A 42622-nucleotide genomic window follows, 5' to 3' on the forward strand; every position below is an offset into this window, starting at 1 on the left:
ATTTTGTGCGGTATCCGACAAACGCTCAACCACACCACATTCTTTCATCAAGTTACCAAAACAAAACATCCCCAACAACGGAGCAGCATCTGGCAACAAAAGAGCCACCAGCACCAGCAGCAGAACAGGAAAAACAATTTTTTCTGTCTTGCTGACGTGGCGAAGCTGAGTCATCACAATCTTACGTTCTTCAGCTGTCGTTAGTGCTCGCATAATGGGCGGCTGAATCAACGGCACCAGTGCCATATAGGAATACGCAGCCACCGCAATAGCCCCCAAAAGATGGGGAGCTAACACGCTGGATACATAAATCGCTGTTGGGCCATCCGCACCACCGATAATGCCGATTGCTGCCGCATCCGCCAAAGAGAAATTCATTAGCCCTGTCGAGCTCAGCACAATAGCACCAAAGACCGTGGCAAAAATGCCAAATTGTGCGGCTGCACCAAGAAACAGGGTTTTTGGGTTCGCCAGCAAAGGACCAAAATCAGTCATTGCCCCAACACCCATGAAAATCACTAGCGGCGCAACACCGCTACCAATAGCGACACTGTAAAACTGATATAAGACGCCGTTCGAATAACCTGCATCGGCCACAATGTGACCTATAGCGGCTCTTGTGGCGGAGTTAGCCTCGGTGTACAGGGTGTACAATTGATCCGGAGTTGCAGAAACATTGCCAAGCGCCTCAGAAATGGCCTGCAATACTACTGGATTTGCCACATGCAACGCCTGCTCAATGGCTGAAAATGCCAGACCCGCCTGAGGAATATTGGCCATAATCCCGCCAAACCCAATCGGCACTAACAACAAAGGCTCAAATTGTTTACGGATGGCCAGATAGAGTAATCCGAAGCCCACCAGTATCATTGCCAGCTCACCAGCGCTCAGATTGTAAATCCCTGAGCCTTCCCAGAGCGTTAACAGCTTTTCCATGATAACTTCCTACTCCTTAAGTTATACCAATGTCGTTTTTAAATTGTGGAGTGAGCAAGTTATTTTGGGCGACTGGACAAGGCGAAGCGACGAGTCATAGCAGTAGCTATGGCGAGGAACTTCAACGCCGATCCAGTCGGTCAAAATGGCTGCGCAGCCCATAATTTAAAAACAGAATTGGTATTATCAAGCCAGTGCCAGCAGCTGATCACCCACTGCCACACTGTCGCCTTCTCTGACACTGACAGACGTCACCTGACCAGCTCTCGGTGCACGTACTTCCGTTTCCATCTTCATGGCTTCAAGAATCAACACAACGTCGCCCTCCTGAACCTGTTGCCCTGGCGTGACATGGACTTTCCAGATATTTCCAGCCAACGGTGCCGACATGGGTTCGCCTGAAACTGCAGCCGGAACAGCAGCTTGCTGGATTGCCAATGATGCAGGGATAACCTGACTAACATCGCCACCTTCGGCCACTTCCACGGTATAAGGATTACCGTTCACTCTTACGGTATAAACGGCACTGTCTGTTTGATTGACAGAAGCGGGGGCTGCTGGCTTAACCTCAGGCTCAGTTCCTGGAATTGGTTCAAAGGCATCCGGATTACCACGATTCTGCAGAAATTTGAGACCAACCTGGGGGAACAAGGCATAGGTCAGAACATCGTCCACTGCCTGATCTGCCAGCTTGATACCTTTTTCCTGTGCTAACCCTTCAAGCTCCGTGGTTAACTTATTGAATTCAGCTTCCAACATATCTGCTGGACGACAGGTGATCGCTTCTTTACCGTCCAATACTCGAGTTTGCAACTCGGTATTAAAAGGTGCTGGTGCAGCACCGTATTCGCCTTTAAGAATTCCCTGAGTCTCTTTAGAAATGGATTTGTAACGCTCACCGGTCAGCACATTCAGTACGGCCTGTGTACCCACAATTTGAGACGTTGGGGTAACAAGAGGAATAAAACCAAGGTCTTCACGAACCCGTGGAATTTCCTGAAGCACTTCATCAAACTTATCGCTGGCGCCCTGCTCTTTCAGCTGACTTTCCATATTGGTCAACATACCACCAGGCACTTGAGCCGTCAGGATACGAGCATCAACACCGCGCAACTGACCTTCAAACTTAGCGTATTTCTTACGCACAGCACGGAAGTAAGTTGCCACTTCTTCCAGCTTATTGAGATCCAGGCCACTATCCCGCTCTGTTCCCTGCAGCGCTGCAACAATCGCTTCTGTTGGAGAATGTCCGTAAGTCATGGACATTGAGGAAATAGCGGTATCCACCCGATCAATACCGGCCTCAATGGCTTTCAATAACGACATAGAAGAAAGACCGGATGTCGCATGACAATGCAATTGCACTTCCAAGTCCGTCTCACGCTTCAATCGTGACACTAACTCATAAACATCCGTCGGCGTAATAATGCCGGACATATCCTTAATACACAGTGAGTCCGCACCCAGATCTTCAATTTCTTTAGCAAGCGATACCCAGTTGTCCATGTTATGCACCGGACTGGTGGTATAGGAAATAGTCCCTTGCGCATGGGCTCCCTGTCGCTTGACTGCACTCATGGCATGCTTGAGGTTGCGGGGGTCGTTCATAGCATCAAAGACACGGAACACATCCATGCCATTAAAAACAGCACGCTCTACAAACTTATCAACGACATCGTCCGCATAATGACGGTAACCCAACAAATTCTGCCCACGAAGCAACATTTGCTGCCGGGTTTTCGGCATGGCTTTTTTCAGTTCACGCAGCCTTTCCCAAGGGTCTTCACCGAGATAACGGATACAGGCGTCAAAAGTTGCGCCACCCCAGGTTTCCAGGGACCAGTAACCAATGTCGTCCAATTGCTCCGCAATGGGCAACATGTCTTCTATACGCAGACGGGTAGCAAACAGTGATTGATGGGCATCCCTCAACACCACATCGGTAATACCAAGCGGTTTGTGAACTTCAGACATAACCCTTTATCCCCCGGTTAATGGCTTTAATCTTTATCTTTTTTTGTTCTGTGCAGCTTAATAGCAGCGCTAATAGCGGCTACCACTTCGGTCTGATTACTGTTGGCGACTGGCGCTCCGCCTGCTGAACTATGACGTACAGCGGAGGCTCCTGAAGTAGCAGGTTCATGAAAAAAGCGAGTGATGATTTTCGACATCAAACTGGTGACCAACACCAGCAGAGTGAGAAACAGGAAAACAAAGCCCATCCCGAACAGCATCAGGCTGGAGCCCTCAGAGATAAGTTCCGACGACGTCATCATGTTGTCCTTGTCGTATGCATATTTATAGTTATTTGTTCGTTCGCAATCATTAAGTATTACGAAGAAAACCGGCTCGTGCCGCTTGTGTATTGTACTGATCACGGTGAATTTGACAATCAGCTATACAGACGATGTGCGGAATACATAACAAAAATGGCCTATTCGATAATAAATGCATCGACCTTGGTCAATAAAAAAGCGAATACGCCCAAACAGAAGTAAATAAACAACCAGCTTGAAAAATCTATCCTATGATCACAGATAACTTTAATCTGTTAACTAAACATGAAACCTCATGAATGTATCTGTCTTATCTGGGGTCTATAATTATTCATCCAATGTCGCTTATAAAACACATACAAACGACGATGAAGAGCCTAAAGACCCCAGCAAATATAATGAGCCGGCACCGCTGGCCGCTTGTCGTGCCGGTGACATCACCCGCCTTCAAACTGAGCTTGAAAAAGATCGGCATATTGTCTATGACTATTATGCCTCGAAGTCAGGTTCAACCATCGACTTACTTTCCATGGCTGCCAGTATAAAAAACGTAGAGATTCTGGAATTCCTCCTCAGACATGGCGCCCTTGCAGACCATGCGACCCCCGCCGGAGCAACACCTCTTATGTATGCTGCACAAAGTGGCTTTGACTTCGGTGTACAAAAACTTTTGGAGGAAAGCGCTTCAGTGACTCAATTGACTGCAGAGGGTAGAACACCGCTCTTTTACGCTGCTGAAGAAGGGAGCAGAGGGACAAACGAACTTCTTCTTAATCATAACGCCAATGTCAATTGGCAAGATAAAAATGGCGTATTCCCCCTCTATATAGCCGCAGGCAGGGGTCACTACCAATTAGTCGAGTTATTTCTGGAACATAAAGCTAAGGTGGGCTTAAGTTGTCCAGATGGAAGCACAGCCCTCCATGTTGCTGCATTTCAGAATCACCTCAACATTGTCAAACTACTGATCAAACATAATGCTAATGTCAATGAATGCACAAGGAAAGGAGCAACAGCACTATTATTTGCTACTCAAGAGGGACACAATCTGATTGTTGAAGAATTACTGAAATATGGAGCTAATCCCGAGAAAAAAGTTAAAACATCCCTCTTCACTAAAACATCCCCCTTAAGCGCCTCCAAACACATTGCAAAAAATCCAGACATTACCAATATGCTCAAGAAGGCAATAAAGGACAGAAAAGCAGAAAGCCCCCATCCCGCTTCCCAATTGCTTAGCCGTGTCAAGTTTTCTTATCAACCTTTTTAGTCGTTTGCATACAGTTCTGGTTGACCACACTCACCATCTCATCAGCATCGTTCATCGCACGAACACGCTCAAACAGATTCTGCGCCTCCGGGTAGGCCTTACGAAGATAGTTCAGCCACTGTTTCATTCTTGAAGGGTGGTAGAGCCACTTGTCATTTTCACGATCACGATCACCCAATTGCAAAATCAATTGCAGCACATCACTCCAGGGCATCGGACCAACGCATTCACGAATCATGTTCGTGATGTTCGGGGTAGTCAAGGATGAACGCCCCACCATCAAATCGGAGCAGCCCGAAACCGTCATACAACGCTGGGCGTCTTCGTGATTCCATATTTCACCATTGGCAATGACCGGGATGTTAAGTCGCTCACGAATTTTATTAATGTATTCCCAATGGGCTGGCGGGCGATAGCCTTCCGCTTTTGTTCGGGCATGAACCACCAGCTCCGAAGCGCCAGCTTCCTGAATAGCACAGGCGTTATCCATAAAGAGAGACTTATCTTCGTAGCCAAGACGGATTTTGGCAGTCACAGGAAACTCGGCAGGCACGGCTTCACGAACGGATTTGACGATATCAAAGAGTAGACCTGGCTCACGCAATAAAATCGCACCGCCTTTGTTCTTATTCACCCCTTTAGCCGGACATCCGAAATTTAAATCGATGCCTGGCGAACCCAACTTAACCGCTCTGGCCGCATTCAAAGCCAGATATTCCGGACTACTGCCCAACAGTTGAAGGCGAACTAATGTACCATTTGATGTCCTACTGCCCTGCTTCAATTCCGGGCAAGTGCGATAAAACACCCTATTTGGCAATAAAGTATCAGTGACTCGAACAAACTCGGTCACACACAAATCAAAGGTGTTGACGCTGGTCAGCAGGTCACGCATATCGTGATCCATCACACCTTCCATCGGCGCCAGTATCAACCGCATGGTACATCTCTTTTCAGAATAAAGCGGGTGATTCTAAATCAGTGAGGCGTACCATGAAATAGCGAGTATTTCCTATCCTGAAATAAACCGGTACAGCACGTAATCCTTCGATTTCAAGAAACGATAGGACAGCCCGGGCGTTACAGACCCGTCCGTAATGGCAAGTTACCCGATTGCAGAACGACATTTCACCTTATTAAGATCCCGCATCATGGACCAAAATAGGCCCACACACATAAAGAGCAATATCACCGTAAAAGGCAACCCCATAGAAACCGCTCCGGCTTGCAGAGAAGTCAACGCCTCTTCCCCGCCACCGTAGAGTAATACCGAAGCCGTGACACACTGCAGTACAGCCCACATCGCTCGTTGACTTGCGGGAGAGTCCACTTTCCCCCCCGGCAGTGATGTAATCCACCACCAGCGCTCCGGAATCGGCCGAGGTAATAAAAAAAACCAGAACCAGAGTAACGGCCAGCAAAGTGGTGACTCTTACAAAAGGGAGGTTTTCAAGCATCTGAAACAGGGCCAGAGAGACATCACCAATACCATTGGACAGCTGCCCAATGTAATTCTGAACCTGATCCAAAGCAGCTCCACCAAAAGCCGCCATCCAGATTGCTGATACCAGCGTAGGTACCAGAAGGACTCCAATCATGAACTCACGCACCGTTCTACCTTTTGAGATACGGGCAATGAACAACCCCACAAAAGGTGACCAGGACACCCACCAGGCCCAGTAAAACACTGTCCAGCCTTGATACCAGTTTGCGTCCTCTCGACCAACCCAGTTACTCAATGAGATAAGGTTCTCTGCATAACTCCCTAAAACAGCGGAAAAATGGCCCAGAAAGTTGGTAAACGACGATGCGAAAACAACGAAAAGTAAAAGAAGCGCTGCTATCGCCATATTAATATTGCTGAGCGTTTTCACGCCTTTATCCAGACCCCTGACTACCGAAAGCAATGTGATCATGGCAATAACGACAATAACAACCATTTGAGTCGTGATTGTGTTTTTAACCCCAAAGGCAAAGTCCAAACCCGCTGCAGCCTGTATTGCCCCTAATCCCAGTGACGTTGACAAACCGAAAATCGTCGCCAAAACCGCAACGATATCAATAGCATGACCAATAGGCCCCCAGACCTTTTCACCTAACAGCGGATAAAATGCAGAACGAATCGTCAGCGGAAGCCCTTTATTATAAGCAAAGAAGGCAAGTGCCAGACCAACAACCCCATAGACTGCCCATGGGTGAAGCCCCCAATGAAACAAAGTTGCTCCCATAGCAATAGAGGCAGCTTCCGGCGTATAAGCCTCAACATTGAGAGGCGTACCATTCAAATTCGTATAATAGGCTACTGGTTCAGCAACACACCAAAAGACCAGACCAATACCCATCCCGGCAGCAAACAACATTGAGAACCAGGACAATGTACTGTGCTCTGTTTTTGCATCTTCCCCACCCAACCGGATTTTACCCACCGGCAGAATGACCATTAACACACAGAACAGCACAAATACATTTGAGGCCGTCATGTACAGCCAGTAAAAAGTTTCAACACACCAGAGGTGAAGACCTGTCAGCGTAGTCTTTACTAACGAAGGGAACAAAAGCGTCAGGACTATAAACAATAAGGAGAACGTTGCAGTCAACCAGAAAACGGGGTTATGGAAGTCTAAACCAGCTATTTGTATATTATTCTGCCCTATCCGATAGGTCGTATTGCACTCAATGTTTGACGCACATCCCCACACAACAAATCTCCCTTGCAAACTCTGAAGCATAGGGGATCCTTGCCAATATTCTAGTTTTAGGGTCTTTACCCAACATCACTTGGTCACTATCCTCTACTGTTTTGACTCTTAAGCGAAGTAGCGTGACCAACAGCAAACACCCCAGCAAGCCTTGGTTTTCTCAAGCAGACCATAGAAATCCAGAGAAATCCGCCATCGTTATTGGCGGCGGTCTTGCCGGGTGCAGCACGGCTTACTCACTGGCAAAGCGTGGCTGGCAAGTCACAATTCTGGAACAACACGAGGCGCTTGCCAGTGAGGCATCCGGTAACCCACAAGGTGTTTTGTACGCCAAGCTGTCTGCGGACAACACACCATTAAGCCAATTTATTTTCCATGGTTATCACTACTCCATTGACCTGCTTAAACAACTGAACATTCAAGACTGGCAACAATGTGGCGTTGTGCAGCTCGCCGTAAATGATAAAACCAATCAGCGCTATCAAGCATTAGATGCTCAGCACCCGGATGATTTACTCCAATATATGAACGCACAACAGCTGTCAGAGATTGCGGGTCTGGATATCCACCATTCCGGGCTGTTTTTCCCGAACGCAGGATGGGTACACCCACCGGCATTCTGTCGTGCTTTAGTGGATCACCCAACGATCAAAGCGGTCAAAAACAGCCTGGTCAATGAAATAAGCCCTGAGAATAACGAATGGGTCATAAAGTCTGACAGCGGTGAATTCCGAAGCAAAACCGTCATCATCGCTCAGGGAACGGCCAGTAATCGATTCAATCAACTTCACTACCTACCGCTGAAATCCATCAGAGGTCAAATCACCCGGGTAAAGGCAACGCCCCAGAGCCAAAAGCTCAGCACCTGTGTCTGCGGCGAAGGGTATATTGCACCAGCCATAAAAGGTGAGCATACCCTGGGAGCCACCTTTCACTTTAACGATTCAAGTTTGGCTATTCGTGATCAGGATCATCAGGAAAACCTGAGCATGCAGCAGCAATGGTTTCCGACGTTTTATGACGCCATTGGTGGCGATCATGTTGAGATTACCGGTGGCAGAACCGGCTTTCGCTGCACGACGCCGGACTACCTGCCCATAGTCGGACCCGTGGTTCACCACCAGTTATTTTTAGACACCTACGCACCACTTCGCAAAAACAGTAAACTGCCACTGACGGATAAACCTGATTATTTTGATGGTCTCTACGTCACCACAGGGCACGGCTCACGAGGAATGATCTCCTGCCCAATCTCAGGTGAAATACTGGCAGACATGATTACTGGCGACGAGTCGAATACCAACCCGCTGCCAGTCACACTAAAAGAGGCGCTACACCCTTCCCGCTTTCTTATTCGAGACCTTATTAAGAATAAACAGTAACGGCATTAGGCGCCGAGACACACGCCGGTTCCTTTCAAGCCACAATACCCTTCCGGGTTTTTGGCAAGATACTGCTGATGGTAAGTTTCCGCATAGTAGAAAGGCGGTGCGTTTCGGATTTCAGTGGTGATGTCTGGAAACCCTTTTTGAGACAGAGACTGCGCAAATTGTTCTCGGGTTTTCTCAGCCTGCTGAATCTGCTCATCCGTCGTCGTATAGATAGCTGAGCGATACTGCGTACCCACATCATTACCTTGCTTCATGCCTTGAGTCGGATCATGGGATTCCCAGAACAGCGTTAAGAGCGCTTCCGTTGAGATGTCTGCCGGGGCATAAACCACCATCACCACCTCCGTATGCCCGGTCTGCCCTGAGCAAACCTCTTCATAAGTGGGGTTCGGGGTATAGCCACCGGCATAACCAACAGCGGTTGTATACACACCCGCCTGTTGCCAAAACAACCTTTCAGCGCCCCAAAAACAACCTAGCCCAATATAGATCGTTTGTAGATTCTCAGGGAATGGGGCTTTCAGTGAGTGATTATTGACAAAGTGCTGGCCAACGACTTCCATAGGCTCCGTTCGACCAGCCAGAGCTGATTCCTGCTCAGGAAGTTGTCGCTTCTTATTGCTCGAATTATTAAACATTGTCATGTACTGCCCTCCATGGAGCGATCATAACAAATAGCATGATTCTATGTGATGCTGAATACTCAACTGAAGCATTATTGGATCCGCTATCCGCAGTCCGTGATCCGCAAAGCACGGGAGGCTCCAGCTTTTTCAGATAACGGACAACGGACAACAATAATTGAAATGTGGAAGTTAATTTCAGGACACCCCTCTAACAAGAAGTCTGCTTTAAAACACTCAGGCTGTTCGGAACATTTGTGATTATTACTCGCCCAATGTCAGTAGCGCAGGATCCAGTCGTTTATCAAACCAGTTGTATCGCCAATCAAGATGAGGGCCTGTCACACGACCCGTTGCACCCACTTCACCAATCAGCTGACCTCTTTTAATCTGACTCCCTTCATTAACAGTGACTTTACTCAGGTGAAGAAAGCTGGAAAAAATACCGTAACCATGGTCAATAATGATGGTGCCACCGGAATAATAGAGATCGGAATCCGCCAAACGAACAATGCCGTCTGCCGGCGCCTTGACGGGTGTACCGGTGGGTACTGCAATATCCAGCCCATAATGAGGACGCCCGGGCTTACCGTTATAAACCCGCTGACTTCCGTAAACCCCGCTTATTCGTCCCTTTACCGGCCAACCAAACCCATTAAACAGGTCTGACTGCTGAGTATCTTCCATTCTTGCATAGCGCACCGCTTCCGCTTCTTGTCGGATTCGATTGAGCACCCGCTCATCTGGGGAAACGTATTTTTTGGCAATCCCCGTTAAACTCTGAACATCGTATTCTCTTGCTTTTAAATTCAGTTCAACGGTGGCCTGCCCGCCGTTAATAAACTGCAAGGTATACGACTGTTTTAGCTCAGCATCTCTGCCAAAACCAATGATAAAACGGCCATCAGGTGCAACAGACACCTCTTTATTGTCGTAAAAGACGCGGGCGCCCACGGGTGCTTTACCCACATAAAGGCCACCCGGGGTCAAACGGCTCTCCAACCCCTTGGCAACAGCCAACCCAGACAGCAGAACTAATAACACACTACAAAAAAGACGCATCACACTCCTCCCTGAACGATTCTTGCCCTGCATTTTGACTGCACTCCGATAGATGGCATAGGATTATTGTATGTACTCCACAATATCAATAATAAAAACAGGATACCCCTATGAATATGGACTACGCCATTCTCGCAGCTGCATTAATAACGCCCGTTCTCTTTGGTTTTGGCCTGCTTATTCCACTGGCGATGGATACTGAACCCAAACCCTAAGGAATATGTCCCGAAATAAGATCCACATTTATTGAGACCTTGAAGCATCGTTGAGATCGCTATCCGTAGTCCGTGATCCGTGGTCCGTGGTCCGCAAAAGCGTGAGTGGATCCAGCTTTTTCGGAAAACGGATAACGGATAACGGACACTCCTTCGCATTCGGCATTCAGTGGATTACTCTGACTGATGCCAATTCCCTGAAAATCACGATCAAGCTGCTCAGCAAACTGCTTCACCCGAGTCCAATCCGTAAATTCGATATTCTGGGTTGGATCGGTCGGCCCACCGGTTATTTTCATGATTAACCGAATCATTTGCTGATCAATCCAGTTATAGCGGGTATACAACAGTGCTCCGGCAAATACATCGACTCTGTCCGGTGTCCATGAAATCTGTTTCAAGAATTTTTGCAGATAACGGTTATTGTACGGATCGCGCCGCTCCGGCTTTCTGGCGGTCAGATTAACCGAGAAAAAATAACTGGGTTTCCTGGCTAGCTGCTGACTGTACTTCTCTATGAACTGGTAACATTCGCGGTGGTGCTTTCCATAACGTATGGAACTGCCAACAACGACACCATCAAAATCATCCAGACTGAAATGGTCTGTCAGGTCTGCCAGAGAGCGGAGCACAGTTTCATGCCCGGATTGATTCAGACAATAACTGATTCGTTCCATAATTTTTCGGGTCTGGCCTTCAGACCCAATGTACAACATGGCTAAGCGGGACATAATGAATTCATTCGATCTGCACAGAAAATTTCTGAACAGATAATAATCAATTTGTACAACAGTGTTTTTAACATAGATCAAAAAAGGTGGGGAATAAAAGTCAGCTTGATGTGAAAAACGCGCACTCGATACGACAGGTTACGCTTTCTTGATTTGTTGTACAAAACGTCGATCCTCTTCTATTTTTCTAAAGACCCCACCGACACCGGAGACAGTGTATGTCCCACACCTTCGAAACGCTTCCAGAAAACGTGAAACAATACTCCGCTCAAGAGTTACAAAAGCTGCTATTCAGCGCTATTGATCTTGGCATGCAAATCAAAGAGTCTCATTGGACGATGGCAGGGCGCGAGTTTCTGTCCGTCCATCGACTGTTCGACGAAGTCCATGAAGTGATCGAAGAGGCCACGGATGATATTGCCGAACGCATCGCACAACTGGGTCACAAACCTGAAGGCACTCTAAAGAGTGTGGCCGAGAAAAGCACGATGCCCAGCTACCCAAAATCGTTTCAGTCAATTGATGAGCACATTGAAATCATTAGCCAACGACTGGCGTATTTTGCCGGGCAATCTCTGCAGGCATTGGCGAATGTTGAGGAAGGAGGCGACCCGATTTCTGCAGATCTGATCACAGCCAGAACCCGGGAAGTAGATAAACTGATCTGGCTGGTTGAGTCGCACCTTACACCTAAAAAGTAACCAACCACAGAGACAAAAAAGGCTCCACTTGGGAGCCTTTTTTGTAAGGGATCAGCCTTTATAGAGCTTTGGATTCAGGACATCTCGCAACCAGTCGCCCAACAGGTTCAACACCAGAACCAGAACCACCAGCACAACGCCCGGAATCACCGTGATCCACCAGCTGCCAGAGAAGATATACTCAAAACCACTGGAAATCAGAGAGCCCAGTGATGGTTGAGATACTGGCATTCCCAAACCAAGAAAAGAGAGCGCCGCTTCACTGATAATGGCGTTGGCAATCTGCACCGTAGAAATAACCAGAATAGGCGACAGTGCATTGGGAAGAATATGTCGGAACATAATCCTGCCAGAACCAAACCCCATCACTCGAGCCGCTTCTACATATTCTTTCTTTTTCTCTGCCAGAACCGAAGCCCGGACAGTTCGGGCATATTGCGGCCACTCGGCGATACCAATCACCAGTATCAGCATCAACATGGCCAGCTTGCTATACAGCTCCGAACCAAAAGAGGCCTGAAAAACGGCCAGCACAATAATGGCTACCATCATGGTAGAAAACGACAGTTGTATATCCGCAACCCGCATCAGAAAACTGTCAATGCGGCCGCCGAAGTAACCCGCCATTAAGCCCAGTACGATGCCAATAAACGCCTGCAACACCACGGCAAACAAGCCAATAGCCAGAGAGATTCTCATGCCATAAAGAATGGTGCTGAACAAATCACGGCCCTGATCATCTGTACCCAACAGGAAACGTTCATCCCCTTCCTCCGCCCAAGCAGGGGGAAGTTCCGAATCCATAATATCAATGGCAGCAAGATCATAAGGGTTGGTGGGCGCCAACACCGGGGCCAGCAACGCCGCACTGACAAACAGGGCGAAAATAAACGCACAGACCATCGCCACCCGGTCACGGGTAAAGCTGTACCAGAACGTTGAGCGTTTAAATAATTCCCAACGGGATCTCTCTTTGTATTCCGGCGCCTCATTAGTGGCTGGCGCCGCAGATGTCAGTTCACTCATTGTGCAGTCCTCGCCAGTCTAACGGTTGGATTCACCAGACCATACAGCAGATCCACCAGCGTATTCACAACCACGAAAACGCCACCGACTACGATCAAATAAGCCACAATCAATGGCGTATCAACCCTGTTAACCGCTTCCAGGAAAAGGAAGCCCATGCCCGGCCATTGAAAGACAGTTTCCGTCAAAATGGTATAGGCGACCATGGTTCCTATTTGCACACCGCCGACGGTGATAACTGGCAGCATGGTATTTTTCAGAGCATGGAGGAAATAGATTCGAACTTTTTTCAAGCCTTTCGCTTTAGCAAATTTCACGTACTCTGTGTGAAGTACTTCGGTCATTTCAGAACGAATCAGACGAATAAACAACGGCAGCATAATACTGGCCAGGGAAATTGCCGGGAGAATCAGATGAAGCAGGCCGTCACGGGTGAACAAGCCACTCTCCCAGAGACCAAATACCGAAGTCGTCTCCCCGCGCCCATAGGATGGAAGCCAGCCAAGCTCGATTGAAAATAGATAAATACTGAAAATGGCTGTCAGGAATACAGGCACTGATATGCCCAGAATACTGAATCCAAGAATCAGTTTGGTGCCCCAGCTGTCAGGTCGTATTGCGCAATAAACACCTGCTGGAATTGATACCAGAATAATAATCAGGGTTGCTGCAAACACCAGCTCAAGGGTTGCCGGCATTTTGGCAAAAATCACATCCAGCGCCGGTTCTTTAAAGAAATACGATTGACCTAAGTCGCCCTGCAGGGCATTGCCGAGAAAGCGGCTATATTGCACCAGGAATGGGTCGTTTAAACCAATTTCATCCCTTAGTTTTTGACGCTCAGCTTCAGAAACGGACTGACCAACCAGCTCCCGGAGCGGATCGCCCAGATTATCCTGAATGGAAAAGCTGATAATGCTGATGACAAACATCACTATCAGCCCTTGCATAAGCCTGCGCATTAAAAATAACAGCATAAATAACCTTCACTGCTTAAAGCTTACAAAAGCAATAGCGAACAATGTTCTTGTTTTTTTGTAGGTCGGTAACCCAAAGGGTTGCCGACAATTTACCCATTTACATCGAGCTATTTGTCGGCAATCCCTTCGGAATTACCGACCTACATTAGATTGGTAATTATTCCTTAATCACCAGATCGCCCAGGTATGGGAAGTTCATTACGTTAACCACGTCGGCTGCCGCCACTTTCTTGCTGGCGCCCCAGGCAAGGTTCTGCCAGTGCAGAGGCACAAACGCCGCTTCTTCGTAAAGAGTACGCTCCACATCCTGAAGGATTTGCGCACGCATTTCAGGGTTGGTTTCAGCACCGGCTTTTTTCACCAGCGCATCAACGGTTTCGTTGCAGTAGTTACCGGAGTTGTACTGTCCCCAGCCTGACATTTCGTCAGCACAGGCCGCCAGATACTCGGTGAAGTTTGCAGAGTCTTCCGTGTCCGCGTGCCAGCCGATCATCATCATGTCCGCAGAACGCTTATCAAACTCTGGCCAGTACTGTGCTTTTGGCATGGTTTTCAGGTCAGCTTTGATGCCGATCTTCGCCAGCATGGAAGCCACCGCCTGAGCGATCTTCTCATCGTTCACGTAGCGGTTATTCGGCGCCATCATGGTGATAGAGAAGCCATCTTCATAGCCCGCTTCTTTCATCAGCGCTTTGGCTTTTTTCAGGTCATACACAGGCTGCAGATCTTCTACATAACCAGCGTAGCCTTTTGGCCCTTGCTGTCCGGCAGGTGTCGCAAAGCCTTTCATGATTTTCTTAACAATGCCTTCGTTGTTAATGGCATAGTTAACGGCCTGACGAACGCGCTGATCTTTAAACGCTTCAACACGCTCCTGATTCAACTGGAACGTGATGACACGAGTACCGCCCAGAGTCACCAGATCCGTGTCACCAGACTTCTTGATACGATCATGGTCGTTTGGTGGTACCGGGAAGATGAAGTCAACATCACCAGACAGCAGAGCCGCAACACGGGTAGGCCCTTCTTTAATTGGCGTCAGGACGATTTCATCCACATTACCCGGAGACTGCTTGTCCCAGTAATCAGCGAAACGATCGAACTCAACGCGAACACCTTGCTGACGCTCGGTCACGATGAATGGACCAGTACCGGACGCATTCTTGGAAGCAAAGGTATCACCATGCTTCTTCAGAATGTCTTTTTCCTGACCGTTCGCATCCAAACCGTCGTAGAACTTGCTGTCCATCGGGAAGATGTAAGTCGCAGAGTTCAGCAACAGCGGGAATGCTTCTTTGGTCACCAGCTCAAAGGTGTGATCATCAATGATGTTAACACCGGCAAATGGCTCCAGAATTCCTTTGAAGTCAGGACTTTCTGAAAGACGGTCAAAAGTCCACTTAACGTCAGCAGACGTCAGTTCATTACCACTGTGGAATTTAACGCCCTTACGCAGAGTGAAACGCATGGTTTTGTCGTCGACACGTTCCCACTTTTCAGCCAGACGTGGTTCGAACTGGTGCTCATTATCCCAACGTACCAGCGGGTCAAAGACCAGGTGTGACATCTGGAGTGTTGCACCAGACAGCTGCTCGTGCGGATCCAAAGACACTGGATCAGAGTCGTATGCCATCTTCAGGGTAGCCGCCTGAGCACCTACAGCCATTGATGCCGCCAGAATCGCTCCGGCAAGCGTTTTCATGGTTTTTTTCATTATTTTCCCCTATTTCAGGTTTTCCACTGCTTCAAAGTTTGCCTGTCCTTCCTGGTCAGGTGTACAGCTCGTTATATACCCATCGCCTTTCAAGTTGCTACGTTGTTGTCAGCGTTCGCTCACCCCGATCACCTACTATTTGTAGGCTCACGGGGCTTCGCTCTCTTGTCGCCTAGTAGCAACTTGAAATCCAATGGGTATAATTCGTTGGTCGGCCACTTATACGTGAGCGACCTGCGCTTCAATTTCCAGCCCTTCATGGGACAGGTTTTCAACCCTTGGCATCATACTGATCAAGTGCTGGGTGTATTCATGCTGCGGGTCACTGAATATACGATCAGTGTCGCCGGTTTCCACCAGTGAACCCATTTTCATCACACCAATGCGATCACACATTTGCAGAATGACCGGCAAATCATGACTGATAAACAGCATGGTCAGCCCGAGTTCTTCCTGAAGATCTTTCAACAGATTCAGAATTTGCGCCTGAACCGACACGTCAAGCGCAGACGTCGGTTCATCGCAAATCAAAAAGCGAGGGCGGGTTGCCAATGCACGGGCAATGGAGATTCGTTGACGCTGCCCCCCGGAAAACTCATGGGGGTACTTCACGCCGGACGCCCTGCCAAGTCCAACATGATCCAACAGGTCGGAAACAATTTGATTCACCTGACGTTCGGACTCAGCCAGATCATGAAAACGAATAGGCTCGGCAATAATATCCCGCACAGTCATACGGGCATTCATACTGGAGTATGGGTTTTGGAACACCATTTGAATTTGACGACGGAAAGGCTTTCGCTCTTTTTCCGTCAGTCGGGTAATATCCTGACCGGCAAACTCAATAGAACCGGCATCCGGTGGGTACAAACCCGCGATCACCCGGGCAATGGTGGACTTACCGGAACCGGACTCTCCTACCAAACCAAAGGTTTCACCAGGACGAACATCAAACGACACTTTATTGGACGCCTGAACGTATCGACGGTTCTTTTTGAAAAAAGCGGACTGAGTTTCAAAACGAAGATCGACGTCTTTTACTTTCAGTAAAACGTCACCACTGGGGTTCCCGAACACTTCCTGTTCACCCAACCAGTGATTTTTTACATCGATCTGATGACCTTCCGCTTTTTCAATATATTCAACACTGGGGAATCGATGCAGTTTTACATCGGTTCTGGGCACTGCACTGATCAGGCTCTGGGTATAAGGGTGCTCAGGTCGACACAGGATCTGCTCAGTGGTTCCGAGCTCCACCAGATCGCCCATGTACATCACCGCTACACGATCGGTGACGTTAGCAATGACACCCATATCATGGGTAACAAACAGACAGCCGACCTGACGCTTTTTACAGAGTTCACGTATGAGTTCAAGAATCTGATTTTGAATCGATACATCAAGCGCGGTAGTCGGCTCATCTGCAATGATCAATTCCGGATCACCGGAGAGTGCAATGGCAATAACTACCCGCTGTCGCATACCCCCAGAGAACTGGTGAGGATATTGTTTAATTCGAATCGCTGGTTCAGGAATGCCGACAGATTCAAGCAGCTCTATAGCTTTTTCAAACGCCGCAGCCTTGTCAAGATCCAGATTCACCATGATGGTTTCTACCATCTGGGTTTCAATAGTGAGCAAGGGGTTTAAAGACGTCATCGGGTCCTGGAAAATAAACCCTATGCGCCGCCCACGGATCTTGCGCATGGCTTCACCGTGGAGGCCACTGATCGTCTGGTTATCCAGTTTGATGTTGCCGCCGGCAATAACACCCGGAGCACTCAAAAGATCGATAACGGCATTGCCTACCGTCGACTTGCCTGCACCAGACTCCCCCACAAGACCAAGGATTTCTCCTTTTTCTACCGTGAAAGAGACGCCCTTAACGGCGACAGCTGTACCATGGCGTGATGGAAATTCTATCCGCAGCCCTTCTACTTCTAATAAGGACATGCTTCCCCCCTTTTTATGCTCAGTCGTTATTCTCAGGAGTCTTCTTGCTGATTTTTCTAGCCTGTAGCCAGCAACTCAGAAGAGAGGCTTGTATACGACAGAAACAGTTCAGTTGATCCAGCTTGTTATGCTCCATAACAGCCATCACAGAAATGCAGAGTGAGGTGGCCAGGCTCATTTGGTTCATGAGCACATGGAGTGTTTATTATTAATGCTGTTGGTGAGGGGTAACTCATCCATACAGTCATTTTCAACAGAGCAGCCAAACATATTGTTGTCTGGATGACCTGATACTCCAACAAAGACGCAGGGCAGCATGCCTGAAGAAAAAGGGCGCTGACATTACCCGTACAACTCTATCGGGCATATGTCGACAATCACATAGTTGACCGTCGACTTATTTCGGAAAATAACTATACCGCCAGAAAATAAAAATAAAAAGCCTTGGTTCGGCAACTACTTACCAGCCAAAGCATATTTTATTACTTAGAAAAGATAATTATGCAGCCGGTATCGCAACCGGCTTAAACCATAGACGACAATACTGCATATATATTCCATAGGGTCGTCCCATGATCAACATCGCACCTATTTGACCTGCACAGGCCATAAGCACCTGCTCAACGCCTGCCCCAGTGGAAATCACTAGCGAAGCGTATAAAGGGATTTGAAAAGAAACATAGGCCAGAGCATCCAGCAGCGCCATTTGCATAAATCCCTGCCCGATCTTACTGCCTCGACGAAATAGCCAGTCACGGTATAAACCATAGGCTCTCGCCGTGAAAAGATTCACTGGAATACTGAGCAAACGGGATTGCAGCGATTGATCAAACGTTAGGCCAGCCATCAATTCAACGGTCATTCCAATAATAATGCTAAAGGTTACCATGGCAAAGGTATCCGCAAGCATGTCCCGATTAAACATTGCCCTTACTCCTGAAAACAAAAGAGCAAAAAAATCCAACACCGGCAAGGTTGCCAGTCATTCTTTATACCCAAAGGATTTCAAGTTGCTACGCGGCGGCAAGTAAGCGAAGCCCGTGAGCCTACAAATAGTAGGTGATCGGGGTGAGCGCACATAGCCAACAAAGTAACAACTTGAAAGGCGACGGGTATATCTATGGTTTACCGGCCTTGAGGAGGGCTTTCCACTGGTCATTTAAGAAGTGAGAAGGGTTGACTCTGGTAAAATTCAAGTGGTAAATCAAACAATCGGGGGGCCGATTTGATCGGTAAAAAATATCCCTAAAACAGAAAAACAACAATAGCGAGAAGTATCAAAATACCGCCATTAGCAGTAGATTAATCTAAGCAGACGAGCATCAGCAGATATTTCACCTATAGTGATTAAGCTTGAAATTCCCTGTTATTTATCGATGATATGTTGGCAACGTCAACGACCATGATAAAAATCAATTGCTCCCTCCGCAATTCTGCATATGATACCGACAGGACAAAAAGGCTAACCCATGCACGAAAAAATCATTCAGTCTCTTGAAGCACTGAGAGAACAAAAACCGCTGGTACATAACATCACCAATGACGTGGTGACAAACACCACCGCCAATGCGTTACTGGCCATTGGTGCCTCACCCATTATGTCCAGAGCGGCAGAAGAAGTTGCCGATCTGGTGGGCCTGATTGGCAGTCTGGTCATTAACACGGGCACACTCACCAGTACCAGTATCAACAGCATGAAGCTTGCCGTTGAAACCGCCAACCAGCTTGGTAAACCCTGGATATTGGACCCTGTGGGCGCCGGCGCCACACCCTTTCGCCTAAACAGCAATATCGAGCTGCTTAAATATAAACCCGCTGTCGTTCGTGGTAATGCCTCTGAAATTAAAGCACTGTTTACCGGCGCTAATGAAGGTAAAGGTGTTGATAGCAGCAGTAGCAGCGAATCCACCCTGGATTTCATTCAGGAAAAAGCCCGTGAGTACAATCTGGTGATTGCCGTCACAGGCGCAACGGATTTCATCACGGATGGCTCAGATGTCTATCAAATCACCAACGGTCACCCAATGATGGCTCGTGTCACCGGCACCGGCTGTACAGCTACGGCCATTATCGGCGCATTCCTGGCGGTATCAGAAAACCCTTTGATTGCAGCCGTTTCCGGACTGACCTGCCTTGGTATTTCCGGAGAAGTCGCAGCGAAGAACTGCCCTGGCCCCGGCACCCTTCAGGTAAAACTTCTTGACGAGCTTTACCGACTGGATCATTCCGCTATCAAACAATTCGCCAAAATCAGCAATCTAAAAAGGAGCTGCCATTGAGCCTGTTTTCTTCATTCAAAGCCCCTTTAGCGGCACTTCCCTTTCCGGCTTTTAAAAAGCCGGGAATGGAGTTACTCGGACTGCCTATTCGACTACTGCCGTCTGCACTGGTGAATAAACCGCTGACCAGAGCCATCAATCAGGTGTTCAAAACACCCATTGAAGAAGGGGATTTTGATTTTCTGGAAGACCGTTGCCTGAAAATTCACGTAACGGATCTGGCGATCAGCTTCTACATCAGTTTTGATGGTCAGCAACTGCTGGCTACTGGCCCAAGGCATTTTGATGTGGAGTTCCGTGGCAATACTCAAGCCTTTAAAAAACTGGCAAGTCGTCAGGAAGATCCTGATACTCTCTTTTTTCAGCGCCACTTGATGATCGAGGGCGATACCGAGCTTGGCCTGGGTGTAAAAAATCTTATGGACAGCATAGAGATAGAGCAGCTACCCACTGCCATTCAGTTACTTATCAAAACCGGGAAAAAACTGGTTTAGTCTTTCTTGTCTTGTACCCTTCATTTCTGGCTAACAATTTAAGTTGGCCAGAAAACCATTCGGCTGTCTTTGTCGCTTTCTCCAAGCCCTCCTTCCCGACATCACTTACTTTCTCTTTTGACCGATTCGCGTGAAAACATGCAGCATGCATTAACTCTTCATGGGTTCTGATACCATATTTATGGAATACCCACATCGGCACCGACTCCAAGTTTGCCAGCGAATTCATTAATAAAGCCATCCTTTTATGATAACGAAAATGACAACCTCTTCTATTTTCGCTAATTTGTTGAAGATGCTTTTTGACGTATTCATAACACCATGCAGCGTCCTCTAAATGACCTAGCTGCTGCAAATAAAGCCCCTTTTGAGATTGATAATACACACTGCACTTATTGCATACTTTTTTTATCGTTTGTAAGGCCATATTGGGATCATCATAGAGATGCCATTCAAGGGAAGACTCCCTGATAAGAAAAACATCTTGCAGCCATGAAGGAACTTTTATGCGTTTCTCTCGAAGGAAGCGCAATTCTGCCCGGTTATTATCCACTCTCTTTTTCGTATAACAGAGGTAATGCCGAGTAGCCATCACCAATGAAGGTTTTATATTCTCTATAAATACTCCCCCTGATAACTAGCTGGTGAACCAACGTGTGCTTAAATGTTAGCTCTACTAACCAAAATGTCATGTACTGCAAGGGGTTATCTCTGGCAGTATATGGCAATGGAACGGCATAAATTTAAGCCCAAGGTGGGCGAAGACCCCAGAATACCACCCGAAATCGATGAAATTCAGGCAAATTGGTGTAATACCCCATCCTGCAAGAATTTTCTGATCCCAGCGGTCAATGATCGCAATGACCCTTGCTATAGGCTCAGTGGTCAGGCTGGTGATGCCTCCCTGATGTGTCGAGAGTGTGGAAAAACGACATTAATTAAGAGTAATCTGTCGATTGCTGAAGAACTTTACCGTATACGGCATAAAAAATACGATGAGATAAACAAAAATAAAACCATAAAGCAGGCCAAGCGTCAACAATGTACAAGTGAAGGTTGCAGCAATTTTAGCTTAACCATTGATCAGTTCCCATTTTTATACAAAGTTCATGGTAAAACACCGGCTGGAAGCAGTCGTTTTCTGTGCAAAGGTTGTGGCAAAAGCATCACTCCTGAGCCAAAGGAAAAGCGACACAATTCAGACATCCATAAGTATCAAAACCGAATAGCCTTCAAGCTTTTTGTCAATAAAGTCCCTCTGAACCGAATGCAGGAAATCTGCGGTCTTTCCAAGAAAGTTTTACTCAATAAGCTGAATGTCTTTTATGAACGCATGGTTGAGTTTTCTTATGAGAGGGAGGCAAGACTACCGGAACTCGATATTGAGAGGCTATACCTGTCTACAGATCGTCAGGATTACAATATCAACTGGACTCAGAAAAAAGACAGAAGACATACGACAATCACCTCTATAGGGACTGCTGATAACCATAGTCGTTATGTATTCGGCATGAATATCAATTATGATCATGACACCAAGCTTGAGGACATCACCAGAGAGACAGAGGCGTTAGAAGATGCCAACAAGCATCGTTATAATCGTAGGCATTCACGACTATGGACTGAGCAGGACTTTCTGGAGGAGCTTAAGAGTCAAAGAAAACTATTTTTTAAGCAGCATGCAAAGGCAAAAAACAAATCCAAAAAGAAGAAAGATCAACTCGCTGCAACCATAGAAGACCAAGCTAAAATGATTGCAGAGCTATCTGAAAAAATTCAGGCGAGTATGCAGCCAGATAGACATATAAATGAGGCTGACGATGATCAAAAACTCCCTTCCTATGGATGCAAAGTGCATAGTGAATATACTCAGTTTGCTCATTTCTTGATGCTTTCTGATCTCTTTAAAAATGTGGAAAAAGTTCGATTTTATACTGACTTTGAATCAGGTATTGACCGTGCCTTTAATCTGGGATTTGGTGAAAGAATTTCATCGGAAACGGCTGATTTGTTTATTGTTAAAGCAGAGAAAGGTTTGGCTATTGACCATAAGGATTCTCTAATTGGTGAGAGCAAAGCCAAAATTAAAGAAACCATGCTAGATAATAATATGACTGAGAATGAGGCCATTAATTACCTCATTAGAGAGAGTATCGAAAACCCTGTCAGAATTAGAAACAATCGATACCACTGGTATGAGCATCCAGTAAATACCAGACAAGAAAGCAATAAATTAGTGGCCTATTGCAGTGATATTGGTCAGTATGATGATATTCATAAGGCGAACTTAATTAAAAACGCAACACTGACAGGTATCGATGTCTTTTTTATGCAGGTTAGAAGACGTTTAATGTATTTAGAAAGACCTATACAGACTGCATCTAACAGAGGTGTTGTATGGCATGGTTACAGCCCGTATAACCCTTTTAGAGTTGAGCAAATCCTTCAAGTCTTTCGAAGTTATTATAACTATGCTCTTGTTGGTCAAGATGGAAAAACCCCAGCACAAAGGCTAGGGCTGGCTAGAAGCAAGGTTGAATTATCAAAAATAATTTATTGATAATTTGATAACAAGCTTATTTCATCCTTTTATTAGCTTTTTAATATCATCATTTAATGCTTTAAGTTCATCATCGCTAGAATAGCTTCTTGCATCTGAGTAATAAAGTTCTTCAGACCAGTTTTTTCTCACTTCATCTTCAATAATTGGTTCAATGGCATATGAAATTTGACCTTCAATAAAATGGCAAGCTTCTTTATCCATTGATAGATGTAAATCAACTGATTTGGTCTGTATATATGAACCTGAAACGCTTAAATAGCCGTTGGTATTCATAATTCTAAATGAAGCACGATAAATTGGATTCTTATCTATATTGTAAATAGTTATTTCAGCTTCATCGTTAAAGTATCTAGAATTTCTTCTTTTAATTTTTACGTTAAAGTAAGAGAATGAATCAATAAATTGATTAAGTTTTTTTATGCTCATGTTAATTCCATTATTTGGTAATGATAACAGAATTAAAAATTAAAAAAAAGATAAAATCCTATATTAAGAATTTTTAGTAGAAGTCTAATGGTTGACCACAATCTTTTAATGGATTGCAGTCATTTTTTAATGCATAAAATTATTGTTTTATGCTTTTTAGGAATTGATTTAATAACTTTCGCTCACTATGAGAATTTATGAGAACAGTAAGTTTTGATATCTCAGTCGTTGAAATCAAAGAACTACCTTGTCTAACTATACTGCAAATATCGTCAAATTCCTTTTCATATGATGAGCACCAATTTGCCCAATACTTGAGGTCATTATGAGAAAATAAGCTAATGCCGGAATTGGTCAGTGAATTAAGATTATCCCAAATTCCGACAATCAATCTTTTTCTAAGATCATTCTCAGGATATAGGGCAGAAAATCCTTTCAAAGTAGCAATTTTTTCTTCTCTATACTGTGGTCTTGGTAGCGTTCTACCTTCAATAGCTTCATTGTCAAGTATTTCTTTTTCTGAGAGTTCTTTTTCAATAACAATGTCGGGGTTTCGAGATCTAATCATCTGGTTTAGTTTACTGACTACAACATCAGGACAACCACGGTTTTTATGCGTCAATGACTTGAGTTTAGAGTGTATAGCATCAGCTCCTTGAGACCCCTGCCTGAGCGTTTCAATATTTTTTTTGTACTCATCAGCAAAGAATAAAAAATCAGCAATGGTTTCTCGATGGCTTTGCTCAGTAACAGCCATATCAAAACTTCTGGAAAGCTGTTTGAACTCCACGCCGAAGATGGTTTTACCACAATCTTTTCCAATATTAGTAACTATGCCATCTTTCGTGGTTCGGACTATGTAGCCGCTGTTGTGTGGTTGCCTGCAATTCATGAGGCCGCATTGAACAGGGTGAGGAAAGACGTATCTGCCAATAATTTCTTTCAATTTATAGTCACTAGAGTCTAATTTTTCATGGTATCCAGCTATCTCAGTGACATCTGTCCATGTCTCTACCTTAACAAACTTTTTATCTTCTTTTAGGGTGATCATTATGAGAGCTTTGAAAGACTATGTGCGTATAAGCATACACGACACTTTATATGGTAAAAAAGAGTCATTCAGAGCCAAAAAAATGAATTTCTGGGATTATTCCTATAGATCGATATTTTAGTTATAAAAACAGGATTTAATATAACAGCATGCCTGATTTCAGGCACACGTTGGTTCACCAGCTAGCCCTGATAATGAATCCAACTTTTTAGAAAAAGCAATCAGATGATGCATAAACTCTCCATCAGATCTTTCCTCTTTACTGCTCAGAAGTCGAAATAATGCTTGATTGGCTCGATTTACATGCCGGAATATTGTCTGTGCCATGCCACCTACGGAGTCCGATAAACAATCAAATCTCACACCCGCCTGAAAATCACCTTTAACTGCGAATTTCCGCCACCAAAAATGCTTTTCAGCATAGTCGACATGATCCTGAATTATGGATAGAAGTTCTTCAACACTCTTTCCTGAATCATCTTTGGCACTGCCAATAACAGGTTCAAATGACTCTTTGCTTAAACCAACTTGGTCGCTCAAGCTGTCGGCGTACTCAAGACAATCCACCAAATCATAATATTCTTTTAATTTATCATTTTTTGCATAACTACAAGCTTTACAAAAATAGTCTCTTGCTTCATTAAATCCGTCTGTTTTTAAAGACAGAACGCCTAATGAATAATAAAGGTTATATCTGGCCTTGGGGTTTATCTGAATACAATAATCTTCCAAGATAGCCTCAAATGGTTGCAGATATTCAATACCATGCTTTGCAGAAGCCCAATCATCAATACCCTCTATTGCTTTGTAGCAGATACTCCCTAACGGCCAGCTTATGGTACTTTTCAGATCCCCAATACTCTTTTCTGTAAGCAAAGTGTCGCCCAATAACTCAAGAGCAAGATCAATGACCAGATTTCCACGCTTGTTTTCCTTACTCGACAGACTTCCAATCATGTATACCAGCGTTTTTTCTATAAGATGATCCCTTTTGGATAGCATAGCTGCTGTCTTGTATGAAACTCGTTGGCAACCCCTTAACAATCGAATATAACGTTGCACATCAATGAGCTGCTGAAATAGATCGCGTACTTCTTTATCCGAGATTGACGACCTATCGAATCCCCGCCCACCTTCTGGGACAGTGTTTTGGATTCTTACTGCCTGATCAATTAATTGAAGAGCTTGCTCGCCGAGCCTACCTCGCTCATCACGATCAGAAGAAAATTGATCATCATATTTTCTCAGCTTTGTATCTCTTTGAGTGATCCTTTTTTCACTGATTTTTATTCTAAGATCTGGATGAGAAGACTTCCTTTTTAAGCGAGAGCGTGGATTGTAATCATCCGGTTTATTATCATTTGGGAGAGACTTGCCATTACAATAATAAGTTGTTACAAGCCCTCTTCCGGTTCTAACTGAATCCATGGTTATCCTAGAGCGTCATTAATGTGTTTGATTACAGCCGGCCACAGTAAACCTTATCCCGAACTATGGGATAAATCATAAAGCCGACAGATTAAAGACACCGTCGTGCTTAGAAAGTTCACCAAACCGGCTTTCACCCTCCCCAAAAATAACCGTCACGCTTCATGTGGGGATATGGTCAATTCCCCGTTGACCAAACCAGTAACCATTTAATGTCTTCGTATCGCTATTGCCCTGTACAACCCCTTTGCTAATTATGGACTCTGCCAACCTTTGGGCTACACCGAAAATGTCACCAGAATGTGCAGACAAACGGACACCGTTGACACCTTCAGACTCGATACCATGCCACTGATCGAGTATGTCATGGCACTGACCGGATAATGTCTGGATACCATTCATAACAAACAATGCATCACCTTCCTGAGTGGCCAGTGGGATACCAGAAGCGGTTTTCAGACAGGCAAAGCCACAATTATCCTTACTGTTATTTTCAGCACGGGCAGTAAAACACCGGGCTGAATAAGCCAATGGAAGATACCCATAACCAAACACTTCGGTTTCCAGCTTCTGGGCACCCAGCTCAGGCAACCTCTTTGTGATCATCTTGAGATGATCAAAAGACAGCTCTACCGGCATCACCCAACGTTTCAGGCCTTTGTCATGCAATACTGTCAGTGCCTCAGCACTGTATAGATTAACCGAAGGACCGGTGGTGAAAGGTAACCCAACTTTAGAGAGATAATGCACCGCACTCATATCATTGGCTTCCGCCAGAAATTCACCATTACCACAAATTTTGCTGACTTGTGACAACTCCGACTCTGCCTCTATCAAGGTCAGGGTAGACAGCACGACTTCTTTGCCTTTTGCCTGTAACATTCTGGCAATGTATAGCCAGTCATCCAGCTTCAACTCCCGACGTTTGGAGCAGACTACCTCCCCCAAATACACGCGGTCAAAGGCAGACTCAGCCACCTTTTCATAAAAGGCAATCACTTCGGCTTTAGGCCAGAAGAAGAGCAACGGCCCGAGAGTAATTTGCATGGGTTAATCCTTTTTATGCCCCAGGAATTAAGGAGCAGAAAATCTAAACTTTACGATGAATCAATTTTTAAAATGGCTTTTATACCAATTCTGCTTTTAAATTATGGGCTGTGCAGCCATTTTGGTCGACTGGATCTGTGTTGAAGTTCCTCGCCATAGCTACGGCTATGACTCGTCTCTTCGCCTTGCCCAGCCGGCCAAAATAACTTGCTCACTCCATAATTTAAAAGCGACATTGGTATTACTGCCAGGTTCGACTATATGCGCCAAGTGTCGTTTGGCTTCCTTCAGATAATCGACCCAACCCGGACATCCAACGGTCATTGGTAGCAAAGGCAGCAGGGTTTGCCTGATAGTGATCAATGGCTTCCCGCCATATTCTGACAACCTCGGCAACATAAGCCGGGCTACGCTGACGACCTTCAATTTTTACCGCACTGATGCCCGCCTCATGGAGCTGCGGGATCAAATCCAGTGTATTCAGGCTGGTTGGCTCTTCGATTGCATGACTGATATGACCATTCACAGCAAACCGACCTTTACACAGTGTTGGATAGCCTGCCTGTTCATTCTTTGCAAAACGATCAATCAACAACCCACCTAGACGGGTTTCCATGCCGTTTGCCGTTTCCTGCCAACGAACGGCAGAAGCCGGCGAGCATGCACCCGCAGTATTGGGTGATTCCCCCGTTACATAAGACGACAGAATACAGCGACCTTCTGCCATGATGCACAAACTACCAAAGGCAAATACCTCAAGCTCCACTGGGCTTTTCTGTGCCAGTCGCTCAACTTGCTTTAGAGAAAGCACCCGGGGTAAAACCGCCCGTTTAATACCAAAATGGTCGTGATAAAAAGACAGGCTGGCCTGATTGGTGGCTGACGCCTGAACCGACAAATGAAGATTCAGTCCAGGATGTCGTCTACTGGCGTAATCCAGGACGCTGATGTCCGCAGCGATGAGAGCATCGACACCGACGTCGGCACACATGTCCACCGCTTTCTGCCAACGATGCCAGTTTGTCGCCTGGGCGAAAGTGTTAACGGCAACAAATAGACGTGCCTTTTTTCTATTTCCGTTTTTATGTGCAGGGTTGTGAGCATACTCAAGGGCTTTCAAAGCTCGCTGATCTGAGAAATTTAAACCGGCAAAATGACGCGCATTGGTTTCATCACGAAAACCGATATAAACCGCATCGGCACCGTTATCAACGGCTGCTTTCAGGGAAGGAAGATTACCGGCGGGACACACCAATTCCATAGATTGTTCCTTGTTTGGTACCATGAGCACGTAGCGACGCCCTATTAAAGAGCAACCTGTACGTTCTGCTCATAGCTTTTTGTGCAGATTACCAGACTGCACAAAAAACCAGCTTGATACTTATCAAGGAATAGGCTGAAAACCGAACTAAAGATGAGTAATTTACGCACTGATCGCCAAAGGCTGCAACGGAAACACGTGCAGAGCTTTGTACTTTTTGCCGTCGGACGAAGGTTCACTCTGAAATAAAACCACTTCGGCCACCGTCATACGAAAACTGGGCAGATTGAAAAACTGACTGTGATTCACATATCTTGGCGATGTGAATCGCCCTAACGTCACGTGAGGATAAAAGTTACGGCGCTCCGGCTGAAAACCAGACTGCAGAGCGGCATACTCACAGATGGCGGCAAGGCGCTTAAGCTCTTTCCCTGAATGCATATCCAGTGCCAGAATGCGTGACTTTCGACCATTAGGGAAAAATCGGAAACACCCCGTCATGCTGTCAAACATTTTACAGCCAGAAAAACCCTGTTCAAGACGAGCAATCAACGTATCAAGCTGATCTATGTTGCTGCTACCAAGAAACTTCAGGGTAATATGCTGCTGCTGCGGAACCACCCAGCGCACATCATGAGTATGTTCATCACCCGCCCTGTGAATCGCTTTTTTGTGCAGAGTTGCAGCAAGCTCAAGGGGAAGCCTTACTGCGAGAAACGTTCTGACCGCGCTATCCTTTGACATATGTTCACCGGGATGATTCAGGTCATCTAATGCGCTGCAGCTACTGCCATTTAAATTCATGTTATTTTAACTTCAACGCCATACTGCCAAAACCAATTCAAACATTTTAGTGCATTCAAGGCAAATAGAGGAGAGATGATTCGCCCATTAGGCCAATCTCTGAAATTCTTTACGATTTACTTTAATTCCCGAATTAGAAACAGTATCGGGAAATAAACGAACATGTTCCGGTATTTTAAACTTAGCCAGAGCACCTGTCAGTAAAGTTTTCACCTCAAACTCATTGAGTTGACCATCGACAGTCTGCACATAGGCTAACGGACGATGCCCAAACTCCGTGTGTTCAACCGCCACCACCACCGCCTGCACGATGTTTGGCAGCATTAATAACGCCTGCTCTATCTCTTCCGGATGAATATTTTCCCCTCCGGAAATCATCATATTATCGATGCGGCCATTGATTTTTATCTGCTCACCACACCACTCCCCTTTATCACCGGTATGAAACCATCCGGACTGATCCATAAGAGGCGTTACCTCACCGCTCTCAAAATAGCCTTGCGCCAGAGTTTCGCCAGAGACCAGAATTTCATTATCCTCAGACAACGTGAGCTTTCTGTATGGCAAAACCCGGCCAGACGTGACACCACCATGAACAAATTCAGGCTCTCCTGTACAAATCTGGGAGGCCATTTCTGTCATACCGTAGGTCGTCAGAAGGTTCACGCCCTGCTCCCTCGCTTTTGCCACCAAGGCTGGAGAAGCGACACCGCCACCGAGGAGAATATACCGAACCCCCAACGCGTGAAGATTAACGCCCTGCTCCAACAACCGAAACAACTGGGTGTTCACCAGAGACAAATGCGAAATACGCTGCGTAGCCAGCATGTCCGCCAAAGATATTTTCTTTTGGAACAGCGCTACCGTAGCGCCGGCAAGCACACAGCGCATAATGATCGCCAAACCACCCACATGAAACAACGGAAGCGACAACAACCAGGTATCACCTCTATTCAGAGGCAATTCCGACATTGAGCCACCGGCACTGTAAAAATGATTTTTATAACTGTGAGCAACGGCTTTTGGCGTGCCTGTTGTGCCGGATGTGGCAATCAAGTCAAAGACCGCATCCGGTGAGATATTGATAGACACCGGATTATTCAATGTCTCTGAGCTCTCATAGAAGCACTCATAGAAACATTCATCAAAGCACTTATCGAAAGCATCCGGAAGGTCGTTTCCACTGGCTATTAACGAAGCGCCTATCCGTTTCCCATAATCTTCCCGCTGCGCTACAGGAAATGCAGGGTTCACCGGTGAAAAGATCCATTGCGACCTCAGGCAAGCAAACAACAAGACAACGGTCTTCAAGGCATCTTCCGTCACAAAAAGAATTCGCTCACCTGCGTTTAACCCTTTTCCTGACAAATGCAAACGACATTGTTCAACCATCTGATCCAGCTGGGTAAAAGAAATCGTATTTTCTTCTCCTGTGATGGCGATGGCTGATGGATGATGAATAGCCTGATAGCGTAGAGGGCACTCATGAATAGCGGGAAAAGAAAAAGGAGTATCTGTCATCCACGTTCACAACATGTTGGATCAAAATCAATGGCATCACTGGCAGAAATATCACCAATGATCAGCTTCTGGCGAAAAACCGAGGCAGTATCCAAACCGGGTAACTCTTCAGGAATCCATCGGGCACTTAACTGATACAAAATATGCAAACCTATCACTGACTCATAGGAAGAGCTGATCATGGCACGAATTCCATGGTGCCGGGCGGACTCTATCAGCGCCTGACAACGCTTCAAACCGCCCACCAGCGTTGGCTTAATAATAATGGCCGCAAGACCTGACATTGGCTGCACAGTAAAACCCTGCTCCTGAACAGTTTCATCCAGAGCAAACCTTAAGCCCGTCTTATCATACAGTGTTGTAAAATCATCCACACACGCTGTCGGCTCTTCCACAAATGCAATACGCTGTAGGTCAATTGCACCCTTAAGTGCCTCTGCAAAATCACAGGCCTGATCAAAAGACCATTGTCGATTTGCATCCAGCTTTATACTGACGGAGTCCGGTAAAATTTGAAGTATTTGATGGATTCTAAACACATCGTCATCCCGCAAATGGCGACCGGTTTTCACTTTAAATTCTGCAGGCCACTCTCCTTGCCAATGCTTCAATCGATCAACAATCTTCTGTATATCGCCTTGCAGCAACGGTGCTGATGGTTGTTCGGGTAGCCAATGATCTTGCTTCAGCCACCATAAAGCAGACTCTATGCCAAAAGAGACCGATGGCATTAAAGAGAAATTCTGTAAAAACGACAGATTTTCAATATCCTGCAACGACTCTTTGGCATTCATTGCGGAACAAAAGGAAAGAAGCTGTTTCTCAGCTTCTTTCAACGTCTCTCTGCTAAAGCCCGGTAATGGCGCAATATCGCCATAACCAAAGCGATCCCCTGCCTGCAAGCAAAGAATCAAACCTTCCCGCTCACTGATTGAGTGTTGATTCACTGCGATCGGATGCTTTAGCGGCAGCCGATATTTAACAATATCAGCTTTCACTTTCATCATCGTGGGCATCACCATGAGGGGGCGTTAGCAAGTTTGATAATCAAGGATTACGACCAAAACGACCAAAGTCTGGCTGACGCTTTTCCAAAAATGCGTTGCGCCCTTCCTGAGCTTCTTCACTCATATAAAAGAGCAATGTCGCATTACCGGCCAACTCTTGCAGACCTGTCTGACCATCACAATCGGCATTCATAGCGGATTTCAAGCAGCGTAACGCCAGTGGAGAGTGCTGAAGAATTTCACGACACCATTCAACGGTTGTCTTTTCAAGTTCTTCAAGGGGAACAACGGTGTTAACCAGCCCCATACTTTCTGCCTTTTGGGCATCGTACTGACGGCAGAGGAACCAGATTTCACGGGCCTTCTTCTGACCCACGATACGGGCCAGATAGCTGGCACCATACCCGCCATCAAAAGAACCTACTTTCGGCCCAGTCTGACCAAAACGTGCGTTATCCGCAGCAATGGTCAAATCACACACAAGGTGCAGTACATGTCCACCACCAATGGCATAACCCGCCACCATGGCCACAACCGGTTTTGGGCAGGTGCGGATTTGGCGTTGCAAATCCAGAACATTCAGATGATGAGTGCCTTTGTCGTCTTTATAACCTGAGTCACCACGAACACTCTGATCGCCACCAGAACAAAAAGCCAGGTCGCCTGCGCCCGTCAGAATCACTACACCCACGGACTCATCAAATCGCGCCGATTCCAACGCTTTTTGAATTTCGACAATGGTCTGTGGTCGAAAGGCATTACGCTTTTCAGGACGGTTAATGGTAATTTTCGCAATACCTTCCGCCTGATGGTAAAGGATATCCTGAAAATCACCGGAGAGATTTTCCCAGATAACACCAGAATCCAACTGCTTACTTTCAATCGCCATACTCATTAACTCCTCAATTCCTCAGTTCCTTATTAAATCCCTGATCAGCCTGGCAAGTGCCTGTGGCTGCTCCCAATGAATATTGTGCCCACTCCCTGAAATAGAATGAGCACTATCAACCACACCTTCAGCCAGCAATTGTTTCGCCAGCAGACCAAACTTTTGATCCTTTTCACCGTAAAAATAGTGCACTGGGAATGGCTGACTGGCGATAAGGCGTCGATAATCCGGCTGCCTTGAAAGACTGAACGCCATCATCGCCTCAGCTAAATGCTTACCTGACTGTGAATCGGCTCTGGTAACCATCAGAGACGACACCTGTTCTTTGGTTAGCCCAGAGAATACCGGCTGACGATACCAATCACACAACACACGATGAAGATCGTCTTTCTGAAACCTTATTGCCCAGGCATGATCCGACAGTGCACGTTCTGCTTTCTCGTGTTCATTCACCAACCCCGTATGAGCGCCTTCCAGAAATAACTGAAGAACCCTTTCTGGCTGAGTAATGGCATAACTCATTGCCAACCGGCCGCCCAGTGAATAACCCAACAGGTTGAAGCGACTTAGATCAACTGACTGGCTTTGCTCTATTTCTGCGAGCGTGACGTCCAATCGACTGGCGAAAGCTGAAAAACCGTCATTATCTTTTTCGAGCCACGAACTCGCGCCATGGCCGGGTAAATCCACAGTAATCAGAAAACAGCTCTGGGTTAACTCATCAATTAAGTGCTGCCAATCCTCACCGCTGCCCATAAAACCATGCAACAACACGACAGTCGGAAAGTACGACTCGCCAAAACAGCGCCAGGCCAGCGTCATAATTCACTGACTCCGCTCACTGATTCACTGATCAGCTCCGCGCCTTGACCTGAAGGCGTCATCACTTCAATCAACGTACAACCAGGTGTTGTCATTGCTTGTGCAAAACAACTCGTGAATGCTTCAGGGGAATCTGGAGAAGCGTATTCAATACCAAAAAGCGCTGACGCGTGTTTTGCGGTTAACCCATGGGGGGTGACAAAATAGTCTTTAGCGACCTGAGCCTGATCTTCATCGCAGCCTTTGCTAGTGACATAAAAAATACCACCACCGTCGTTATTTACCATAACAATCACCAGAGGGTATTTAGCCTGTCTGGCCAGTTGCAACGAATTCAGGTCGTGGAAAAATGAAATATCGCCAATCAATAGCACCAGAGGCTGCTTACCGCCTACAGCGCAACCAGAAGCCGTGGCAATCAGTCCATCAATACCACTGGCTCCGCGACTGCTATAGATATTCGGAAGCTGATTGCTGGTAAAGATTTCAACCATACGAATAGGAAGGCTATTACCGAGAAACACACCTGCATTATCAGGCAAATTTTCAGCTAAATAAGTACCCAGCCAACGTTCATTCAAAAGCTCAGGCGCTGAAGCCTCCAGATAGTCGTGTAATTTTTCTGATAACTCATCAAAACGCTTTTTCCACGCCATTGAATCCGTTTTATGTAGTGGTAAATCAACCAATTGTTGGCAGAGATCATCAATATTCCCGATGATCCTTAAGCTCTGCCTCTGCCCCGCGTCCACTCTTCTGGCAGCTGGGTCAACCATCCAGTTTTCTATCCACGAATGACGGGTAATAAACTGATCCAGTCGTTTAGATGTTAAATACCCACCAAATTGCAGGATTCGGTCAGCCTGTTTAAACAGCGTTAAGCCTGAATCGCTGGCCAGCATAAGATCCGGATATTTTGTTGCCCGTGGGTGGCCGTGCAGTTGTGATTGCACGTCAGTGATTACTGGCCAGCCAAGACGGTCAGCGAGCCTGATGATCTGGCCAGTATCTGAATGATTGGAAATACGACCAACAACAATGATGCCTTTGCCATCGGCAAATCGCTGCCATCTTGATTCATCAGGTACCTGAGCACTCTTAAGCGGCATGTACTCGGTATAAGGAGAGCGGGAAGAAAGCCACGACTCAACCTCTGAGAAATACGACAGTTCGTTATTATTTTCGCCATCCGATTGATGGGGATACAGCGGTTCCCGGAACATACAATTGATGTGTAAAGGCAATTGAAGTGCACAGGAACGGGAAAACGACTGATCAATACTGCCCAATAGCCACCGGAGTGATATTTTTCGATCCGGTGTTGGCAAATCCAGCCTTGCTCCTGTGTAGTCACCAAAAATCCCCAACTGATCAATGGCCTGATTAGCCCCACAGTCAATCAACTCGGGCGGTCTATCTGCCGTCAATACCACCAGTGGGACACCGGATTGACGAGCTTCAATGATCGCCGGAAACAGGTTCGCAACCGCGGTACCTGAGGTGGTAATAACAGCAACCGGCTCGTTAGTTGCTTTCGCCAATCCCAGCGCAAAAAAACCAAGGCCGCGTTCATCAAAATGCACATGTCGTGTTATGCCATCATGGGCGGCAACAGCGAACGTTAACGGTGCGGAACGCGATCCCGGTGCGATACAGCAATGGCGAACGCCCAGACGCCAGAGTTCTTCGATCAATACAGAAGACCAAACCGTATTAATATTGGCGTAGCCAGTTTTAAACGTCATTAGCAAACCTGAACATTGTATTTTTGGTCTCTCTGGCAAGAGAGGATATCCACAACAGTCGCAATTTTATTATCAAGCTCCAACCATTCATCTTCTGCCACAGAAGCTTCAACAATGCCTGCACCGGAATACAACATCAGTGATTGCTCCGTTAATCGTGCACTGCGTATTGCAACACTGAAGTCACTTTTCTGAACACTCAATGTGCCACACACCCCAGCATACAAACCCCGTGCATAGGGCTCATGCTTTGCAATAAACGACATTGCTTCACGTCTTGGGGTACCGCCCACCGCTGGTGTTGGATGCAATGCCTGTAAGAGGTGTTCATCATGAACGGACTCATTCAATACACCTCGGATCTGATATCGAAGGTGTTGGATGTGCCTTAACTTGACGATGGAATGGCTGCGATCCGCCTCTAGCGTCTGGCACAACGAAGCGAGCTGGGTACAGATATCGTCCAATACCAGCCGGTTTTCATGGAGATTTTTTCGATCATTCATCAGCGTCCGGGCATACTGATCATCTTCCGTGGAATCAAAGCCACGAACAATGGTGCCGGCCAGTGCTTCTGTTGAGATAACATTTTCCAGACGCTTCACCAGCCTTTCCGGTGAGCATCCTAAGAAAACTTCATTATCCCCTTGGAACCAAAACTGATAAGACTGCGGATTCGCCTGCTTCCAGGCATGGAGTAATGACCAGCTTGATAACTGACCATTTATGTCTAACCGAGTCTCACGGGAAAATACCACCTTTTTCAGATACGCGGTTGCAAAAGCATTTTTTGCATTTGCAATCATCTCTTTCCAGTCATTATACGACGGTATATAGCCATTCGCTGTTGTCTGAACATTGATCAGCGGAAGTTGTTGTTGCCACGTCAATGATTGAATAACTTCCACGGCCTTACGGAGGCTGGATTGCCACTCAATATCATTGCCGCTGCGAAGATTGACGCCTAAAACATGGCCCTTGCGACTTTCGACCACTTCAACCAGAGGCAGGATTATCCGACCATAACCAAAGCTCGGCCAGATGGACTCTATATTGTCCGAAAAGGAAAGGTAACAAAGACAACGGGCGCCTGATAATTCGGGCAAGCTGCCCAATAGCGTTCGGGCATTAGCAAATGCAACACTGATATCTTTTCGAGAAGATAGCGCCTCTGACCAATTGTACCCCAGTGCTGCTACGGAATAATCACCATCCCGATCAGACCAATAAGCTTTTTCCTTAATGCTCTGTGAAGCAAGAAAACCCTTCAAGGCAATGGCAGGCAACGGTAACTCAACGCGATACAGCGGCTGATCGGGTGCAGACTCACTGGTCAGTCGCGCTAACTGTTCCACCATTAATGAAAACTGAGCCTGAATTACACGGGTCAAAGCAGCCTGCCAAGATAAGTAGTCAATGAATAAAAACAGCGTAAGATAACTAATGGTATATAGATTGACCACCATTATCAGGATCGTATTTACCGAGAATTGGACGAGTGTCCATAAAAAGATAGCTATACAGCCATATACAATCTTAGATGATTTTTCTTATCATTCATGACCTCATTTTTCACATAGGCAATCGCTGATCATGTCAACCAATGGTGAGTCCGCCAGAAAGTGGCTGGAAGAAAATAAAGGGAAGATTCAGGAGCCACGGATTCTCCAGATTAAGGACAATCTTTTGAAGAAACTCCAGCAGTCCGAAGAGCAGGAAACAGATACCTCGGAAGAATACGAAGGTTTGCTGGAAGCGCTGGAGGTGATGGAATCCTGGTTGATTGAAAATACGGTACCCGAAGTGGTTCAGAATGATTTACCACCACTGGACGCCAGCCCACTGGTGCAGGACGCGGCCGGTGAAGCACCCATTTTATCGAAAGAAGAGAAGCAGCAACGATTTCAAGCGCTATTGGAATCAAGCAAAGGGTAATAGACAGCTAAAGTGAAGCCAGCCAACAGGCTGGCTGGTGAAGCTGGATTCAAGTAATGCTTAGATATCCACTTTCAGTCGCTGGCATTCCTCCATCACATGATCGTAGGTCCACTCCCCTTCACCGGGGAAACTGACCCCATGCTCATTCAGCTTATGGCACATCTGCATGGGGTTGATGCCTTTTTTCGCCAGCCTTTCCAGGGTTTGCTTCAGTTCAAGATCCGCCTCGTTCAGCTCGACACTTTCCCTGGAGCCTTTTTTCCGTACTGCGACTTTTATTTGTTTCATTGCAATCACCTACAAACTACTGGTTGGGATAAAGTAATCTATAATGTATTGACAGTTTCTGCTGGCAGTAAAGCAGGAGAATCCTATGAAACGTCTCTACTACCTGACAGGTTCGCTCAACAGTGTAACCCAAATCATCGATGATCTTCACCATGCCGGTATTTCTGACTGGCATCTTCATGTCCTCAGCCGCAATGAAGCAGGGCTTTACCACCGGCAAATTCACAGCGCTAATATGCTTCAGGAAAATGATGTACTTCACTCTGGAGAGCTTGGCGCCTTGATCGGCGGGCTTGCCGGTCTGACGATTGCAACGCTTCTGGAACTCTGGGATCCATTCGAATTGGCTGCATCGTTCCCAATGCTTATTCTGGTTGCCGGGGTTTTTACCCTATTTGGAGCATGGAGTGGTGGTCTGGCCGGTGTCACCCGTGAAAACTACAAAACTGAACGTTTTCACGATGAACTCATTCGGGGCAGGCACCTGATTATGGTGGATGTGTCTAAACAACAGGAGAAAGTGGTTCGACATCATCTTAGCAACTACCACCCAGAAGCTTCTTTAGCGGGGGAAGACACCACACTCATTCTCCCCTTCAGTCCAAACTTCTGGCGTTACCCAAGACATAACTAAAGCGACTGGCATTCACTTTGCTTTCACTTTGCATCTAAAAGAGGCTGAACTCTGCTAAATAGTTCAGCCTCTTTTGCTTTGGGCTTCGGCCCAATTAAGCTGAAAACAACAACCGCAGCGCTGGAGAAGACAAAACCCGGAATCATTTCATAAAGGTCAAACAATCCCCCACTGAGTGACCGCCAGACAAACACCGTGACTGCACCTGTCACAATACCCGCTAATGCACCTAACCCATTCATACGTTTCCAATACAGCGAGAACATCAAGGCAGGGCCAAACGCTGAACCAAACCCGGCCCAGGCATATGCAACCATAGATAACACAGAACTATCCGGCGTTAATGCAATCACTGTTGCTATCGAAGCCATGACAACAACGGTAATACGACCAACGACTAGCATTTCCTTTTGACTTGCCGCTCTGTGAAAGAAATGACGATAGAAATCTTCAGCAACTGCAGTGGAACAAACCAGTAACTGGGAATCTGCGGTACTCATAATGGCCGCTAGAATCGCCGCTAACAGAATACCCGCTATCACTGGATGAAACAGTAGATTGACCAACAGCATTAAAATTGCTTCAGGGTCCGCAAGAACAATCCCTTGCTTTTGGGTATAGACCAGACCTGCAATCCCCACCATCAGTGCACCCACCATACACACAGCAGTCCAGGAAACAGCTATACGACGCGCACTGGGTAATTGCTCTATCTGCTTTATTGCCTTGAACCGAGCCAGTATATGCGGCTGCCCAAAGTAACCAAGCCCCCACCCCAATAAGGAAACAATTGTTATCCATGAGATGCTCTCACCTTGCCTATTGGTGAAAAGATTCGTGAAATGGGCATCCATGGATTGCAGTTCTGACATCAGCTGACCAGAGCCGCCTACAACCTCAAGTGCGTAGATGGGAACAATCAACATGGCGGCAGACATCAACAGCCCCTGTATCAAGTCCGTCCAACAAACTGCAAGAAAGCCACCGAAAAGCGTATACGACACCACACTCACCATGCCAATGATGACGGCCACTTCATAATCCAGGCCAAAGGTGGACTCAAATAACTTGCCACCGGCCACTAACCCAGAGCTGGTATAGAACAGGAAAAACACAAGAATCAGCAGAGCACTGATCGGTTGTATAAGAGAGGAAAGGTCTGAAAATCGATTTGAGAAATACTCTGGCAGCGTCAGGGAATCATTTGCTGTCACACTGAACACTCTCAAGCGCTTCGCTACAATCAGCCAGTTCAACCAGGTCCCTAATAATAAACCGGCACCCAGCCAAACTGCCTCAAAGCCCGCGACAAACACGTAGCCTGGCAGGCCAAGCAGCAACCATCCGCTCATATCGGATGCTCCGGCACTGAGCGCCGCAGTCCAAGGCCCCAGTGAACGGCCACCGAGAAAATAATCTGCGCCAGTACTGGTTCGCAGCCATGCCAGATAACCAACACCTAACATGCCTGCAAAGTAGACCAGAAAGGTCATCGCGATTTGAAACTGTCCGTCCATGGCTGTCCATCCTGAGAGTCATTCACGCTTTATAAGCACAACTCTCTTTATCGGACAGAAGCAGAAACTGAGTAATTTATCTAAGAAGCTGTTCACAATCTTTCTGTGAGCTGCAGACGATCATGAGCAGCTTCTAACGAGTACCCGCTTTTGCTGGGCTAACTCTTGGTTTTCGCGAGCGCTGCTTGGCACCGGGGGAAGTTTGTCGACCAGATGAGCCAGTAGAACCCGGCTTTTTATGAGGTTTATTACCGCCTGCTCGATGGCCGCCCTGGTGCTCAGTCTTTGGTTGCTTTGGCTTTTTGATTTTTTTAGGACGACGATTCGGATCATAGCCCGTTTCTGGCAGCTCATTAACCGGCGTAAAGCCATGGACTTCCTTACGCTCAAGGGTTTGCTTGATCAGCTGCTCAATGGCGGACAACAACTCCACTTCATCAGCACAAATCAGAGACACCGCCTGACCGGTTGCACCCGCTCTGCCCGTGCGCCCAATACGGTGAACATAGTCCTCCGCCACATTGGGCAGATCAAAATTCACTACCTGAGGTAATTGATCAATATCCAGTCCACGGGCAGCAATATCCGTAGCCACTAATACACGAACATCGCCGGATTTAAAATCAGCTAATGCTTTGGTACGAGCACCTTGGCTTTTATTGCCATGAATCGCGGCAGAGGTAATACCTTTATCATCCAGATAGCGGGAGAGCTTATTAGCTCCGTGCTTGGTTCTGCTGAAAACCAGCACTTGCTCCCACTGATGGTGTTTAATCAAATGAGCCAGTAAGGCAGGCTTTTGCTTTTTATCAACAGGGCTAATCCATTGAGTGACGGTCTGGGCTGTTGTATTTCGAGGGCTCACAGAAATTTCAACAGGATCATTCACCAGCCCTTTCGCCAATGTACGGATTTGATCAGAGAATGTTGCCGAGAACATCAAGGTCTGACGCTGCTTTGGCAAAATAGCCAGAATCCTTTTGATATCATGAATAAAGCCCATATCCAGCATACGGTCAGCTTCATCCAGCACCAGAATTTCCAGCTTATTGAAGCGGATAGCATGCTGATTATAAAGGTCGAGTAAACGACCCGGCGTAGCCACTAAAATATCCGCCCCACGACGCATACGCATCATCTGAGGGTTCACCTTAACACCGCCATAAACAACAGCGGAGCTTAGTGGTAAATGTCGACTATAAGAAAGTACATTGTCACCTACCTGCGCAGCCAGTTCCCGTGTTGGGGTCAGAATCAATGTGCGAACTTCGTTCGCTCCTACCCGCGTGCCACGGCTCAACAACTCAAGAATCGGTAAAGTAAAACCTGCTGTTTTGCCGGTTCCTGTCTGCGCTGCCGCCATCACATCCCTGCCCTCCAGCACAGCAGGAATCGCTTTACTCTGAATTGGTGATGGTGTTTCGTAGCCTTCCTCAGCTACTGCTTTCAGAATCGGGGCTGAGAGGCCCAGAGAAGAAAAAGTCATAAGTAAGATTGTCTCATGAAGGTTGGAACGGCGAAGAAATCCAACGTAGGGAACTTGATATTAAGCAGCCTTTCACACTGCTCTTACATGAGCAGCTGTAGGAATCGCTTCGCACGATACAATCTACTTATCTTTTCCGGGTGAGATGTTAAAAGCCCGAAATATTGTCTTGCGGGTGTTCAACAGCATTTAGCACATGTAAAAACTTAATGCCTGATATTAAGCAACGCTTCAATGCATAAAATACTCAATGAAACGATACCGCAGATTATCATCTAAAGAGTTATAAAGAGCTTCAGAAGGTTTTATCAGTGAACCAAGCGTGTGGATAGTACATCTTCTACCCACTTCTTTCTATTGTCTATATCCGAATAGCTTATTGGATGTTTATCTGGTGCAGTACGGATGAATAGCTTCGACCAGTTTCAAAAGCGTACAGGTGCGCTAACCGATAGTGTAATAGCATTGGCTCCCAGAAATACCAAATCAGTTTCCAGATAGCGGGTCGAGAAGCCGATTGTCGGCAGTATAGCTGGAGCAACATGTAGATTGTTAAACGGAATTTTGTTTTTATATTTCCCCCTGTAACCATGCAGCAGACCAAAAGCCCACTTAGTTCTCATACCTGACACATAGTCATCCAGACGGAATTCTTTCCCCCAATAAACAAACTGAGAATCCTGATTAAACGAGTTTTTGAAAAATGCCACCCCCCACATTTCATTTCCTTCATAGCGCTCAATACCGATCAACTTCTGGTCATTATTATGCTCAGGCTTGGGGTCCCAGTGCTTGGTATAGATACTGGTGCTAAAGACATATTTAACACCCTCACTGATACCTTTAGCTTCTTGGGCATTATCAGAAACGCCTGTTACAGAAGACCAAACCGGTGACGTAAAACAAGTCACTATGACTCCCAATACAAGCAGCGTACTGGATTTTTGGCAAAGGCTACTGATAGAGAACAGCAAAAAAATCTCCAGTTCTGTGTTTGATGGCATTAAAGGAAGGCGTAAAGCTTAAGTACCCAACCATATGAAATCATATTTTCGGACTTGTTGATCAGCCCCTCTGACTGCGTTGCAACTCTGGTCACATAGCTCGCTATGCTCCCGCCGTTGCGCCTTGCAGAGAACCTGACCAACAAGCCAGAAATATTCGATTCCATATGGCCGGGTACTTACTGCAAAAAGCTGAACAGGTTATTAATAGAGAATGAACGACCCTGTTTGTTCAACAGAATCCCAAAGAAGTTAAGCACAATCCGAAGAATGGAGAGCGACAAGACATATATTTTTTCAAACTGCAAAACGCAAAAAACCCCGAACACGAAGTGCTCGGGGTTTTCACAGCCTTGAGCGAACTCAAGGGTAATTTAGTGCCTGGCGATGACCTACTCTCACATGGGGAAGCCCCACACTACCATCGGCGATAAGTCATTTCACTGCTGAGTTCGGGATGGGATCAGGTGGTTCTAACTTTCTATGGTCGCCAGGCGTAACTTGCTTGAGTAAATGATTGATTAATCACTTACTCTGGAATCCGTTTTCGACCTCCAAGGATGGAGGAAGTACTAAAAAACGTCTGGAACGTTTTTATGTATAAGCTGAATCTTTTCTTGCTAAACACTCTATATTGCCACGGATGGCATGTATGCTAGCAATGCATGCCTACAAGGATGTAGGTAATTAGGGTAACGCATGGAGCAGTTACCGAGGAGCAATTGCTAGTGCTTGCGTATGGCTGTGTATCTCTACACGTCTAAATCGCTTTGGCGTTATATGGTCAAGCCGCACGAGTCATTAGTATTGGTTAGCTCAATGCCTCACAGCACTTACACAC

At 46.4% G+C, this 42622-nt stretch carries 37 protein-coding genes, 1 rRNA gene and 1 pseudogene (1 of these 39 cut by a window edge); 8 read left to right on the forward strand and 31 right to left on the reverse strand.

Translation table 11 applies throughout. The features are described 5' to 3' along the window. The 3 genes from Q1B11_RS04055 to Q1B11_RS04065 all read right to left on the reverse strand — a co-directional run. Positions 1–936, reverse strand: partial view of a sodium ion-translocating decarboxylase subunit beta gene (locus Q1B11_RS04055; protein ID WP_067520151.1) — the 5' portion only. It extends 363 nt beyond the left edge of the window; only the first 936 of its 1299 coding nucleotides appear in the window; its start codon is at positions 934–936; its stop codon lies beyond the left edge, outside the window. A 186-nt stretch (positions 937–1122) separates the two neighbouring features. After that, positions 1123–2910, reverse strand: coding sequence for a sodium-extruding oxaloacetate decarboxylase subunit alpha (gene oadA, locus Q1B11_RS04060; protein ID WP_299727957.1), 1788 nt, complete (start codon positions 2908–2910; stop codon positions 1123–1125). A 26-nt stretch (positions 2911–2936) separates the two neighbouring features. Next, positions 2937–3212 (reverse strand): OadG family transporter subunit, encoded by a 276-nt coding sequence (locus Q1B11_RS04065; protein WP_299727959.1) that lies wholly within the window; start codon positions 3210–3212, stop codon positions 2937–2939. Positions 3213–3507: 295 nt separating this feature from the next. On the opposite strand from Q1B11_RS04065, the gene Q1B11_RS04070 reads away from it, so the two are divergent. Then, positions 3508–4482, forward strand: coding sequence for an ankyrin repeat domain-containing protein (locus tag Q1B11_RS04070; RefSeq protein WP_299727962.1), 975 nt, complete (start codon positions 3508–3510; stop codon positions 4480–4482). Here the strand turns inward: Q1B11_RS04070 and dusC are convergent. Beyond that, entirely contained in the window at positions 4457–5422 is a 966-nt protein-coding gene (gene dusC, locus Q1B11_RS04075) for a tRNA dihydrouridine(16) synthase DusC (RefSeq protein ID WP_299727965.1), read from the reverse strand. The genes Q1B11_RS04070 and dusC overlap by 26 nt on opposite strands. Before the next feature lie 165 nt (positions 5423–5587). Beyond that, a pseudogene (locus tag Q1B11_RS04080) lies at positions 5588–7211 on the reverse strand (BCCT family transporter). Between the two features lie 92 nt (positions 7212–7303). Between Q1B11_RS04080 and mnmC the strand changes: the two are divergent. After that, positions 7304–8563: an FAD-dependent 5-carboxymethylaminomethyl-2-thiouridine(34) oxidoreductase MnmC gene (gene mnmC, locus Q1B11_RS04085; protein WP_299727968.1), complete on the forward strand. Its 1260-nt coding sequence runs from the start codon at positions 7304–7306 to the stop codon at positions 8561–8563. A gap of 5 nt (positions 8564–8568) precedes the next feature. On the opposite strand, the gene msrA is transcribed toward mnmC, so the two are convergent. The 3 genes from msrA to hemG all read right to left on the reverse strand — a co-directional run bounded on the left by msrA (position 8569) and on the right by hemG (position 11203). Continuing rightward, positions 8569–9216, reverse strand: coding sequence for a peptide-methionine (S)-S-oxide reductase MsrA (msrA, locus tag Q1B11_RS04090; protein WP_299727971.1), 648 nt, complete (start codon positions 9214–9216; stop codon positions 8569–8571). 243 nt (positions 9217–9459) lie between these two features. Next, the gene (locus tag Q1B11_RS04095; protein ID WP_299727974.1) at positions 9460–10257 is read right to left on the reverse strand and encodes a M23 family metallopeptidase; all 798 of its coding nucleotides are present in this window, start codon (positions 10255–10257) and stop codon (positions 9460–9462) included. Positions 10258–10531: 274 nt separating this feature from the next. Then, positions 10532–11203 carry a menaquinone-dependent protoporphyrinogen IX dehydrogenase gene (gene hemG, locus Q1B11_RS04100; RefSeq protein WP_299727977.1) on the reverse strand — a complete coding sequence of 224 codons (672 nt, stop codon included), beginning with the start codon at positions 11201–11203 and terminating at the stop codon, positions 10532–10534. Between the two features lie 218 nt (positions 11204–11421). Here hemG and dps point away from each other — a divergent pair, with 218 nt between their 5' ends. Continuing rightward, positions 11422–11904 carry a DNA starvation/stationary phase protection protein Dps gene (gene dps / locus Q1B11_RS04105; protein WP_299727980.1) on the forward strand — a complete coding sequence of 161 codons (483 nt, stop codon included), beginning with the start codon at positions 11422–11424 and terminating at the stop codon, positions 11902–11904. A 51-nt stretch (positions 11905–11955) separates the two neighbouring features. On the opposite strand, the gene Q1B11_RS04110 is transcribed toward dps, so the two are convergent. The 5 genes from Q1B11_RS04110 to alaE form a co-directional block, all read right to left on the reverse strand. Next, on the reverse strand, positions 11956–12930 hold the full coding sequence (locus tag Q1B11_RS04110; RefSeq protein WP_299727983.1) for an ABC transporter permease: 975 nt from the start codon (positions 12928–12930) through the stop codon (positions 11956–11958). Further along, on the reverse strand, positions 12927–13907 hold the full coding sequence (locus Q1B11_RS04115) for an ABC transporter permease (protein ID WP_299727986.1): 981 nt from the start codon (positions 13905–13907) through the stop codon (positions 12927–12929). The genes Q1B11_RS04110 and Q1B11_RS04115 overlap by 4 nt, the downstream gene beginning before the upstream one ends. Before the next feature lie 160 nt (positions 13908–14067). Further along, complete coding sequence (locus Q1B11_RS04120) at positions 14068–15624, reverse strand: ABC transporter substrate-binding protein (RefSeq protein WP_299727990.1); 1557 nt, start codon at positions 15622–15624, stop codon at positions 14068–14070. 219 nt (positions 15625–15843) lie between these two features. Next, the gene (locus Q1B11_RS04125; RefSeq protein ID WP_299727993.1) at positions 15844–17577 is read right to left on the reverse strand and encodes an ABC transporter ATP-binding protein; all 1734 of its coding nucleotides are present in this window, start codon (positions 17575–17577) and stop codon (positions 15844–15846) included. A gap of 499 nt (positions 17578–18076) precedes the next feature. Continuing rightward, a complete protein-coding gene (alaE, locus tag Q1B11_RS04130; RefSeq protein ID WP_299727996.1) occupies positions 18077–18502 on the reverse strand; it encodes an L-alanine exporter AlaE in 426 nt (141 codons plus the stop codon). Positions 18503–19046: 544 nt separating this feature from the next. Between alaE and thiM the strand changes: the two genes are divergently transcribed. Together thiM and Q1B11_RS04140 are read left to right on the forward strand one after the other, a co-directional pair. Next, positions 19047–19856: a hydroxyethylthiazole kinase gene (thiM, locus tag Q1B11_RS04135; protein ID WP_299727999.1), complete on the forward strand. Its 810-nt coding sequence runs from the start codon at positions 19047–19049 to the stop codon at positions 19854–19856. Continuing rightward, positions 19853–20350 (forward strand): SCP2 sterol-binding domain-containing protein, encoded by a 498-nt coding sequence (locus Q1B11_RS04140; RefSeq protein WP_299728002.1) that lies wholly within the window; start codon positions 19853–19855, stop codon positions 20348–20350. Before thiM ends, Q1B11_RS04140 begins: the two co-directional genes overlap by 4 nt. On the opposite strand, the gene Q1B11_RS04145 is transcribed toward Q1B11_RS04140, so the two are convergent. Next, complete coding sequence (locus tag Q1B11_RS04145) at positions 20325–20903, reverse strand: hypothetical protein (protein WP_299728005.1); 579 nt, start codon at positions 20901–20903, stop codon at positions 20325–20327. The two genes, Q1B11_RS04140 and Q1B11_RS04145, sit on opposite strands and share 26 nt — an antisense overlap. A gap of 168 nt (positions 20904–21071) precedes the next feature. On the opposite strand from Q1B11_RS04145, the gene Q1B11_RS04150 reads away from it, so the two are divergent. After that, positions 21072–22910, forward strand: coding sequence for a hypothetical protein (locus tag Q1B11_RS04150; RefSeq protein ID WP_299728008.1), 1839 nt, complete (start codon positions 21072–21074; stop codon positions 22908–22910). Positions 22911–22931: 21 nt separating this feature from the next. On the opposite strand, the gene Q1B11_RS04155 is transcribed toward Q1B11_RS04150, so the two are convergent. The 12 genes from Q1B11_RS04155 to Q1B11_RS04210 all read right to left on the reverse strand — a co-directional run bounded on the left by Q1B11_RS04155 (position 22932) and on the right by Q1B11_RS04210 (position 36305). Then, the gene (locus tag Q1B11_RS04155; RefSeq protein ID WP_299728011.1) at positions 22932–23339 is read right to left on the reverse strand and encodes a hypothetical protein; all 408 of its coding nucleotides are present in this window, start codon (positions 23337–23339) and stop codon (positions 22932–22934) included. Positions 23340–23478: 139 nt separating this feature from the next. After that, positions 23479–24390: a hypothetical protein gene (locus Q1B11_RS04160; protein ID WP_299728014.1), complete on the reverse strand. Its 912-nt coding sequence runs from the start codon at positions 24388–24390 to the stop codon at positions 23479–23481. Between the two features lie 159 nt (positions 24391–24549). Continuing rightward, entirely contained in the window at positions 24550–25818 is a 1269-nt protein-coding gene (locus Q1B11_RS04165) for a hypothetical protein (protein WP_299728017.1), read from the reverse strand. Positions 25819–25980: 162 nt separating this feature from the next. Continuing rightward, a complete protein-coding gene (locus tag Q1B11_RS04170) occupies positions 25981–26865 on the reverse strand; it encodes a U32 family peptidase (protein WP_299728020.1) in 885 nt (294 codons plus the stop codon). A gap of 241 nt (positions 26866–27106) precedes the next feature. After that, the gene (locus Q1B11_RS04175) at positions 27107–28126 is read right to left on the reverse strand and encodes a peptidase U32 family protein (protein WP_299728023.1); all 1020 of its coding nucleotides are present in this window, start codon (positions 28124–28126) and stop codon (positions 27107–27109) included. 162 nt (positions 28127–28288) lie between these two features. Next, positions 28289–28870, reverse strand: coding sequence for an RNA 2',3'-cyclic phosphodiesterase (gene thpR, locus Q1B11_RS04180; RefSeq protein ID WP_299728026.1), 582 nt, complete (start codon positions 28868–28870; stop codon positions 28289–28291). Positions 28871–29017: 147 nt separating this feature from the next. Then, positions 29018–30451, reverse strand: a complete 1434-nt coding sequence (menE, locus tag Q1B11_RS04185; RefSeq protein WP_299728029.1) for an o-succinylbenzoate--CoA ligase — start codon at positions 30449–30451, stop codon at positions 29018–29020. Further along, the gene (gene menC / locus Q1B11_RS04190) at positions 30448–31458 is read right to left on the reverse strand and encodes an o-succinylbenzoate synthase (protein WP_299728032.1); all 1011 of its coding nucleotides are present in this window, start codon (positions 31456–31458) and stop codon (positions 30448–30450) included. The genes menE and menC overlap by 4 nt, the downstream gene beginning before the upstream one ends. A 40-nt stretch (positions 31459–31498) precedes the next feature. Next, complete coding sequence (menB, locus tag Q1B11_RS04195) at positions 31499–32347, reverse strand: 1,4-dihydroxy-2-naphthoyl-CoA synthase (protein ID WP_299728035.1); 849 nt, start codon at positions 32345–32347, stop codon at positions 31499–31501. A 21-nt stretch (positions 32348–32368) separates the two neighbouring features. After that, positions 32369–33169, reverse strand: coding sequence for a 2-succinyl-6-hydroxy-2,4-cyclohexadiene-1-carboxylate synthase (gene menH / locus Q1B11_RS04200; RefSeq protein WP_299728038.1), 801 nt, complete (start codon positions 33167–33169; stop codon positions 32369–32371). Next, on the reverse strand, positions 33166–34914 hold the full coding sequence (gene menD, locus Q1B11_RS04205; RefSeq protein ID WP_299728041.1) for a 2-succinyl-5-enolpyruvyl-6-hydroxy-3-cyclohexene-1-carboxylic-acid synthase: 1749 nt from the start codon (positions 34912–34914) through the stop codon (positions 33166–33168). Before menD ends, menH begins: the two co-directional genes overlap by 4 nt. Then, the gene (locus tag Q1B11_RS04210; protein WP_299728044.1) at positions 34914–36305 is read right to left on the reverse strand and encodes an isochorismate synthase; all 1392 of its coding nucleotides are present in this window, start codon (positions 36303–36305) and stop codon (positions 34914–34916) included. The genes menD and Q1B11_RS04210 overlap by 1 nt, the downstream gene beginning before the upstream one ends. Before the next feature lie 202 nt (positions 36306–36507). Between Q1B11_RS04210 and Q1B11_RS04215 the strand changes: the two genes are divergently transcribed. After that, on the forward strand, positions 36508–36849 hold the full coding sequence (locus Q1B11_RS04215; RefSeq protein ID WP_299728047.1) for a hypothetical protein: 342 nt from the start codon (positions 36508–36510) through the stop codon (positions 36847–36849). Positions 36850–36909: 60 nt separating this feature from the next. On the opposite strand, the gene Q1B11_RS04220 is transcribed toward Q1B11_RS04215, so the two are convergent. After that, positions 36910–37140 (reverse strand): hypothetical protein, encoded by a 231-nt coding sequence (locus Q1B11_RS04220; protein ID WP_067520211.1) that lies wholly within the window; start codon positions 37138–37140, stop codon positions 36910–36912. An 85-nt stretch (positions 37141–37225) separates the two neighbouring features. Between Q1B11_RS04220 and Q1B11_RS04225 the strand changes: the two genes are divergently transcribed. Then, positions 37226–37774, forward strand: coding sequence for a hypothetical protein (locus Q1B11_RS04225; RefSeq protein ID WP_299728053.1), 549 nt, complete (start codon positions 37226–37228; stop codon positions 37772–37774). Between the two features lie 23 nt (positions 37775–37797). On the opposite strand, the gene putP is transcribed toward Q1B11_RS04225, so the two are convergent. From putP to rrf, 4 genes are all read right to left on the reverse strand, one after another. Next, entirely contained in the window at positions 37798–39291 is a 1494-nt protein-coding gene (gene putP / locus Q1B11_RS04230) for a sodium/proline symporter PutP (RefSeq protein WP_299728056.1), read from the reverse strand. Positions 39292–39424: 133 nt separating this feature from the next. Beyond that, on the reverse strand, positions 39425–40777 hold the full coding sequence (locus tag Q1B11_RS04235) for a DEAD/DEAH box helicase (protein ID WP_299728059.1): 1353 nt from the start codon (positions 40775–40777) through the stop codon (positions 39425–39427). A gap of 425 nt (positions 40778–41202) precedes the next feature. Continuing rightward, positions 41203–41688, reverse strand: a complete 486-nt coding sequence (locus tag Q1B11_RS04240) for a sn-glycerol-3-phosphate transporter (protein ID WP_299728062.1) — start codon at positions 41686–41688, stop codon at positions 41203–41205. Positions 41689–42160: 472 nt separating this feature from the next. Further along, positions 42161–42276: ribosomal RNA gene (rrf, locus tag Q1B11_RS04245) — 5S ribosomal RNA — on the reverse strand. Positions 42277–42622 lie beyond the last annotated feature (346 nt).

The sequence above is a fragment of the uncultured Endozoicomonas sp. genome, assembly GCF_947495845.1.
Taxonomy (GTDB): domain Bacteria; phylum Pseudomonadota; class Gammaproteobacteria; order Pseudomonadales; family Endozoicomonadaceae; genus Endozoicomonas.

What these genes read in the sequence shown, in the direction of transcription:
- oadA (WP_299727957.1), bottom strand. Translation starts at nt 2,910, where the DNA reads ATGTCTGAAGTTCACAAACCGCTTGGTATTACCGATGTGGTGTTGAGG.
- Q1B11_RS04065 (WP_299727959.1), bottom strand. Translation starts at nt 3,212, where the DNA reads ATGATGACGTCGTCGGAACTTATCTCTGAGGGCTCCAGCCTGATGCTG.
- Q1B11_RS04070 (WP_299727962.1), top strand. Translation starts at nt 3,508, where the DNA reads ATGAATGTATCTGTCTTATCTGGGGTCTATAATTATTCATCCAATGTC.
- dusC (WP_299727965.1), bottom strand. Translation starts at nt 5,422, where the DNA reads ATGCGGTTGATACTGGCGCCGATGGAAGGTGTGATGGATCACGATATG.
- msrA (WP_299727971.1), bottom strand. Translation starts at nt 9,216, where the DNA reads ATGACAATGTTTAATAATTCGAGCAATAAGAAGCGACAACTTCCTGAG.
- Q1B11_RS04095 (WP_299727974.1), bottom strand. Translation starts at nt 10,257, where the DNA reads ATGCGTCTTTTTTGTAGTGTGTTATTAGTTCTGCTGTCTGGGTTGGCT.
- hemG (WP_299727977.1), bottom strand. Translation starts at nt 11,203, where the DNA reads ATGTCCCGCTTAGCCATGTTGTACATTGGGTCTGAAGGCCAGACCCGA.
- dps (WP_299727980.1), top strand. Translation starts at nt 11,422, where the DNA reads ATGTCCCACACCTTCGAAACGCTTCCAGAAAACGTGAAACAATACTCC.
- Q1B11_RS04110 (WP_299727983.1), bottom strand. Translation starts at nt 12,930, where the DNA reads ATGAGTGAACTGACATCTGCGGCGCCAGCCACTAATGAGGCGCCGGAA.
- Q1B11_RS04115 (WP_299727986.1), bottom strand. Translation starts at nt 13,907, where the DNA reads ATGCTGTTATTTTTAATGCGCAGGCTTATGCAAGGGCTGATAGTGATG.
- Q1B11_RS04120 (WP_299727990.1), bottom strand. Translation starts at nt 15,624, where the DNA reads ATGAAAAAAACCATGAAAACGCTTGCCGGAGCGATTCTGGCGGCATCA.
- Q1B11_RS04125 (WP_299727993.1), bottom strand. Translation starts at nt 17,577, where the DNA reads ATGTCCTTATTAGAAGTAGAAGGGCTGCGGATAGAATTTCCATCACGC.
- alaE (WP_299727996.1), bottom strand. Translation starts at nt 18,502, where the DNA reads ATGTTTAATCGGGACATGCTTGCGGATACCTTTGCCATGGTAACCTTT.
- thiM (WP_299727999.1), top strand. Translation starts at nt 19,047, where the DNA reads ATGCACGAAAAAATCATTCAGTCTCTTGAAGCACTGAGAGAACAAAAA.
- Q1B11_RS04150 (WP_299728008.1), top strand. Translation starts at nt 21,072, where the DNA reads ATGGCAATGGAACGGCATAAATTTAAGCCCAAGGTGGGCGAAGACCCC.
- Q1B11_RS04155 (WP_299728011.1), bottom strand. Translation starts at nt 23,339, where the DNA reads ATGAGCATAAAAAAACTTAATCAATTTATTGATTCATTCTCTTACTTT.
- Q1B11_RS04160 (WP_299728014.1), bottom strand. Translation starts at nt 24,390, where the DNA reads ATGATCACCCTAAAAGAAGATAAAAAGTTTGTTAAGGTAGAGACATGG.
- Q1B11_RS04165 (WP_299728017.1), bottom strand. Translation starts at nt 25,818, where the DNA reads ATGGATTCAGTTAGAACCGGAAGAGGGCTTGTAACAACTTATTATTGT.
- Q1B11_RS04170 (WP_299728020.1), bottom strand. Translation starts at nt 26,865, where the DNA reads ATGCAAATTACTCTCGGGCCGTTGCTCTTCTTCTGGCCTAAAGCCGAA.
- Q1B11_RS04175 (WP_299728023.1), bottom strand. Translation starts at nt 28,126, where the DNA reads ATGGAATTGGTGTGTCCCGCCGGTAATCTTCCTTCCCTGAAAGCAGCC.
- thpR (WP_299728026.1), bottom strand. Translation starts at nt 28,870, where the DNA reads ATGTCAAAGGATAGCGCGGTCAGAACGTTTCTCGCAGTAAGGCTTCCC.
- menE (WP_299728029.1), bottom strand. Translation starts at nt 30,451, where the DNA reads ATGACAGATACTCCTTTTTCTTTTCCCGCTATTCATGAGTGCCCTCTA.
- menC (WP_299728032.1), bottom strand. Translation starts at nt 31,458, where the DNA reads ATGATGAAAGTGAAAGCTGATATTGTTAAATATCGGCTGCCGCTAAAG.
- menB (WP_299728035.1), bottom strand. Translation starts at nt 32,347, where the DNA reads ATGGCGATTGAAAGTAAGCAGTTGGATTCTGGTGTTATCTGGGAAAAT.
- menH (WP_299728038.1), bottom strand. Translation starts at nt 33,169, where the DNA reads ATGACGCTGGCCTGGCGCTGTTTTGGCGAGTCGTACTTTCCGACTGTC.
- menD (WP_299728041.1), bottom strand. Translation starts at nt 34,914, where the DNA reads ATGACGTTTAAAACTGGCTACGCCAATATTAATACGGTTTGGTCTTCT.
- Q1B11_RS04215 (WP_299728047.1), top strand. Translation starts at nt 36,508, where the DNA reads ATGTCAACCAATGGTGAGTCCGCCAGAAAGTGGCTGGAAGAAAATAAA.
- Q1B11_RS04220 (WP_067520211.1), bottom strand. Translation starts at nt 37,140, where the DNA reads ATGAAACAAATAAAAGTCGCAGTACGGAAAAAAGGCTCCAGGGAAAGT.
- Q1B11_RS04225 (WP_299728053.1), top strand. Translation starts at nt 37,226, where the DNA reads ATGAAACGTCTCTACTACCTGACAGGTTCGCTCAACAGTGTAACCCAA.
- putP (WP_299728056.1), bottom strand. Translation starts at nt 39,291, where the DNA reads ATGGACGGACAGTTTCAAATCGCGATGACCTTTCTGGTCTACTTTGCA.
- Q1B11_RS04235 (WP_299728059.1), bottom strand. Translation starts at nt 40,777, where the DNA reads ATGACTTTTTCTTCTCTGGGCCTCTCAGCCCCGATTCTGAAAGCAGTA.